This window comes from Geodermatophilus maliterrae (assembly GCF_041018925.1).
GTDB lineage: Bacteria > Actinomycetota > Actinomycetes > Mycobacteriales > Geodermatophilaceae > Geodermatophilus > Geodermatophilus maliterrae.
Genome location: NZ_JBFNXQ010000021.1, coordinates 1 through 57,457 on the forward strand (window position 1 = coordinate 1; position 57,457 = coordinate 57,457).

Annotated in this window: 50 protein-coding genes and 3 pseudogenes (1 of these 53 cut by a window edge); 29 read left to right on the forward strand and 24 right to left on the reverse strand. The window is 72.3% G+C overall.

Going from position 1 to position 57,457, the window contains the following annotated elements; genetic code table 11:
- Nucleotides 1–331: 331 nt before the first annotated feature.
- The 4 genes from ABQ292_RS08795 (at nt 332) to ABQ292_RS08810 (ending at nt 7,470) form a co-directional block, all read left to right on the forward strand.
- Nucleotides 332–1,045, forward strand: a complete 714-nt coding sequence (locus tag ABQ292_RS08795) for a neutral zinc metallopeptidase (protein WP_369205331.1) — start codon at nt 332–334, stop codon at nt 1,043–1,045.
- A 449-nt stretch (nt 1,046–1,494) separates the two neighbouring features.
- Entirely contained in the window at nt 1,495–4,494 is a 3,000-nt protein-coding gene (locus ABQ292_RS08800) for a toll/interleukin-1 receptor domain-containing protein (RefSeq protein ID WP_369205333.1), read from the forward strand.
- A gap of 435 nt (nt 4,495–4,929) precedes the next feature.
- Entirely contained in the window at nt 4,930–5,370 is a 441-nt protein-coding gene (locus ABQ292_RS08805) for a VOC family protein (RefSeq protein WP_369205335.1), read from the forward strand.
- Between the two features lie 789 nt (nt 5,371–6,159).
- On the forward strand, nt 6,160–7,470 hold the full coding sequence (locus ABQ292_RS08810; protein ID WP_369205337.1) for a hypothetical protein: 1,311 nt from the start codon (nt 6,160–6,162) through the stop codon (nt 7,468–7,470).
- On the opposite strand, the gene ABQ292_RS08815 is transcribed toward ABQ292_RS08810, so the two are convergent.
- The 4 genes from ABQ292_RS08815 to ABQ292_RS08830 all read right to left on the reverse strand — a co-directional run bounded on the left by ABQ292_RS08815 (nt 7,433) and on the right by ABQ292_RS08830 (nt 11,538).
- Entirely contained in the window at nt 7,433–7,762 is a 330-nt protein-coding gene (locus ABQ292_RS08815; protein WP_369205339.1) for a hypothetical protein, read from the reverse strand. The genes ABQ292_RS08810 and ABQ292_RS08815 overlap by 38 nt on opposite strands.
- Before the next feature lie 1,168 nt (nt 7,763–8,930).
- The gene (locus ABQ292_RS08820; RefSeq protein WP_369205341.1) at nt 8,931–9,221 is read right to left on the reverse strand and encodes an SLATT domain-containing protein; all 291 of its coding nucleotides are present in this window, start codon (nt 9,219–9,221) and stop codon (nt 8,931–8,933) included.
- Nucleotides 9,202–9,795 (reverse strand): hypothetical protein, encoded by a 594-nt coding sequence (locus tag ABQ292_RS08825; protein WP_369205343.1) that lies wholly within the window; start codon nt 9,793–9,795, stop codon nt 9,202–9,204. Before ABQ292_RS08825 ends, ABQ292_RS08820 begins: the two co-directional genes overlap by 20 nt.
- Nucleotides 9,796–10,689: 894 nt before the next feature.
- A complete protein-coding gene (locus ABQ292_RS08830) occupies nt 10,690–11,538 on the reverse strand; it encodes a class I SAM-dependent DNA methyltransferase (protein ID WP_369205345.1) in 849 nt (282 codons plus the stop codon).
- 290 nt (nt 11,539–11,828) lie between these two features.
- Here ABQ292_RS08830 and ABQ292_RS08835 point away from each other — a divergent pair, with 290 nt between their 5' ends.
- The 4 genes and pseudogenes from ABQ292_RS08835 (at nt 11,829) to ABQ292_RS08850 (ending at nt 15,443) form a co-directional block, all read left to right on the forward strand.
- Nucleotides 11,829–12,095, forward strand: a complete 267-nt coding sequence (locus tag ABQ292_RS08835; protein ID WP_369205347.1) for a transposase — start codon at nt 11,829–11,831, stop codon at nt 12,093–12,095.
- 120 nt (nt 12,096–12,215) lie between these two features.
- Nucleotides 12,216–12,506, forward strand: a pseudogene (locus tag ABQ292_RS08840) (leucine zipper domain-containing protein); the annotation flags it as partial.
- 87 nt (nt 12,507–12,593) lie between these two features.
- Nucleotides 12,594–12,893 (forward strand): integrase core domain-containing protein, encoded by a 300-nt coding sequence (locus ABQ292_RS08845; RefSeq protein ID WP_369205349.1) that lies wholly within the window; start codon nt 12,594–12,596, stop codon nt 12,891–12,893.
- A gap of 438 nt (nt 12,894–13,331) precedes the next feature.
- Nucleotides 13,332–15,443 (forward strand): transglycosylase domain-containing protein, encoded by a 2,112-nt coding sequence (locus ABQ292_RS08850; RefSeq protein ID WP_369205351.1) that lies wholly within the window; start codon nt 13,332–13,334, stop codon nt 15,441–15,443.
- Between the two features lie 62 nt (nt 15,444–15,505).
- Here ABQ292_RS08850 and ABQ292_RS08855 read toward each other — a convergent pair whose 3' ends face one another.
- From ABQ292_RS08855 to ABQ292_RS08870, 4 genes and pseudogenes are all read right to left on the reverse strand, one after another.
- The gene (locus tag ABQ292_RS08855; RefSeq protein WP_369205353.1) at nt 15,506–15,721 is read right to left on the reverse strand and encodes a hypothetical protein; all 216 of its coding nucleotides are present in this window, start codon (nt 15,719–15,721) and stop codon (nt 15,506–15,508) included.
- A gap of 137 nt (nt 15,722–15,858) precedes the next feature.
- Nucleotides 15,859–16,295, reverse strand: a pseudogene (locus ABQ292_RS08860) (transposase); the annotation flags it as partial.
- Nucleotides 16,296–16,371: 76 nt separating this feature from the next.
- Nucleotides 16,372–17,232 carry a polysaccharide deacetylase family protein gene (locus tag ABQ292_RS08865; protein ID WP_369205355.1) on the reverse strand — a complete coding sequence of 287 codons (861 nt, stop codon included), beginning with the start codon at nt 17,230–17,232 and terminating at the stop codon, nt 16,372–16,374.
- Between the two features lie 175 nt (nt 17,233–17,407).
- A complete protein-coding gene (locus ABQ292_RS08870) occupies nt 17,408–19,081 on the reverse strand; it encodes a hypothetical protein (RefSeq protein WP_369205357.1) in 1,674 nt (557 codons plus the stop codon).
- A 598-nt stretch (nt 19,082–19,679) separates the two neighbouring features.
- On the opposite strand from ABQ292_RS08870, the gene ABQ292_RS08875 reads away from it, so the two are divergent.
- Both ABQ292_RS08875 and ABQ292_RS08880 read left to right on the forward strand, forming a co-directional pair.
- On the forward strand, nt 19,680–20,564 hold the full coding sequence (locus tag ABQ292_RS08875) for a DUF5715 family protein (protein ID WP_369205359.1): 885 nt from the start codon (nt 19,680–19,682) through the stop codon (nt 20,562–20,564).
- Nucleotides 20,564–22,153 carry an asparagine synthetase B family protein gene (locus ABQ292_RS08880; RefSeq protein ID WP_369205361.1) on the forward strand — a complete coding sequence of 530 codons (1,590 nt, stop codon included), beginning with the start codon at nt 20,564–20,566 and terminating at the stop codon, nt 22,151–22,153. Before ABQ292_RS08875 ends, ABQ292_RS08880 begins: the two co-directional genes overlap by 1 nt.
- 306 nt (nt 22,154–22,459) lie before the next feature.
- Here the strand turns inward: ABQ292_RS08880 and ABQ292_RS08885 are convergent, their stop codons facing one another.
- Nucleotides 22,460–22,609 carry a hypothetical protein gene (locus ABQ292_RS08885; protein WP_369205363.1) on the reverse strand — a complete coding sequence of 50 codons (150 nt, stop codon included), beginning with the start codon at nt 22,607–22,609 and terminating at the stop codon, nt 22,460–22,462.
- 146 nt (nt 22,610–22,755) lie between these two features.
- Nucleotides 22,756–23,271, reverse strand: a complete 516-nt coding sequence (locus tag ABQ292_RS08890; RefSeq protein ID WP_369205365.1) for a serine hydrolase — start codon at nt 23,269–23,271, stop codon at nt 22,756–22,758.
- Between the two features lie 428 nt (nt 23,272–23,699).
- Here ABQ292_RS08890 and ABQ292_RS08895 point away from each other — a divergent pair, with 428 nt between their 5' ends.
- The 6 genes and pseudogenes from ABQ292_RS08895 to ABQ292_RS08920 all read left to right on the forward strand — a co-directional run bounded on the left by ABQ292_RS08895 (nt 23,700) and on the right by ABQ292_RS08920 (nt 30,048).
- A complete protein-coding gene (locus ABQ292_RS08895; RefSeq protein WP_369205367.1) occupies nt 23,700–24,821 on the forward strand; it encodes an IS110 family RNA-guided transposase in 1,122 nt (373 codons plus the stop codon).
- 282 nt (nt 24,822–25,103) lie between these two features.
- Nucleotides 25,104–26,342 (forward strand): IS110 family RNA-guided transposase, encoded by a 1,239-nt coding sequence (locus tag ABQ292_RS08900; RefSeq protein ID WP_369205369.1) that lies wholly within the window; start codon nt 25,104–25,106, stop codon nt 26,340–26,342.
- A gap of 298 nt (nt 26,343–26,640) precedes the next feature.
- On the forward strand, nt 26,641–27,603 hold the full coding sequence (locus tag ABQ292_RS08905; RefSeq protein ID WP_369205371.1) for an IS110 family RNA-guided transposase: 963 nt from the start codon (nt 26,641–26,643) through the stop codon (nt 27,601–27,603).
- Nucleotides 27,604–28,158: 555 nt separating this feature from the next.
- Nucleotides 28,159–28,368, forward strand: a complete 210-nt coding sequence (locus tag ABQ292_RS08910) for a hypothetical protein (RefSeq protein ID WP_369205374.1) — start codon at nt 28,159–28,161, stop codon at nt 28,366–28,368.
- Nucleotides 28,369–28,592: 224 nt separating this feature from the next.
- Nucleotides 28,593–28,795: pseudogene (locus tag ABQ292_RS08915) on the forward strand (helix-turn-helix transcriptional regulator).
- 98 nt (nt 28,796–28,893) lie between these two features.
- The gene (locus tag ABQ292_RS08920; RefSeq protein ID WP_369205376.1) at nt 28,894–30,048 is read left to right on the forward strand and encodes a tyrosine-type recombinase/integrase; all 1,155 of its coding nucleotides are present in this window, start codon (nt 28,894–28,896) and stop codon (nt 30,046–30,048) included.
- A 250-nt stretch (nt 30,049–30,298) separates the two neighbouring features.
- On the opposite strand, the gene ychF is transcribed toward ABQ292_RS08920, so the two are convergent.
- Entirely contained in the window at nt 30,299–31,372 is a 1,074-nt protein-coding gene (gene ychF, locus ABQ292_RS08925; RefSeq protein WP_369205378.1) for a redox-regulated ATPase YchF, read from the reverse strand.
- A gap of 113 nt (nt 31,373–31,485) precedes the next feature.
- Here ychF and ABQ292_RS08930 point away from each other — a divergent pair, with 113 nt between their 5' ends.
- The 3 genes from ABQ292_RS08930 to ABQ292_RS08940 all read left to right on the forward strand — a co-directional run bounded on the left by ABQ292_RS08930 (nt 31,486) and on the right by ABQ292_RS08940 (nt 34,481).
- On the forward strand, nt 31,486–33,015 hold the full coding sequence (locus tag ABQ292_RS08930) for a flavin-containing monooxygenase (RefSeq protein ID WP_369205380.1): 1,530 nt from the start codon (nt 31,486–31,488) through the stop codon (nt 33,013–33,015).
- A gap of 66 nt (nt 33,016–33,081) precedes the next feature.
- Complete coding sequence (locus tag ABQ292_RS08935) at nt 33,082–34,119, forward strand: alpha/beta fold hydrolase (RefSeq protein ID WP_369205382.1); 1,038 nt, start codon at nt 33,082–33,084, stop codon at nt 34,117–34,119.
- The gene (locus ABQ292_RS08940; RefSeq protein WP_369205384.1) at nt 34,116–34,481 is read left to right on the forward strand and encodes a cupin domain-containing protein; all 366 of its coding nucleotides are present in this window, start codon (nt 34,116–34,118) and stop codon (nt 34,479–34,481) included. Before ABQ292_RS08935 ends, ABQ292_RS08940 begins: the two co-directional genes overlap by 4 nt.
- Before the next feature lie 3 nt (nt 34,482–34,484).
- Here ABQ292_RS08940 and ABQ292_RS08945 read toward each other — a convergent pair whose 3' ends face one another.
- The 9 genes from ABQ292_RS08945 to ABQ292_RS08985 form a co-directional block, all read right to left on the reverse strand.
- Nucleotides 34,485–35,657 (reverse strand): HNH endonuclease signature motif containing protein, encoded by a 1,173-nt coding sequence (locus ABQ292_RS08945; RefSeq protein ID WP_369205386.1) that lies wholly within the window; start codon nt 35,655–35,657, stop codon nt 34,485–34,487.
- A gap of 76 nt (nt 35,658–35,733) precedes the next feature.
- Entirely contained in the window at nt 35,734–36,234 is a 501-nt protein-coding gene (locus ABQ292_RS08950; protein WP_369205388.1) for a GNAT family N-acetyltransferase, read from the reverse strand.
- Complete coding sequence (locus ABQ292_RS08955) at nt 36,231–36,899, reverse strand: response regulator (protein ID WP_438940578.1); 669 nt, start codon at nt 36,897–36,899, stop codon at nt 36,231–36,233. The genes ABQ292_RS08950 and ABQ292_RS08955 overlap by 4 nt, the downstream gene beginning before the upstream one ends.
- Nucleotides 36,896–38,131 (reverse strand): sensor histidine kinase, encoded by a 1,236-nt coding sequence (locus ABQ292_RS08960; protein WP_369205390.1) that lies wholly within the window; start codon nt 38,129–38,131, stop codon nt 36,896–36,898. The genes ABQ292_RS08955 and ABQ292_RS08960 overlap by 4 nt, the downstream gene beginning before the upstream one ends.
- Nucleotides 38,128–38,955: an ABC transporter permease gene (locus ABQ292_RS08965; RefSeq protein WP_369205392.1), complete on the reverse strand. Its 828-nt coding sequence runs from the start codon at nt 38,953–38,955 to the stop codon at nt 38,128–38,130. The genes ABQ292_RS08960 and ABQ292_RS08965 overlap by 4 nt, the downstream gene beginning before the upstream one ends.
- Nucleotides 38,952–39,869 carry an ABC transporter ATP-binding protein gene (locus ABQ292_RS08970; RefSeq protein WP_369205394.1) on the reverse strand — a complete coding sequence of 306 codons (918 nt, stop codon included), beginning with the start codon at nt 39,867–39,869 and terminating at the stop codon, nt 38,952–38,954. Before ABQ292_RS08970 ends, ABQ292_RS08965 begins: the two co-directional genes overlap by 4 nt.
- A gap of 111 nt (nt 39,870–39,980) precedes the next feature.
- A complete protein-coding gene (locus ABQ292_RS08975; RefSeq protein ID WP_369205396.1) occupies nt 39,981–40,568 on the reverse strand; it encodes a hypothetical protein in 588 nt (195 codons plus the stop codon).
- Nucleotides 40,569–40,607: 39 nt separating this feature from the next.
- Complete coding sequence (locus ABQ292_RS08980; protein ID WP_369205398.1) at nt 40,608–40,853, reverse strand: hypothetical protein; 246 nt, start codon at nt 40,851–40,853, stop codon at nt 40,608–40,610.
- A 9-nt stretch (nt 40,854–40,862) separates the two neighbouring features.
- Nucleotides 40,863–42,131 carry a S8 family serine peptidase gene (locus tag ABQ292_RS08985; RefSeq protein ID WP_369205400.1) on the reverse strand — a complete coding sequence of 423 codons (1,269 nt, stop codon included), beginning with the start codon at nt 42,129–42,131 and terminating at the stop codon, nt 40,863–40,865.
- Between the two features lie 237 nt (nt 42,132–42,368).
- Between ABQ292_RS08985 and ABQ292_RS08990 the strand changes: the two genes are divergently transcribed.
- From ABQ292_RS08990 to ABQ292_RS09005, 4 genes are all read left to right on the forward strand, one after another.
- Nucleotides 42,369–43,877, forward strand: coding sequence for an AlkA N-terminal domain-containing protein (locus tag ABQ292_RS08990; RefSeq protein WP_369205402.1), 1,509 nt, complete (start codon nt 42,369–42,371; stop codon nt 43,875–43,877).
- Nucleotides 43,874–44,407, forward strand: a complete 534-nt coding sequence (locus ABQ292_RS08995; RefSeq protein WP_369205404.1) for a methylated-DNA--[protein]-cysteine S-methyltransferase — start codon at nt 43,874–43,876, stop codon at nt 44,405–44,407. The genes ABQ292_RS08990 and ABQ292_RS08995 overlap by 4 nt, the downstream gene beginning before the upstream one ends.
- Before the next feature lie 99 nt (nt 44,408–44,506).
- Complete coding sequence (locus ABQ292_RS09000) at nt 44,507–45,772, forward strand: DNA recombination protein RmuC (protein WP_369205406.1); 1,266 nt, start codon at nt 44,507–44,509, stop codon at nt 45,770–45,772.
- Nucleotides 45,773–46,267: 495 nt separating this feature from the next.
- Nucleotides 46,268–46,726 carry a DUF6542 domain-containing protein gene (locus ABQ292_RS09005; protein WP_369205408.1) on the forward strand — a complete coding sequence of 153 codons (459 nt, stop codon included), beginning with the start codon at nt 46,268–46,270 and terminating at the stop codon, nt 46,724–46,726.
- An 85-nt stretch (nt 46,727–46,811) separates the two neighbouring features.
- On the opposite strand, the gene ABQ292_RS09010 is transcribed toward ABQ292_RS09005, so the two are convergent.
- Nucleotides 46,812–47,774: a 4-hydroxy-3-methylbut-2-enyl diphosphate reductase gene (locus ABQ292_RS09010; RefSeq protein WP_369205410.1), complete on the reverse strand. Its 963-nt coding sequence runs from the start codon at nt 47,772–47,774 to the stop codon at nt 46,812–46,814.
- A gap of 143 nt (nt 47,775–47,917) precedes the next feature.
- On the opposite strand from ABQ292_RS09010, the gene ABQ292_RS09015 reads away from it, so the two are divergent.
- The 3 genes from ABQ292_RS09015 (at nt 47,918) to ABQ292_RS09025 (ending at nt 51,365) form a co-directional block, all read left to right on the forward strand.
- Nucleotides 47,918–49,624: a hypothetical protein gene (locus ABQ292_RS09015; RefSeq protein WP_369205412.1), complete on the forward strand. Its 1,707-nt coding sequence runs from the start codon at nt 47,918–47,920 to the stop codon at nt 49,622–49,624.
- 257 nt (nt 49,625–49,881) lie between these two features.
- Nucleotides 49,882–51,129 carry an exodeoxyribonuclease VII large subunit gene (gene xseA, locus ABQ292_RS09020; protein ID WP_369205414.1) on the forward strand — a complete coding sequence of 416 codons (1,248 nt, stop codon included), beginning with the start codon at nt 49,882–49,884 and terminating at the stop codon, nt 51,127–51,129.
- Nucleotides 51,126–51,365 carry an exodeoxyribonuclease VII small subunit gene (locus ABQ292_RS09025; RefSeq protein WP_369205416.1) on the forward strand — a complete coding sequence of 80 codons (240 nt, stop codon included), beginning with the start codon at nt 51,126–51,128 and terminating at the stop codon, nt 51,363–51,365. Before xseA ends, ABQ292_RS09025 begins: the two co-directional genes overlap by 4 nt.
- Nucleotides 51,366–51,383: 18 nt before the next feature.
- Here the strand turns inward: ABQ292_RS09025 and ABQ292_RS09030 are convergent, their stop codons facing one another.
- Nucleotides 51,384–52,001: a DUF4245 domain-containing protein gene (locus ABQ292_RS09030; protein WP_369205418.1), complete on the reverse strand. Its 618-nt coding sequence runs from the start codon at nt 51,999–52,001 to the stop codon at nt 51,384–51,386.
- 68 nt (nt 52,002–52,069) lie between these two features.
- Here ABQ292_RS09030 and glpX point away from each other — a divergent pair, with 68 nt between their 5' ends.
- Complete coding sequence (gene glpX, locus ABQ292_RS09035; protein ID WP_369205421.1) at nt 52,070–53,134, forward strand: class II fructose-bisphosphatase; 1,065 nt, start codon at nt 52,070–52,072, stop codon at nt 53,132–53,134.
- 78 nt (nt 53,135–53,212) lie between these two features.
- Here glpX and ABQ292_RS09040 read toward each other — a convergent pair whose 3' ends face one another.
- Together ABQ292_RS09040 and ABQ292_RS09045 are read right to left on the reverse strand one after the other, a co-directional pair.
- The gene (locus ABQ292_RS09040; RefSeq protein ID WP_369205423.1) at nt 53,213–54,244 is read right to left on the reverse strand and encodes a hypothetical protein; all 1,032 of its coding nucleotides are present in this window, start codon (nt 54,242–54,244) and stop codon (nt 53,213–53,215) included.
- A gap of 140 nt (nt 54,245–54,384) precedes the next feature.
- A complete protein-coding gene (locus tag ABQ292_RS09045; RefSeq protein WP_369205425.1) occupies nt 54,385–55,014 on the reverse strand; it encodes a hypothetical protein in 630 nt (209 codons plus the stop codon).
- Between the two features lie 155 nt (nt 55,015–55,169).
- On the opposite strand from ABQ292_RS09045, the gene ABQ292_RS09050 reads away from it, so the two are divergent.
- A complete protein-coding gene (locus ABQ292_RS09050) occupies nt 55,170–56,564 on the forward strand; it encodes a class II fumarate hydratase (RefSeq protein ID WP_369205427.1) in 1,395 nt (464 codons plus the stop codon).
- Nucleotides 56,565–56,690: 126 nt separating this feature from the next.
- Nucleotides 56,691–57,457: the 5' portion of a citrate synthase gene (locus ABQ292_RS09055; RefSeq protein ID WP_369205429.1), read on the forward strand. It continues 550 nt past the right edge of the window; only the first 767 of its 1,317 coding nucleotides appear in the window; the start codon lies at nt 56,691–56,693; its stop codon lies beyond the right edge, outside the window.

A 57,457-nucleotide genomic window follows, 5' to 3' on the forward strand; every position in this document is an offset into this window, starting at 1 on the left:
GCCATCCCTCCATGTTGGCCGCCTACGGCAATCGAGTTTGTCAGCGGACGCCGGCCTCGGCGCTGGCGGTCGATTCAGCTGCGGAGGACGTCACGGCGGCAGAGCACGCGACGGCAGAGGCGGAAGCTGCGTGGGCCGGCGCCTCGAGGCGGTGGGCGGCGTCGGGTCGGTGAGGTTCAAGACTCGCGGCTGGTCCCGTCGTATCAGGGCCGCCGATTCACGCCTCTCTTGCGATGCCGGTCACCAGAAGGTCGAACCCCGGATGAGTGACCGGCATGACGGGCGGCGTCGCTCACACCGTTCCTCGCTCACCCACCGATGGGAGGAGTCGATGTACCACGTTATCCGGGCAAGGCGCGTCGTCGTGACGACGGCGGTTCTCCTGGTTCTGCTGAGTTACACGGTTGCCGCGAATGGGGCTGGTGCCGCCACCGCGGAGGTTCAGGAGGACCCAGCTACCAGGGTGCTCAACGACGCGGCGGCCTTAGAGGGACTACTGAATGACTACTGGACGCAGGAATTGGCGGGGCTGTATGAGTTGAGCTTCGACACGCCCGACCGGTTCGAGTGGTACCAGGGCTCGAACAACGCCTTGTGCGGAGGGGGATACGAAAACGGGGCCGAGAACGCGTACTACTGCCCGGTAGACAGCGACGAGTACGTGGCCTTCGACCTCGATTGGTTCACGAGCTACCTCGAGCGGTTCCCGGGCGACGCGATCACGTTCCTCGTCCTGGCACATGAGTGGGGGCACGCCGTCCAGGACACCTGGCAGGAACAGCAACCCGGCGTGGACACGTGGTCACCGGCATATCAGAAGGAGCTTAACGCGGACTGCTTGGCGGGCGTGTTCCTGGCGGATTCCGTGATGGCAGAAGCCATCATCCTGGAAGACGGCGATGCTGAGGCCATTGCTACCTGGTTCTTCGAGAACGGCTCGGGGCAGTGGTTCGATCCTGGTACCCATGGCACCCGTGAGGAGAGAGCGCAGGCGTTCGCCGATGGCTTGGTGCAGGACGCGGATTACTGCCGAGTCACCTACTGAGGGATTCGCTGCCGCTTCTTCACCACGCGCTGCGGTCACCTAATTCGCCGGGCACCGGGGGAGGGGGAGGTCTGCGGGCGGGACTGCCGCCCGGGACGCCGGGCCAACCATAGGTTGCAGGCGGGGCGCCACCGAGCGCGTGTCAATCTGGCCACCGCAGCGATCCGAGGAGATGGCGGCCGGCGTTCGGCCGCCATCTCCTCCACCATCGGTACCCCGTCACAGCAGTAAACGGCGTCATCCGCGATCAGGCCCGCCCATCCTCATGGGCCTCGGTGCAGCCGGTCGCCGCCGGCGAATGGATCAGGGAGCTGCAGTGGCAAGTGAGGTCCACAAATGCGTCGGTTCGAAGGCCGAGCGGGCTCGACCCGGGGTGCGCGCTGGCGGATCGGCGAAGAAGAGGTCTCGGACCTCGGGGAGTCAGGCTGCTGGGGCGGTGAGGTGAACACATGACGATCGGGCTACTCAGGCCGCCACGGCGGCGTGCGGAGCGCTGGATGGAGGGGGCGACCGGCGGCGCGTATGCGGCGTTCATCTCTTACAGTCACGCCGCCGACGGCAGGCTTGCTCCGGCCCTGCAGAGGGGACTTCATCGATTCGCTCGGCCCTTCCTTCGGCTGCGGGCGCTGCGGGTGTTTCGTGACGAGGCCAGTCTGTCGGCCAATCCCGGGTTGTGGTCCTCCATCGAGCAGGCGCTCTCAAACTCGCATTTCTTCATTCTGCTCGCCTCTCCTGAGGCGGCCCGTTCACCTTGGGTCGGCCGCGAGATCGCCTACTGGGTGCAACACAAGTCGCCGGCGACGTTCCTCATCGTGCTCACCGACGGCGAGCTGGTCTGGGACAACGAGCTCGGGGACTTCGATTGGAGCCGGACCACGGCCCTGCCGCCATCACTGCGCGGAGTCTTCACCGAGGAGCCCCGCCATATCGACCTGCGCTGGGCGCGGGCCGAGGAGGACGTGTCCCTGCACAACCCGCAATTCCGAAACTCGATCGCGGACGTCGCGGCGCCGCTGCACCGTCGCTCCAAGGACGAGCTGATCGGCGAGGACGTCCACCAGCACCGGCGAACGATCCGCTGGGTGCGCTTTGCGGTCGCGACGCTGACAGTGCTGCTCCTCCTGGCCGTCAGCGCCAGCATCTTCGCCTTCAGCCAGCAACGAGCCGCTCAGGAGCAACAGCGCGCCGCAGAGGAACAGGCACGGATCGCCACCGCCCGCCAGCTCCTCGCGCAGGCTGAAGCCCTTCTCGGTGAAGACCCCCGAACGGCGCTGCGGCTCAGTGAAGCCGCTGTCCGCATCCGTTCCGGCCCGGAGACCCGATCGGCACTGGTCAGCAACCTGCTCACGAGTCGGTACAGGGGGACCCTGACCGGCCATGACGGCGGGGTCCTGGCGGTGGCCTTCGCACCCGACGAGCCTGTGCTGGCCTCGGCCGGCGAGGACGGCACCGTACGGCTGTGGACCACCAGCCATACGGCCACACCCACTCCTTTGGGCATCCCGCTGACCGGTCACGAGGGCAGGGTGTTGTCGGTGGCGTTCGCCCCCGACGGGTCGTTGCTGGCCTCCGCCGGTGAAGACGGCACCGTGCGGCTCTGGAAGACCAGCGACCCAGCCGCCCCGACCCTCCTCGGCAGTCCACTTACCGACCACACTGACCAGGTCAGGTCGGTGGCGTTCGCGCCCGACGAGTTCGTGCTGGCCTCGGCCGGCTATGACGGCGCCGTTCGGCTGTGGGACCTCACCGATCCGGCCGCACCCATGCTCCTCGGTTCCCCGCTGACCGGCCACACGGACGGGGTCGAGTCGGTGGCCTTTGCCCCCGACGGGTCTCTGCTCGCTTCGGCCGGGGTCGACGGCACCGTGCGGCTGTGGGACCTCACCGATCCGGCCGCACCCGTGCCTCTCGGTTCCCCGCTGACCGCCCAGGACGGCGGGATCGGCGAGGTGGCGTTCACCGCCGACGGGTCCCTGCTCGCTTCGGCCGGGGTCGACGGCACCGTTCGGCTGTGGGACCTCACCGATCCGGCCGCACCCGTGCCTCTCGGTTCCCCGCTGACCGGCCACGACGGCGCGGTCCAGTCGGTGGCCTTCGCCTCCGATGAGCCCCTGCTGGCTTCGTCCGGCGAGGACGGCACCGTGCGGTTGTGGACCACCACTGACCCGGCCGCACCTGCCCCCCTGAGTACCCCGCTTACCGGCCATGACGACTGGGTCAACGCGCTGGCCTTCGCCTCCGACGGGAACACCTTGGCCTCCGCCGGCGTGGACGGCGCCATCCGCCTCTGGAACACCACCGACCCGGCCGCACCCACTCCCCTAGGCACCCCGCTGACCGGCTCCAACTTCGGCGGGGTCCTGTCGATGGCCTTCGCATCCGACCGGTCGTTGCTGGGCTCCGCCGGCGCCGACGGCACCGTGCGGCTGTGGGATACCAGGGACCCGACAGCACCCACCTCCTTGGGCAGCCCAATTACCGATCGGAACGGGGCCTGGGACGTGGCCTTCACTCCCGACGGGTCCCTGCTGGCCTCCATCGGCGCCGTCCCTGCCGAAGGCACCGACATAGGCCAGCAGGTGCCCCTGGGAGCTGCCGGTGAAGACGGCATCGTGCGGCTGTGGGACACCCGCGACCCGACCGCCCCCACCCCACTGAGGACCCCGCTGACCGGCCACGACGGCTATATACGCGCGGTGGCCTTCGCCCCCGACGGCAACATCCTGGCCTCCGCCGGTGACGACGGCACGGTGCGGCTGTGGAACACCAGCGACCCGGCCGCCCCCACCCCCTTGGGCAGCCCGCTGAGCGGCCACGACGGCTGGGTCCAGTCGGTGACCTTTGCTCCCGACGGCAACATCCTGGCCTCCGCGGGTGACGACGGCACGGTGCGGCTGTGGAACACCAGCGACCCGGCCGCACCCGCCCCGTGGGGCAGCCCGCTTACCGATCACGAGGGCAGGGTGTTGTCGGTGGCCTTCGCCCCCGACGGCAACATCCTGGCCTCCGCCGGTGACGACGGCACGGTGCGGCTGTGGAACACCAGCGACCCGGCCGCCCCTACCCCCTTGGGCAGCCCGCTGAGCGGCCACGACGGCACGGTCCTGTCGGTGGCCTTCGCCCCCGACGGGTCGTTGCTGGCCTCCGCCGGTGACGACGGCACCGTGCGGCTGTGGAACACCAGCGACCCGACCGCCCCCATGGCCCTTGGTTCTCCACTGACCGGCCACGACGGCACGGTCACGTTGGTGGCCTTCGCTCCTGACGGGTTCCTGCTCGGCAGCGCCGGTGAAGACGGCACCGTGCAGCTGTGGAACCTCTCCGGCCTCTTCGAGCTCCGAGATCACGTCATGGAGCGCGCTTGTTCCACCACCGACGGCGGCCTGAGCCGCGGGGAATGGGAAAGTTATGTCCCTGGCCTCGAGTACGTCGACATCTGCGGAACGTGACGTGGCCACCGTGACCGCCGGGGTCGCTTTCACCATTGCTGCCAAGGACGCCGCTGGGTGACTTCCGGAGCGGTCATCGCCTGCGGCGCTGCCGCCCACGGCCACGAGTCAACCTCGAGCGGATTCTGCTGCGCTGGCGCTGTCGTTCTCCGTGCCCTCATGTTGGTGGCCAGCTGGACTGCACTGCCAGCGCCGCCCTGCCCGTAAGCGCATCCCGGCGGGACGCCGTCGCCGCACCCTCGGGGACCACACGCACATCGCCGTAGCGCGTTCGGCTTGCGAAGCGCCAGCTCACGAGGACGTCGGATGGTGGGATGCCGGTCCAGTCGCAGGAGGACGGCGGACTGAGCGATGACTTTGGGAAGCCTGTCGGGTCGGTGTTGAGGAGGCTGAGCCCGTCCTGGGGAGGGCATCGTGAAACTAGACCGAGCGACTGTGTGCCTGCCCATCAAGGATCGTTCGGTATCACACGCCTTCTACACCGCCCTCGGGTTCGTGGCGGTGGGTGAGCCGGGTGATGATGGCCTTCCCGAGCCCCTGCAGTTCGAAATCAGCGTCGGTCTGCGTGTGATGCTGATCCCGGCGGTCGGCTTCGGCTGGGTGATCGGTCGTCGGCGACGATCGCCCCGGAGTGCGCATGAGTGTCTCGTCGTGATCGGACTGGATACCGATGCCGAGGTCGGCGAGCTGATGCGTCGCGCCCAGGATGCCGGCGCCGAGATCGTCTTCAAACCCGGAAACCAGACATGGGGCCCGGTCTCGGTGGACGATGACCTCGCGGAGACGCAGAGCCCGGATGCCTACGCCGGCGCGTTCGCCGATCCCGACGGCCACATGTGGCAGATCACCCGCGCGGACGGCGTCCTGATCCGATGAGCACGTCGCGAACCCATTCGCCGCTGCGGTCGCAGCGGAGCGCACCACGGTCACCGGGATTGGCGCGGTCCGGTCCGCCCGAACGACTCGAGTCATCGACGGAGGAGCGGCGAGGCGGGAGTCTCTGGCGGGTGCAGCGCTAGCTGTAGTGACCGGGGAGGCTGATCAGCGGCTGATGGGTGAGTTGCCGCCGATGTCCCGACGCCCATCCACACACTCCTGGCCGCTCCCCATAACCGGCTTCAATCCGGCTGTAGCGGGCCGGGGGAAGGGTGGGCCGTAGGTCCATCCCGCAGGGATGCAGCGCCCTCCCGGCGACCCGCTGCAGCCGGCACCCTCGGCCGGCTGTGGAGCGATTGCCTGGTCCTCCGGACGGCTCGGGTGGGCCCGCGGATCACGCCATCCCAGTCCGCACACAGTCCGCAGAGTCCGCAGAAGTCCGCAACTCAGCCAGCATCGGTCGTCGTCGGCCGGCAACGCCCAACCATGAAGTCGCAGGTCAAGTCCAGGGTTAATCCATAGCCGCACACAGCCGTGCATCCCGGGTCAGTTCTGGGTCCTCGAGCCAGAGGCAGGCTTGACGTCTCCCAACGGGCCCACCTGCCCTTGAAGGCGGCATGAGGGACGAGGCCGATCTTGTGGAAGCCAGACGGGCGGGGCCCAAGGAGAGCGGACCTTGCAACTGTCCACGACTGGGCTTTGATCGACCAGTCTCCTCGACCCAGGAGGGCCGCAGGGCAATCGTGCCCCGGAACTTGCAGGTCGCTGCGCTCGGGGTCACCATTGAGTATGACCGGACAAGCCGGACGAGAAAACATCATCAACGTAATCGAAGAGACCTTTCAGGACGAACTTGGCCCTGATCTTATAAGCAACTCGTTCCGCCTGTCCCGAAGAGAACTTTATAGACTCTACGAGGCGCACGAGGCGTACATCGACCGAGAGCCTGAACTTGAGCCAAGCCCAGGTACATTACGCCCATACGTGCCAACTGCACTCTTGCCGCCCGGCAAATATAGGGCCCATCTTCTTGAGGGCACCGGCGCCGCCTTCCTTCGAAGTATAGAAGAGATCGACGATTCTGTAAGCGCACTACATCGCTTACTACTATATTGCCACTCCATCGCACTGCTTAATCCCTTGGTGTACATTACCGATCAGATAAGGTTAGCCGAGGATGCACTAGAGGAGGATCACCCCCTTCGGCTTCAAGTGGCAAACTATCTGTCGTGGATAAGCTTCATACGACCCCTGCTCAATTCTGGAGCTGTAGTTCTTCTTGAAAACAGATCCGCGTCCTTCAGCGGCTACGGCAGGCTTGATGACGTGCGCCTCAAGGAAGCCATTATCGAAGACACGCTGGCGGCGGGCGACTTTACCGATATTGAGGACCACCGCGATCCGGCTCACGTTGATGAGTTCACAAGGCGAGCTCCTATAGATGCGGCCGTGGACATACTCTCTCATGAGCAAGCCGTGAACGAGAGTTACGGCTTCGCTACCGACTACTTTTTTCCTAGGCGCTATTTCGCTAGGGCTCTACAAGCACTCCTCGCGACAAGTGGCCCGAAGAATGACCCCAGAGCCGAGAGTCCGAGTTTGTTCTCGGGGCTACTTGACAGCGTACGGATCCTGACGCTTTCGAGTCTACCGCTTCCCGACTTTGAGATTTCCGTCAAGGACATCCTCGCAGTAAGGTCAGGGGACGAGTTCACAGACTGGAGGATAGCTTTAGGGAGAGCGCTAGATAAGGTGTGGATTCTATCTGACCAGGCACTCCTGGACGAAGAAGCTCAACTCCGGATCATCCAAGAGGAACTGCGTAACGAGATGCGCCACCTTGAATCAAAAGTTGGGCGCTCAAGATACCTTGAAGAAGCCAGGAGGGGGAAACTGTCTTTCCTCGCAGGAGTCGTGGCGGCACTATCGATTTCAAACTGGTTCGACCCAACGGCGGGCATAGTTTCATTAGGAGCGAGGACGGCCTTTGAACGTTTATGGCAGTTGAGGAAGAGTCGTCAGTACAACGCCAAGGCGGCGCTAATGAACCATTATTTGTGCATCAGCTCGGCAGCAAGGAACACTGAGCATTCCATATAGCCCCTTGGCAAATGACTTCGATTACCTGACAGCGCAGCGAGCCGCCGGTGTCGGCGTGCACGATCCCGGCGTGACCGAGCACCGCGCTGTCCTGCCAGATGCCCTCGACGGCCGAGCCGTCGTGGTCGGTCAGCCGTACCCGGTCGCCGTTCCGCGGGCCGTCGTCGGGTCGGCGGGCCACCAGCACCCCGCGGGCGCTGCTGGCGCCGGCTCCCTGGCCGCCGTCGGCGACGAGCGGCACCATCCAGCCCTTATGCTCCTGGTCGTCGACGACCAGACCCATCCAGCCCATCGCTACTCCTCCGGGTTGGTGCCGGCAGCGTCCGTGCTTGGTCGCTACCACGGGCCTGCTTCCATGGCTTTTGTGGACGACCGCGTTGTCCACACAGGTGCGAGCGGCGCCGCCCCGACCGCGTTCACCCGGACGGGAGGGATTACTGGAGGACTACTGGAGGTCCGTGGTTGACAGCTGGCTGGGCACCCGCCCCTGCCGGCAGACGTCGCAACCCGAACCCAAACCCGCACGGTCCAGTAGGTCTGTGGCGGAGCCTCGCCCCGGCGGGGTGTGCTGCGATCACCGACTCCGCCTCCCGCTGATCTTGAGCGGTTCGTGCCGTGGAGTGATCCCCCGGTGCTCGGTGGCTGGCGCAGCAGATGCCTGCCGCTCCCTAGCGACGTCAGCGGCGGATGGTTGGTTCGGGCCCGTCGCACTCCTCTGGCCGCTTCCGCATAACCGGCCTCCTCCGACTGCAGCCGGGCCGGGGGAGGGGTAGGTCGCAGGCCCATCCCGCTAGGGACGCGTCAGCGCCCTTCCGGCGACCCGCTGCAGCCGGCATCCTCGGCCGGCTGCGGGGCGGCGTCGCTTCCGACTGCGGTCCTTCGACGCCGTCGATAGTCCGCCCCGAGTCCGCAGACAGTCCGCAGAACATCCGCTTCCGCCCGTCGACCGTCAATCACGCTCAGCGCAATATCCGCTGGTCAGCGACTTGCTGGCGCAGGTCGACGCAGGTCAGGAACACGGCTTCAATCATGTCCGGGATGACGACATCACCCACGTTCATGCAGTCAAGCGCAGGTGGCTCCCTCCTAGTCCGCAATAATCCGCAGCTGCGTCAAGCGTTGGGATTGCGCTCGTCACTGCCGCTGGATCGTTGACGGGCCGACGTCCGACCGTGAACTCCCCATACGGAGGGGCGTCGGAGGGAGGGTGACCCAGAGGGGTACACCCGGTCGAGCGCCCACCCCGGCACAAATTGGTTTCTGACGCTGTCGTACACGGAACCCGAGATGACGGGTTCGGACTCCTCGATGCGTGCCATTTCCTCGGCGATAGAACCGAGGTCACCGAGGGCAGCTTCGTGGTTAACGGCCTCGCCCGACTCGTAGCGGAGTCGAAACTGGTCAATCTGACGACGCAGACGAGACCAGGCCCGCGCCGAGGCTTGATGCTGCTGCGCCAATTACGCGTAGTTGAAGAACGTTTGGAGGGCGGTCAGCACCGCGGCCACTAAGGAGAGCAGGCCGGTGCTAATCTTCCAACCTAGGGCCGCCTCCTCCTGCAGGGTGGTGAATATTGCCGTGGACACAATGACCGATGTTATCGTCGCCGGAACTCCGAACGCCTTGTGTCTCGCTTGAAGTCTCTCCGCCATTGCGAAATGAGCATTATCCTTATTGATGGCTAAAACATAATAGACGATGGCCTGAAGAAGGATGTCCGCTGTTGGCCCGCTAGGCCGCTTCTCTGCCACAAACCCGCCCCTTGCCTGTCGTTTTGCTGAGCGATGAGTGGCTGCGCCAGGTGAAGTTGTCGATCTTCTGACCGGGCACGTCGGTGGGGATCTTGGACTTCAGGTGCACGTTGATGACGTGCAGCAACCCGCCGTCGACCTCGATTTGCACGTGCAGGATGGGTCGCTCAAGGGAGATCGGCTGGGCCTGGGCGTCTGGCGGGTTGGCGGTGAGCCGCTTGTACAGCGGCCAGGCCACGAGCTTGTTGGCGATCTGCTCGTGGTCGGTAATTCGGTGGTGCGTGGCCACCACCAGGTTGCGTTCGTCGAAGACGCCTCCGTCCGAGGTCTCGGTGCTGACCGTCTCGGCACCGTCGAGGTTGGTGCCGTGGAGCAGACTGCGCAGGGCCAGCAGCGCCCGAGGCTGACCGCTTCGCTCCTGGCCGTGGACCTTCTGGAAGTAGGCGATGTCGGCCCGCAGCCGCGTGATCTGCGGCCGCGTCAGCGCGATGCGCTCCTCCAGGGACGGTCGCTCATCCGGGTGGGTCTCGTCGAAGTTCTCCAGGTTGAACGTCGCGATGCGCACGGTGGCCACGAGCCTTCTCCCGTCTCTGCGAGCGCTGGGCAAGCACTGTCAGCTCCCCATCCCTCGGAGGCGCATCCCGGGCGGGTGATACATCAGCCCGGTCAGCCTCGCGCGGCTGCGCGCGGAGCACACGGCTGAGCACGACGTCGGCATGTCAGCCAATGCCGAACATGTCATCGCCCACCGTCGCTGAGGGCGGCTTTAGGGCCACGGTCCGGCCGCTTGCACGGCCCCCGCCAAGGGGCGCCATTGGGGGTCTCCGCATATTGCGAGGAGATGTCGCAGAACTACGAACCGCCCCGGACCGGAAGGTCAGGGGCGGTTTGTCGTCGAGCGGGATCAGTCTGCCGGACGTCGCCGGGTCGAGGAGGACACGCGACGTTCGGGCTCCGCACGCCGGACCGGTCTCGAAGTCGCATCCGGCGGTGAGGCGGCCTCGGCGTCAGAGGTCATATCAGAAGCCGCTGACGCCTCCACCACCACCGCCGAGAACGTCACCCGGGGAAGACCCACGGCGCGTTCCCGAACGGGGCGCCCGTGCGCTTCCCGCACCGCCGGCAGATCTTGTCGTCCGGACTCGAGGGCCGCTCGCCGTCCGGGTGTCGCTGGACGTAGGAGTGAAACCCGAACCGGCACCGCAGTGGCTTCCGAGTCATGGGCCGACGTTAGGAGTCGCCGATCTCGCCGGGAAGGGGAGTACCGCCCGGCGCGCCAGGGCCTCCTCCCCCTGATCGCCCGGAGTGGGCCGCTTGGTCCGACAGTCGATTCGAGGAGGTCTGTGGGCCCCGGGCGCCGCTCGGGCCCCGAGGTCTGGGTCCTCATGGCACCGAGGGCAACGGCTGCACCGTTGACGTCGACCTGGCCGTCACCCTGCTCCGCAGTGGTGCTCGACGCAGGCAGCCGTCATGGAAGCGGCTCCTCAGCCGGCGGGCTCGTGCGGTTGGCGAGCGCTACGACCAGGGGTTGGTAGTACCCGCTCTGCTCGGGTAGCAGCCACTCGGCTGACGCGAAACCCCGGCGCGTCAGCACGTGCGACAACCGGTCGCGGCGGAGGGTGCGGTACCGGGTCTCGTGGGCCGACACCGCCCAGTCGCCCGCGGCCCGCTCCTGGAAGGTGAACAGCGTGATGTCGAGGTGCTCGGCGTCCTCCGACCACCGCCAGCTCTGGCCGGCCCCGTGGCGGGACCCGGGTGGGCCGTGCAGGGCGATCGGCACGCCGGCGGGACGGGTCCGCCGCAGGTCGTCGTAGTCCCGGATGCTCGCGACGAGGACCCCTCCGTCGACCAGGCAGGTCCGGATGCCGTCCACCGCGCGCTCGAGGTCCGGGTCGGTCAGCAGGTGCGGCAGCGAGTTGTCGCAGGACACGACCGCCTCAAAGGTCCCCGTCACCGCCGCACGGAGGTCGCGGACGTCGGCGCAGCCCAGGGTCACGGGGAGACCGCGGATCCTCGCCTCCCGCCGGGCCCGCTCGACGGCGCGCCGGCTCAGGTCCGTTCCGGTCATCCGGTATCCCAGCGCGGCCAGCGGCAGCGCCTGCGTGCCGACCCCGCAGGTGCAGTCGAGCACCGTGGCCGGCGGTCGCACGCCCCGGGCGGCAAGCACCCCGGCGATGACCTCGCCGTGCCACTGCGCCGCCGCCCACCAGTCGGGGAACAGCAGGTGGTACTCCGCCGCCAGGGCGTCGTAGAACTCCTCGGTCTCGGTTGCCGCGCCGATCCCGGATGGCTGTCGCTGTCGCTGGTGGGCACCCACCGCCCCATAGTGCAACCGACTCCTCGAAGGACAGCACCGCAGAACAGGGACAGCACAGCCATCAACCACTGCCACGGGGTCCGCGCCGCGGAAGCCGAGGAGGGGCGCGGCGCCTCGCGCACATCCCACGATGAGCGGGCCGGTCGAGACGCTTCCCCCGACGTCCCATCGGGGGCGCTCAGCACGGTCCTCGGAGATTCTGACGGCCTGAGAGCTGCGGGGACCAAGACAAGACGGGCAGGACCTAAACAATGGGCATGTGCTGGTTACCACAGACGGAAGCTCGCAAGGTGCTCGACCTGGTGGAGTCCGGGCGGCCGGTCGCTGATGTGGCCGAGGCGCTGGGCATCTCGGATCAGACGATCTACACCTGGCGCCGGCAGGACCGCATAGACAAGGGCCTCGATCCGGGACTGACCTCGGCGGAGAAGTCGGAGCTGCAGGCGGCCAAGCAGCGGATCGCCCCGTTGAAGGCCGAGCTGGCGGTGCACCGGCGGGCCAGCGAGCTACTGGGGAAGGTGGTGCCTCCAGAAGGCGGTTCGAGGCCATCGCGGTGATGGCCGCCGAAGGCCACTTGGTGCAGCTGACCGCCCGAGTCCTCGACGTGTCGGAGTCGAGCTCTCAAGAGCCGAGCCGCGGAGTTCTTCGGCGTCGCCTGGACCACCGCCGACCGGTGGGCCGAGCGCTACCGGGCCGAGGGCACCGCCGGCATGCTCGACCGGTCCAGCCGACCCCACTCCAGCCCGGCCAAGACCAATCCAGCGACGACGCGGCGGATCGTCTCATTGCGGTTGTGCAAGCGCCGGGGCGCGGTCCGTCTCGCGGCCGAGACCGGGGTGGCGCCGGCCACCGCCGGGGCGGTGCTGCGCCGCTGCCGGATCAGCCGCTCTCCCGCCTGGAGCGCATCGAGCGGCAGGTCACCCGCTATGAGCACGCCGCGCCCCGCGAGCTGCTGCACGCCGGTGTGAAGAAGCTGGGCAACATCCCCGCCAACGGCGGCTGGCGCATTCTGGGTCGCCAGGCCGGCACCGCTAGATCGGTCCCCCGCCCGCCGGGTGCTGACCGACAACGGCGGCTGCTACCGCAGCCGCGACTGGGCGAGCGCCTGCGCCGAGCTCGGTCTCACCGCGAAGCGGACCCGGCCCTATCGACCGCAGACCAACGGCAAGGTCGAGCGGTTCAACCGCACCATGACCAGCGAATGGGCCTTCGCCCAGCTGTTCACCAGCGAAGCCGACCGCCGTGCAGCCTTTCCTGCTTGGCTACACACTTGCAACCATCACCGGCCCCACACCGGCATCGGCGGCCACCCACCCATCAGCCGCTTGATCAACCTCCCCGGTCAGTACAGCTAGCACTGCAACGGCACATCGCGAAGGTCCGCCTGATCGCGCAATCCGCGGAGTGCATGCTGCTGGAACGTCGCGACACGGAGAAGGTGCGAAATCACCACCGCCAGAACGCGAAGTGCCGTTCCGGTAGTAACCGCCACCTTCCGACCAAGAGCCGCGGGCGCAGGAGCTCGTCGGAGGTGACCCCGGTGGCCTGAAGGTGATGGCGCCTCGCACCGGTATTCTGCCCTTGTCCCTTCGCTGGCGCCGAGCCAGGTGCCGACACCTTGGTGCGCGAACGCCGCCTGGGGCACTGACCGTGCCCAGGGAGAATAGGCCGCGGAGCCGTCCGCTCAACGCGATTCTTCGCGTTACCGCAACCTGCCGGAAACGTGTGGGGAGCACAGCACACGTAGATTCCAAGCAATGTGGTCATATCGGCGTTCGCGGTCCGCCGTTCTGGTGCGGCTGGCGTCGGCGGTGGTGGTGGCCGGGGCGCTGGTGGCTGCACTCGCGTTTCCGTGGGCTGGCGGCGCCGGTGTGCTGGTGCAGAACTCCGTGACGTTGGCCGGCGAGCTGCCGGCCGCGCTGACCGGCAGCGTGTCGGGGAACAGCCGGGTGCTGGCCGCCGACGGGTCGCTGATCGCCAGCTTCTACACCAACGACCGCACCCCGGTCCCCTCCGACCGGATCGCGCCGGTGGTGAAGCAGGCGCTGGTCGACATCGAGGACGCGCGCTTCTACCAGCACAACGGCCTGGACGTGCAGGGAACCGTGCGCGCCGCGGTGACCAACGCCGCCGCCGGGTCGGTGCGGGAGGGCGGTTCGACACTGACCCAGCAGCTGGTCAAGCAGACCCTGCTGGAGACGGCGGATTCCGCCGAGGAGCGGCAGGCAGCCATCGAGCAGGACGGGCAGGGCGGTCTGGCGCGCAAGCTGCGCGAAGCCCGTATCGCCTTGGCGCTGGAGGAGACCTCCGCCAAGGACGAGATCCTCACCCGCTACCTGAACACCGTGTACTTCGGGCAGGGCGCCTACGGCATCCAGGTCGCCGCCCAACGCTACTTCAGCGTGGATGCCGCCGACCTCACCCTGCCGCAGGCGGCGATGCTGGCCGGGCTGGTGCAGAGCCCGACCAACGACGACCCGATCACCAACCCGGCCAACGCGCAGGTCCGCCGCGACCAGGTGCTGCAGCGGATGTACGCCCTGGGGCACATCAGCGCGGCTGAGCTGACCGAGATCTCGGCCTCGCCGGTCGCCGTCGCACCGGGCGACCCATCGCCCAACGGCTGCATCGACGCGGCGATCGGCGGGTTCTTCTGCGCCTATCTGCAGCAGTACCTGGTGCAGACCCTCGACATTCCCGCAGAGACGCTGGACAACGGCGGGCTGACCATCCGGACCACGCTACGCCCGGACATGCAGGCCGCCGGTGACCAGGCGGTGCTCGACCAGCTCTCCATGGGGGACCCGCGGGCCGCCATGTACACCGCCGTGGAGCCGGGCACCGGCCGTGTGCTGGCGATGAGCGTCAACCGCCGTTACGGCTGCTCGGCGGCCGACTGCGAGTCGATCGTGCTCAACACCGCCTACAGCCAGGGCTCCGGATCGACCTACAAGGTGTTCACCGCCGCCGCCGCGCTGGAACGCGGGATCCCCGCCGACCACACCCTGACCACGAGCAATCCCTACGTCTCCCGGGTCTACACGAACAACGGCCGCCCTTACGTGGTGCACGCCTTCGCCGGTGGCGGCAAGCCGACGATGACCATGGAAGAGGCGCTCTACACGTCCTCCAATCCCTACTTCATGGCGCTGCAGGACGAGTTGGGCAGCGTGGAGGGCCCGGTGCGCGTGGCCGAGCGGATGGGCATGCACTTCACCGCCTCCTCGGCGGAGCAGATCATCGGCGGGAACCGCGGGTCGTTCACCCTCGGTGCCGAGGCCACCAGCCCGCTGGACCTGGCCAGTGCCTATGCCACGCTGGCCGCCGGCGGCACCCAGTGCGACCCGACGCCGGTGACCGCCGTCCTCGACCGCAACGGCGAGCCGCTGACGGGGCCCGACGGGGACCCGGCCGGCAGCGGGGACACCTGCACCGCCGGGGCCGTCTCACCGGCGGTGGCCAACACCCTCGCCCAGATGATGCGCAAGGACGTCGAGCCGGGATATCCCGGGCAGACTGCCCCAGCCGCCTACGTCCCCGGCCACCAGATCGCCGGCAAGACCGGAACGACGCAGAACAACTTCTCCATCGCCTTCGCCGGCTACACCCCGCAGTACTCCGCCAGCGTGATGGTGCTCAACCCCAAGACCAATCAGGACGTCGGTGGGCAGGGCGGCGGCATGGGCGCCACCATCTGGCACGACGCCATGCTCCCCGTCCTCACCGGCGCACCGATGGTGCCCTTCCCCCCAGCCGACCCGGTCCTCGCCGGCAGCACCGTCCCGGCCAACCCGCCGACCGCAGCGGCCTCCACCCCCACCCACGACGCCGGCGGTGAGGCGGCAGACGACAACGGCAACCCGCTCGGCACCAACACCCCGCCCGACAACGGCAGTGAGGACTGAGAAGTCGCCCCAGCTCGCCTTTCCACCTCCCCGGGTCCAGTGGAGGCTCCGCCATTGCAGTGTCAATGGTGGCACCCGGTCAACGGCACCTCACCGCGTGATGTGGAGTTGGGATCGAGGGGGTGAACCAGTTGCTGCATAGTCCGGGACTTCTGCTCGACCTCCTCGCGCAACACGGTCTCCCGGGCGTGTTCTTCACGCAGCCAGAAGACCCCGAGCAGGAAACCAGCCGCCAGCAGAACAAGAGCCGTGACCACAGCGAGCAGGAAACCGATCATCGGCTGCAACCCCCGCGTCGAGAGTCTGATCGGTGTATCAGTCGACGTCTATCCCTGCAAACCGGTGGCCAGCCTCGAGCAGAGGTCAAGTCCCGTGGTGTGATGTGTGACGCTGGCCGCGTGATCTCCCAGATCGGTCAGGCGCTGAGCGCCGGAATGGTCACCTCCTCGGTGGTGGTCTGGGTCGCCGGCTCGGTGACGGGTCGGATGCGGCAGCGGGCGAGGACGTCTGGGCCGAGGTCGCGACGGCCTTCGGTCCATTCGTCGTGCTGCTCGGCAAGTACGGCGCCGACCAGCCGGATGAGCGCGTCGCGGTGGGGGAAGATGCCGACCACGTCGGTGCGCCTGCGGATCTCGCGGTTGAGCCGCTCGGAGGGGTTGTTCGACCAGATCTGACGCCAGAGCTCTTTGGGAAGGCGGTGAAGGCGAGCACGTCGGCGCGGGCGGCCTCTAGATGCTTGACGACCTTGGGCAGCTCATCGGTCAGTGCGTCGAGGACGCGGTCGAACTGGGCGTGCACGCCGTCGGCGTCGGGCTGGTCATAGACCGAGTGCAGCAGCGCCCGCAGCCACGGCTGGCCAGTCAGCGTCACCGCCGGCGGGATCCTGCGGGCGTCGACGATCAGGTGGTACGTGGCCCGGGGCGGCCGCTCAGAAGTCTGAGTCCAGGTGACTCAACAGGGTCGGGCCGTCCCAGGTGGGTGGCGGCATGATGCGGCGGATGGTCAGCAGCGGCTGCGCGGTGTCCTGGGGGTCGGAGAGCTGGAAGGCCGCCCGGTAACCCGCCGTGGCGACATGGGCAAGGGCTTCCTGCGACCAGACCCCGAAGGGGTAGGCCATGAGGTCCACGGGGTGGCCCAGGATCTCGGCCAGTTGGGCCCGCGGCTGGTCCAGCTGGGTCGCCCACTGGTCGTCGATGAGCCGGTCGGTCCGCTGGTGGTCCCAGGTGTGTGCGCCGATGGTCATGCCGGCCCGGTCGAGGTCGCGGAGCTGGTCGCCGCTGAGCCAGTCCGGTTTGCCCAAAACGACGGTCATCGGGAAGAAGGTGGCCGGGAAGCCGAGGTCGGTGAGCAGGGGCAGGGCCACCGAGTGGTGGGTCTCCGAACCGTCGTCGAAGGTCAACAGCACCGGGCGCTGCGGGAGGGCGGCGCCGAACTGCAGGTGGTCGACGAGCGCGGCGGTGGTGATCGGCGTGTAGCCGCCGTCGCGCAGCGCCTGCAGCTGGGCGGTGAACACCGGCGGCGGCGTGATCATCGTGCGGGCGTAGGCGCTGTCGTCGGCGCGGAACTCCCGCAGCTGGTGGAAGCACAGCACCGGCACCGTGGAGCGGGCCAGGACCTCCTGCGGCGTCCCGGAGGTGGGTGGTGCGCTCGGGGACGGCGTGGTGCTGGACGTCGCAGCCGGTGTGGAGGAGGCGCTGGTGGTCGCGTCGGTCGACGGAGCGGGAGCCGACCGTGAGCACCCGGCCAGCACCACCGCACCGGTCATGGTGAGGAACTGCCGTCGGCGCATGGCCTCAGCGTTGTGGTGAACCGCCCGGGCTCGCAAGTAGCCGCACCGCCGGGTGGGGACGATCCGAGCGCCGTTCGCTGACTGTGGCTCGCCTGATCGGTGGTCATGACCGTGCGTGGGGCTGGCGCGGCAGGCGGGGATCTGCCCGGATCCGGGTGGCCGGTGAGGGGTGCTGCTATTGGTAGGTGATCAGCTGCGGGGTGGGCTGGACCCCGGCGATGGTCTGGTCGGGGGTCAGTGTCGGGGAGTCCTCGTCGTAGAAGTTCTTCCAGCCCCAGGAGAGCGGCGCGGGGGCGTCCTGGTGCAGCACCCGCCAGGTGTCCTGCTTCATCGGCTGGGTGCCCTGCCCGTCGACGTGCACCATGATCGCCAACTCGTCGCGGGAGGTGTCCAGCCGCTCGCGGTCGACGATCATCCGCACCTGGAACTGGTGCAGCACGAGCAGCTTCTGGGGCAGCGCCCGATCGCGCGTGAGGTCAGCCAGCCAGGTGACCACCTGGTTGACCTCCTCGATGCCGACCTGCCCGATTTGGGTCAGGTGCACCTGATCCGGCCGCAGTCGCCACTCCGGATCCAGGGCGAGCCCGACGTGTGGCAGCTCCAGCAGCGGCTGGTACAGCCGGGCCTGGGTGAGGAAGTCGGTGCGGCCCGGCTGCAGGTCCAGCACGACGAAGACCCCGGCCTCACCTGCCGCCTCCACCCACGGCCGCAGTGTCTCCACGTCGGACTCGGCCGAGTAGTCCCCGTCCGCCCCGGCGGCGGACGAGGCGACCGTGGCGATGATCTCGAAGGCCGGCACGACGGTGGCATCCACCAACTCCTGGTAGGGCGCCGCGGTGTCGCGGGCCCGCTGGATGCTCTCCGGCAGCCCCTGCTCCCCGAGCACGCCGAGGGCACCGGTGCCCGGGGTGCCGTAGAGCGCGACCATCATGTGCTGAGGAAAGAGCAACTGGCCGCCGCCGGGCAGCTGCGGTCCTTCGACCGCCGTCCGCAGCTTCCAGTCCAGCCCCTGCACACCGGCGAAGTCGGCTCCCAGCGCGACGACTGTGTCGGGGCGGTTCTGCGACAGCGCGGTCACCACGTCGGCCGAGCCGCGCGGGTCGGTCTGTCCGCCGGTCAACCGCACGTCCGCGCCGGCAGCCCGCGCGGTGGCGATACCGGCCAGCGACTCCGGGCTGCCCGAAGCCAGCACCACCGTGCCGGTCAGTGGATCGCCGCGGTCCACCTGCGGCACGGTCGCATCCCCGTCCGCCGGGCTGTCCTCCGCGGTGGACGAGCCCGACCCGCCGACATCGACGGGCCGCAGCGCGGCCGGGTTCTGCGGGTCCAGCGCCGAGACCGCCACCGGGCCGCCGTCGGCGGGCACCGGGTCGGCGTCGGCCAGGTCCAGCCCCGTGGCCGCCTCGACCGCCGCGGCGTCGGCGGCAACAGGGACGACTTCCCGTGCGCCCTCCGGGGAGGACGTCATCGCGGCTCCGGTGTCGCCCACGACGAGGACCACGGTGGCGCCCAACCGGTCCAGTTCGGCGCCGACCACGTCACCGGCACCGCCGCCGGTCGGCTCCACCAGGAGCGGCACGCCCAGGCCCACGGCCGCCGAGGAGCCGAGCAGCGCCGCAGCGTCGTCGCCGTCACGGGCCACGACCGCGACCGTCGACCGGTCGAACAGCGCCCGGCTGGCCGAGACCGCCGAGGCCACCGGATCGGCGTCGGCCACCAACGTCAAGGCCGTGTCCGGCGCCGAGGTCACCGACTCGGCGCGCTGCTGGGCGGGATCGGCGCCGCCACCGGTGCAGCCCGTGGCCACCACCAACAGCCCAACGAGGACCGGAACGACCGCCTTGCGCATGCGACTCCCAAGTCCAAGGCGCCGGCCCGGCCACGATCCGCCCAGCAGCCGGGTGGACCCTACCGGCGCACGCCCAGGCGCCCGGCAGCGCGGCACGGCGATGTCTTCCCGTTGAGCTGACGTCACACCTTCCTCACCTCGTAGCCGCCGAGGTCGGTCTCCGGGCACTCTCGACCCCGAGCACGAGGTCACCGACCGCCCGCACCGGGCGCGGGCGTGAGCGGTGCGCCTAGGAGGTGCTCGGGGCGATCTTCGCGCCGGCCTCGGTGAGGACCAGCAGATCGGTCCACCCCGAGCCGCTCCTCGTAATCGTCGATGTAGCGCTCAGCGGCGGAACGGGCAGTCGAGCTCCGCCGCGAGGAAAAGCCGAGGAGGGGTCAACGGGTCAGCCTCCCTGGTCACCGTGCGCAACGGCTCGACGCTCATCTCATGGTGCAGGTGCGTAGATGCCTGTTCGACACCGCGTCACATTCGTACAGTCCCGCGGGTGGAGCTCCCCCGTGCCCGCCGAGCCGACCCGAGCCGACGGATCCAACAGGAGCGCAGATCACCGGGGGGCACCGTCACACACGTGACCGATGGACCCCGGGAAGCCGCCATGACCCGTCCTCCCTCGCCGGCGGACCTGGCCGCCTACCGCTGCGTCGTCGACGACGTCGTCCAGCGTCTCCGGGACGGGACCGTCGACGAGGGGCGGGGAGCCGGTCCCGCCCTCGACCGGACCGCCGGATACCCGGAGGTACGCGCCGTCCTGGACTTCGTGCCGGGCGGCACGAAGGAGGTGCTTGCGCGGATCGCACACCAGGTCGGCGCCTTCCGACCCAGTGCCCGGTCCAACGCGGAAACACCCGCGACACTGCTCAAGATCTATCTGCTGCAGCAGATAGACGTCCTGTGGTGGTCCTCGGTCCCGCCCTTCACCGACGACGAGGACGTCCTTCGCTCATCGGAGCTGACCTGGCTGCCGTCCTTGCGCCGTCGGCGCCTGCTCTCGTTCCGCTACCGGGTGTGCGCCACCGCGTGGCCGGCGCGGGCCCGCAACCACGCATTCCGCCGGTGGGCCCCGGAACGCGAGCCCATGTCCTCGGGGCTGAGCTACCCCGTGGCCCGGCCGGCCATGATCGCACTGCTGAACGAGATCGCCACCAGGTTCGCCGAGACCACTGGGCCCTGGGAGGGCGGCCTGTGGGTGAACTGCATCGTCCGCAGCACCGCCGTCCAGCAGCGGCTGCGGGACCTGGGGTACTCGGCCCTGCTCCCGAGTGCGCACTGCACCGGCTACGCCGCTGACATCGAGATGGCCTGGCTGCGCCGGCACGGCGTGGCTCGCGCTCTGGAGGATCTCCTGACCGGTTACCGGGACGAGGGGGTGCTGAACGTGATCGACGAGGGCCAGGCCTGGCACGTGTGCCTGAACCCCGCACTGGTCAGCAGATATGAGCACCTGGCACCGCTCGCCGTCCGCACGGCGGTGACCGGCTGATGTGCGGGATCGCCCTAGTACTCGGGGCGGGCGCTGGCCACGAGCGGGAGCTGTTCGGCACGATGCTGGCCTCGATCTCCCCCCGCGGAGAGGTCGATGAGGTCCTCTGCGCGGACGACGCCCTGCTGGGCACTGCCCGGCTGCGCATCGTCGACCGCCAGCTCGCCGTCCAGCCCTGGACGTCCGAGGACGGGCGCTGGGCGCTCTGCTTCAACGGGGAGGTCTTCAACCACGCCGAACTGCGGGCCCAGTTGCACGCCGAGGGACGGCGCACCCGGTCGGAGAGCGACACCGAAGTGGTGCTCGAGACGGTGCTGGCCTGGGGTGAGGACGCGCTGCTGCGGATGCGTGGCGAGTTTGCCTTCGCGCTCGTCGAGCGGAACAGCCGCCGGGTGTTCCTCGCTCGCGACCCGGTCGGGGTCAAGCCGCTCTACTGGGCCGCGGCGGGCGGCCGTCTGCACGTGGCGTCCGAGGTCAAGGCCCTCGTCTCGCTCGGCGTGGCCGTCCACGAGGTGCCCCCGGGTCACTGCGGCTGGGCTGCTCCTGACACCACTCCGGCCCTGCACCCGTACATCGACCTCTACAGGCTCGGCGAGGGCCAGCCCGAGCTCCCCGACGTCGACGGGGCGGCGGAGGTGCTCCGGGCCACTCTGACCGACGCGGTCCGGATCCGAGTGGACACCGACCTGCGCGTCGGTGTGGTGCTCTCCGGCGGCCTCGACAGCTCGCTGACCCTCCTGCTGGTGCGCGAGCTGCACCCCGACTGCGTGGCCTTCACCGTGGGGGCCGAGGGCAGCGAGGACCTGGCCTACGCCCGGAGGCTCACCACCGACCTCGGGGTGCAGCACGTCGTGGTCCCCGTCCGGCCGAGGGAGCTGGGCCTGCACGAGGTGCGGGAGGCGATGCGCGTCTCCGAGCTCACCGAGTACGGCGACATCATCAACGCCGTCGTCTCCCAGCGACTGTTCGCCGCCGTCCACCACGCCGGCGTGAAGGTGGTTCTCACCGGCGACGGCTCCGACGAGCTGTTCGGTGGCTACACGATGTACCGCCGGATCGGTGATGCGGACCGGCGCCGGCTGTTCCTGCACAAGATTGCTCACCTCAGTCGTACGGAGTTGCAGCGTGTCGATCGCACCTCGATGGGCCACCGGGTCGAGGCGCGGGTGCCGTTCCTGGACGTGACGATGCTCGACCTCGCCATGCGGATCCCGCAGGAGCTTAAGTACCGCGACGGCTATGAGAAGTGGATCGTGCGGCACGCCTTCGCCGACCTCCTCCCTGACTACGTCGCCACCCGGCACAAGAACCCAATGTCGCACTCCAGCGGGCTGCACGAACGGATCCGGCTCTTCCGGCCGCTGTTCCCGCGCCTCTACCGCAGTCTCGGCTACCAGTGCGCCGCCCCGTTGCAGCGTGACTTCTCCGAGGTGCTCAGAGAGCACGGTTACGACCTCGACGCCGCCGTCACCGCGGCCCGAACCCCGCGAGACCTCACGCTCGGCGAACACGCCCGTGACCTCGCCGGAGCGCTGCGCTGGAATCTCGCCTCCCTCGTGCGCCGACCCGTTCACACGACCAGCACGTGACCGGGACCGAGCGCCCGGTCCCGGTCCGACGCCGGGTCGTCGCGCAGCAACTCCGTGGTGCGGGCGCCGGCTGACGAGCCGACCCGACGCGGCAATCCGGCAGTTCAGCTCAGCGACAGGCTCCGCCAGCAGTCAGCGCCGGACCGTGGCCACCGGGGTCAGCGGATCGAGCACCTCGACGTTCCGCGCTTCGGATCGTCAGAGCGCATCGACGACGAAGACCTCCGGTCGACGTGAGGTCACCCCCGTCAGCTGAACACCTGCAGACTCGGCCCGAGCCGAGGAGGGAGGGCCGGGTCATGGCCGTCAGCCACGCGCAGGTCCGCTGCGGCGGCGAGCCACGCGGCCGTCGTCGGCGGCGCCGATGTCGTCGAGGGCGTCTCCGACCTGGTCGAGCGCCAGGCCGACCCGCAGCCTCCGACCAACCAACGCAGCCAACACGACGATCGACGACACGCGGCAGACCGAGCGCGGGCTGGGCCTCGCGCCGACCGGCGTGACCGCCGATGAGGGACGCACTTCCCGGCGTCCTCGACCGCGGTGAGCCTCTGTCGCAGTGGTGCCGACGAATGGGGTCATGCGCGTGAGGTGGCGGGGGCTGGCTAGGGGCGGATCATCCCGTTCGTGAGCAGCGTGTCGTACACCGCCTTCATCAAGGTGGCGCTCTGGTCATCGGCGGTGGCGCTGTTCAGCCCGATGGCGATGATCAGCCCCGTGTCCGGGAAGTAGGCGTGCAGGGCGCGGAAGCCCAGGGTCTCGCCCTCGTAGAACCAGAACGTCCCGAGTTCCGGGTCCGTGAGCTGGGCGATCCCCAGTCCGAATCCTTGGGGATCGGTCGCCGATGTGCTCGCGATGGGCTGGCCGGTCGTGATCGAGACCAGGCTCTCCAGCTCGGCCTGCTGCTGGGGTGGCAGCAGGTGGCCGCTGTAGAGCGCGCGTTCCCAGCGGGTCATGTCGCTCGTCGTGCTGAGGATGCCGCCGGCGGCGCGCGCCCAGGACAGCGTGTGCCGGCTGACGTCCTGGCCGAGCAGCTGGGGGAGCGGGAACTGGTCGTTGAACCGCCTGCGTCGTGGGGCAGAGGTCCCTCGCTGCGCCGGCCTCGCGGCCCGGGCGTGCATACGCACACCGTCAAGCCCGCCTTGTCGATGTCCTGCCCGGCGATCCGCTGCTACAGCACCTCATGGGGATCTTCCTCCAGTCGAGGGCCCATGGGCGCCGTCCGGAGGGACCTCAGCCCGGGAACAGACCTGCGCGCTGTACGGCAACGATCAAGATCGCAACCGTTACACGTCTTGCACCTGCGGTACGAAGGGGCGCCCCGTCATCGAGGGCGGGGTGCTCGCGGGCGTCACCGGCGAGGCTCGACGTCTTGCTGCCCGTCGCGATCATGTGTGGCTTTCGCAGTGAGTGCCCGCCGGTGACGCCTGCCGATGTCCTGGGCGGTTGACGCCTGATAGGAGCGTGGGCCGCGGCGGCCCGCAGGTGCGTGCGCTCCCGCCCAGGACCTCGGTCATCGCGAGCACGAGTCGACGAGGAAGGAGTCGGCGTGCTCGCCGGCATCGACACGCACAAAGACACCCTGGCCGTGGCCGTCATCGACGACGGCGGCCGACCGGTGGTCGTCACCGAACTGGCCAACACCGAGACCGGCTTCGACGCCCTCGGAGAGCTGCTGGCCCGCCACCAGGTGCAGCGGGTGGGCATCGAGGGCTCGGGCAACTACGGCCGCGGCGCCGCCGTGCGCCTGGTCCTCACCGGCGGGATCGAGGTGGTCGAGGTGCCGCCCAGCCTGACCAGCCGGGAGCGCACCGCCCGCCCGGGAGCGGGCAAGACCGATCCCGGCGACGCGGTCGCCATCGCCCGGATCACCGCCCGCGAACCCGGCCTGCCACCGGTCCGGCTCCCCATCGGGCAGGCCGCCGACCTGCGGGCGCTGTGTGACTACCGCACCCAGCTGGTCGCCGAGCGCACCGCACTGGCCAGCCGCACCCACGCCGAACTGCACGGCCTACGGCCCGGCTACCAGGCCAGCGTGCCTCGCCTGACCGGGCCCACGTTCATCACCGCAGCGAAGGATCTGCTCGCCGGCGACAGCAGCGTGCGGGCGCAACTGACCCGCCGCCGACTCGTGCGCCTGGCCGAGCTGACCGCAGAAATACAGGAGGTCACCGGCCTGATCACCGCCGCGGTCGGGCAGGTGCCCACCGGCCTGACCGCGCTCTACGGCCTCGGCCCGGTCAGCGCCGCGACCATCCTCGGCGAGGTCGCCGACATCCGCCGCTACCGCTCGCGGCACGCCTTCGCCGCCGCCAACGGCACCGCTCCGATCCCGGCCTCCTCCGGCCGCAGCAGCCGGCACCGGCTCAACCGCTCGGGCAACCGCACGCTGAACCGGGTGCTCTACACCATGGCGATCACCCAGATCCGCGCCGACACCGAGGGCCGCGCCTACTACCTGCGCAAACGCGCCGAGGGCAAGACCGGCCGGGAGGCCCTGCGCTGCCTCAAGCGCCGGCTCTCCGACCTGATCTACAAGACGATGCACGACGACCTCGCCGCGCCACGTCAGCTCCAGTCGGCCGCCGGTGAGGACGGTGAGTGCGGCAGCGGCAAACGGGACGCGGCGCTACGGCCGAAGCCAGCTGCGCGACAGGCTCTCAGTCCCTGACCTGCTCTTCGCTGCGGCCAGTCCACCGCACCCACCGCCAACCCGGAGGCTACCGCCGAGCCCTTGCACATAGGAGTGGTTGTGGCCTTGGCCCACCCTGCCGAATGAGAATCGGTGGGCCGTCGCCTCGGTCAGACGCCGTGATTGCTTGGTGCCGCGAACCCGCATAGGAGTGTGGCGTGGAGGCTTGAGGCACCCTGTCCTGCTGCTGCGAGCGCGAACCTCAGACTCTTCGATGGCAGGCCTCCCCGGGGCGACGTGCCCGTCGGGGAGGAGGCCGGCATGGACGTTCTGGTGGAGCGCTGCGCGGGGTTGGACGTGCACCGGGACACGGTGGTGGCCACGGTCCGGGTGCCCGCCCGCGGCAGGCGGGGGCGGGAGCAGGCCACCCGCACGTTCGCGACCACGACGGCGGGGATCTGCGCGCTGGGTGACTGGCTGGCCGAGCACCGCATCAGCCGGGCCGGGATGGAATCGACCGGGGTGTACTGGAAACCGGTCTACTACCTGCTCGAGGACCAACTCGAGGTGTGGCTGATAAACGCCGAGCACTTGCACCACGTCCCCGGCCGCAAGACCGACGTGGCCGACTCGGCGTGGATCGCGCAGATGATCGAGCACGGGCTGGTGCGCCCCAGCTTCGTCCCACCCCCGCCGATCCGGGAACTGCGGGACCTGACCCGGCATCGGCGCACGCTGGTCGAGGAGCGCACCCGGGTCATCCAGCGGCTGGAGAAGGTGATGCAGGACGCCGGGATCAAGCTGACCAGTGTCGCCTCGGGACTGCTGACCAAGTCCGGGCGGGCGATGCTGGAGGCGCTGGTGGCTGGCGAGTCCGATCCGACCGTCCTGGCCGAGCTGGCCCGCGGCCGGCTGCGGGCCAAGATCCTCGCCCTGCAGCAGGCGCTGGCCGGGCGGTTCCGGACCGGGCACCACGGGCTGCTGGCCGCCCAGATGCTGGCCCACATCGACTTCCTCGACGCCGCGATCGCCGACCTCGACGCCCTCCTGGCCACCGCCGCGGAGCCCTTTCGTCCCATCCTCCAGCGGCTGACCACGATCCCCGGCGTCTCCGAGCGGACCGCGGTCATGCTGCTGGCCGACTGCGGAGCCGACATGAGCGTCTTTCCCACCGCCGCGCACCTGGCCAGCTGGGCCGGCATCTGCCCGGGCAACAACAGCTCCGGCGGCCGGCCCAGATCCGGGCGCACCCGGCATGGCTCGGTCGCCCTGCGCACCGCGCTGACCGAGGCCGCACACGCCGCCGCCCGCACCAAGGGCACCTATCTGGCCGCCCACCACGCCCACATCCGCAGCCGCCGCGGCGTGGCCAAGGCGATCGGCGCCACCCGCCACGACCTGCTCATCGCCTACTGGCACGTCGTCCACGACGGCGTCGACTACGCCGACCTGGGACCGGACTGGGCCCACCGCCGCCGCTCACCCGAACACCGCATCCGCAAACTCGTCCACGAACTGGAGAAACTCGGACAGACCGTCACCCTCGGACCCGCCGCCTGACACCGGCCCGGCACCCCAGCAGCGGTTCCGGGATTCACACCTCAGCTCACCTGCGGTACTACGGCCGCCTCGTCACCGATGGCGGGGTGCTCGCGGGCGTCACCGGCGAGGCTCGACCTCATGCTGCCCGTCGCGATCTGCAGTGGCCTTCTGCGATGAGTGCCCGCCGGTGACGTCGCCGCTGTCCTGGGCGGTTGACGCCTGATAGGAGCGCCGGCTGCGACAGCCAGCAAGTGCATGCGCTACGCCCGGGGGGCATCGGTGCTCGCGAGCGTCGTCGAGGCAGGAAGGAGTCGGCGTGCTCGCCGGCATCGACACCCACAAAGACACCCTCGCCGTGGCGGTCATCGACGACGTCGGCCGGCCGTTAGTGGTCAGCGAGTTGGCCAACACCGAGGCCGGCTTCGATGCCCTCGAGCAGCTGCTGGCCGACCACCAGGTGACACGGGTCGGCATCGAGGGCTCGGGCAACTACGGCCGCGGCGCCGCCGTCCGCCTCGCACTGGCCGGCGGCATCGCAGTGGTCGAGGTACCACCCAGCCTGACCTCCCGGGAACGCAAGGCCAAGCCCGGGCAGGGCAAGACCGATCCGATCGACGCGGTCGCCATCGCCCGGATCACCGTCCGCGAACCCGGCCTGCCACCGGTCCGCCTCGCCGTGGGCCAGGCCGCCGACCTGCGCGCGCTGGCCGACTACCGCACCCAGCTGGTCGCCGAGCGCACCGCGCTGGCCAGCCGCACCCACGCCGAGCTGCACGGCCTGCGACCGGGCTACCAGACCACCGTGCCGCGGCTGACCGCACCGACGTTCATCACCGCCGCCCAAGACCTGCTCGCCGGCGACGACAGCGTGCGCGCACAGCTGACCCGCCGCCGACTGGCGCGGCTGGCCGAGCTCACCGCTGAGATCAAGGAGGTCACCGCCTCGATCGCCGCCGCCATCGAAGAGGCCGGCACCGGGCTGACCGGCATCTACGGCGTCGGACCGACCGGGGCGGCCACCATCCTCGGTGAGGTCGCCGACATCCGCCGCTACCGCTCGAGGCACGCCTTCGCCGCCGCCAACGGCACCGCGCCCCTGCCGGCCAACTCCGGGCGCACCACGAGCCGGCATCGGCTCAACCGCTCGGGCAACCGGACGCTGAACCGGGTGCTCTACACGATTGCGATCACCCAGATCCGCGCCGACACCGAAGGCCGCGCGTACTACCTGCGCAAACGCGCCGGGGCAAGACCGCCCGGGAAGCCCTGCGCTGTCTGAAGCGACGACTCTCCGACGTGGTCTACAAGACCCTGCACGAAGACCTCGCCGCCGTTGGACGGTGAGTGCGGCAGCGACAAAGGGACGCGTCTCTACGGCCAAGGCCAGCTGCGCGACAGGTTCTCAGTCCCGGACCTGCTCTTCGCTTCGGTCAGTCCACCGCACCCACCGCCGCCCAGAACTACGCCCGAGCGCGATTGACACATAGAAGCTCACCGTCGGGTCTCGCGATTCGTGGTGACGAGAAACTGGAGGATGGTCAGCACGCTCGGCGACATGGGCAGCAAGGGGACGGCGGACTACCGAAGACGACAAGCGGAGGCCGAGCGCCGCCGGCGCCAGCAGACTCAGCGAGTGCCGAGTAAGGGCAAGACCCCCGGCGGAGCCCACGACGCGATGAGCAGTCCGGAGAGACGGGCCGCCGCCGTCAACTGCGCCTGGTGTGGCGGACCATTCACCCCACGCAGCCGCGGGCCCAACCCGAAGTGGTGTTCGGCCACCTGCCGACACCGCGCGTGGGAGCAGACCAGGGCCGCAGCCTCTGGCCGATCCGCAGTGGAGGTCGTCGAGCGGCGCATCGAGGTCGCAGTCCCCGTCACACCGACACGCCGCGACTGGCCAGGCCTGCTCGACAAGCTTGTTCGCCAGGTCGACGACGGCCGGATCTACGACCGGGACCTGTTGGACCTGTCCGACGCGCTCGGCGCCGTCTTCGAGGCATACCACCGGCGCCCCCACGTGCGCAGTAGCTCGATCGACTACTAGCGTCGGGCGCGGGCGCGGCAACAAGCTCGCCGCGGCTCGATCACCTGAGCAACGACCTCAATACCCGTACTGCAGACCCACTGGAGAAGGCTGCTCAAGCTGGCTGGTGAGTGAGGTGGCCGAACGGTGCCGGCAGGAGTGGACGCCTCCTCGCCAGCGATCAGCCGCCATCCGGGGAGAACCGCCATACTTTCCTCAACGCTTCGAGCAGTGAGAGCGACCTCATGACCCTCGCGGAGGCTGCGGCCTACCTCCGGACCCCGTCGCGACTCTCCGCTATTGGCGGCACCTCGGTACCGGCCCCGCCGGCTTCCGCCTTGGCCGCCGGGTCACGTATCGACGCGAGGACGTCGACCGGTGGATCGGTGAATGCCAGCAGCGCAGGCGCACTGAGCCGACGCACACGGCGCCGGCACCACCAATCTAGCGGCCGCCGTAGCCATAACGCGTCGCCCGATGCGTCGGGCCCGCGGGCTACGTTGACCGGGCATACGAACCTCATTGCGCGGCCGACTGGAGGTCACCGTGGCGAGCATCCAGGATCGGTGGCGCCGGAAGGACCCAGTCACCGGCCGGCTGGTGCCGACCGCTCAGGACGGCAAGGGTCTGCGCTACCGGCCTCAGTTCCGCGATCCGTCGGGCCGCCAGGTGGCCAAGTCCTTCGCTCTCAAGCGTGACGCACAACGGTGGCTCGACGAGCAGACCGCGCACGTCGCACGAGGCACCTACGTCGACCCCGGCGCGGGCCGGATCACCTTCGCCGAGTTCTACGCCAACTGGTCGGAACGGCAGGTATGGGCCCCGGGGACGGTGCTGGCGATGCGGCTGGCCGCCAACTCCGTGCCGTTCGCCGACGTGCCGCTGCGATCACTCCGCCGCTCGCACGTCGAGGGCTGGGTCAAGGGCATGGTCAACCGCGGACTGGCCCCTGGCACGGTGCACACCCGGATGAACAACGTCCGCGCCGTGCTGCGTGGCGCAGTCGCGGACAAGCTCATCCCGATTGATCCCAGCGTCGGAGTGGCACTCCCCCGCCGCCGCCGTCCTCAGGCCGCGATGACCCTGCCCACGGCGGCGCAGGTGGGCGCCGTCCTCGACGCAGCCGACCCGGCCTTCCGGCCGTTCGTCGCACTCTGCGCGTTCGCCGGCCTCCGGCTTGGCGAGGCCGCCGGCCTCCGGGTTGAGGACATCGACTTCCTGCGTCGCACCCTTACCGTCGCCCGCCAGGTGCAGCGGGCCGGCCGCGGCCAGGTCGAGGTCCGGCCGCCCAAGTACGGCAGCGAGCGAGTCGTGTTCCTGGCACCCGGACTGGTCGACATGCTGGCCGCACATGTCGCCGCGCAGAGCCGGGACCGCGGCTGGATGTTCACCGGAGAAGGCGATCAGCCACCGCACCAGAACACCGTCGGCCACCGCTGGCGCACCGCGACCGCAGCCGCCGGGGTCTCCGGGCTGCGCCTGCACGACCTCCGGCACTTCTACGCCTCGGGGCTGATCGCCACCGGCTGCGACGTCGTCACCGTCCAACGCGCTCTCGGGCACTCATCCGCGACGACCACGCTGTCCACCTACTCGCACCTGTGGCCGAGCGCCGAGGACCGCACGCGCGCCGCCGCGCAGGCGATGCTCGTCGAGTCCTGCGGACCGGAGGTCGACCGGAGCAGGACAGGAGAACGCTGACGGGTCCCAGCCGACCTCCAGTACATCTCCCCCGCGGCACTGACCCTGGGTGGCTGCGACACCGCAGCGGCTTACAGATCCCTCGTCACACATAAGCGATGAACGCTCCGCGTCCCTGGGCCGGGTCGGTCCTCAGGGCTGCCCGAGGAGCGCGATCTGGTCCGCGCGCGGGCCTGGAACGCAAAATCCTGTTGACTGGATGTGGACCGGCAGGGGTCAGCAGGCCGCTGAGCTGCGGGTTTACGCGTCTCTACACGTTGAAGCGGAACTCCACGACGTCGCCGTCGGCCATCACGTAGTCCTTGCCCTCGATGCGCACCCAGCCGCGCGACTTGGCCTCGGCCATCGAGCCGGCCTCCATCAGGTGGTCGTAGGAGACGACCTCGGCCTTGATGAAGCCGCGCTGGAAGTCGGTGTGGATGACGCCGGCGGCCTGCGGGGCGGTGGCGCCGACCGGGATGGTCCAGGCGCGCGCCTCCTTGGGGCCCGCCGTCAGGTAGGTCTGCAACCCGAGCGTCCGGAAGCCGACCTTGGCCAGCTGGTCGAGGCCCGGCTCGTTCTGCCCGATCGACTCCAGCAGCTCGGCGGCCTCCTCGGCCGGCAGCTCGGTCAACTCGGCCTCGGTCTTCGCGTCGAGCAGGATCGCCTCGGCCGGCGCCACCAGCTCCCGCAGCTCGGTGATGAGCGACTCGTTGGCCAGCTCGTCGGCGTCGACGTTGAAGACGTACAGGAACGGCTTGGTCGTCAGCAGCGTCAGCTCGCGCAGCGGCGCGGGGTCCACACCGGCCGAGAACAGCGTCCGCCCGGTGTCCAGCACCTCCTGCGCCGCCTGCGCCGCCGTCAGCAGCGCCGCACGCTCCTTGTCCTTGCGCGACTCCTTCTCCAGCCGCGGGACGGCCTTCTCCAGCGTCTGCAGGTCGGCGAGGACGAGCTCGGTGTTGATCGTCTCGATGTCGTCGGCCGGGTCGACCTTGCCCTCGACGTGCACGACGTCGGGGTCGGAGAACACCCGGATCACCTGGCAGATCGCGTCGCTCTCGCGGATGTTGGCCAGGAACTTGTTGCCCAGCCCCTGCCCCTCGCTGGCGCCGCGCACGATGCCCGCGATGTCGACGAACGACACCGTCGCCGGCACCACCTTCTGCGACGAGAACAGCTCCGCCAGCTTCCCCAGCCGCTCGTCGGGCACGCCGACCACGCCGACGTTCGGCTCGATCGTCGCGAAGGGGTAGTTGGCCGCCAGGACGTCGTTCTTGGTCAGCGCGTTGAACAGGGTCGACTTGCCGACGTTGGGCAGACCGACGATCCCGATGGTGAGACTCACGGGAGTCCAGCCTACGGGCCCCGGCGGGCGCGGACGACGAGCAGCGGGTCCCCGTCGAGCTCGCCTGGAACACGTGCGACGCTCGTCACATCCCCGCGTCCCTGGAGGTCCCCGTGACCCATGCCCCGACGACGTCGTCGCGGCCCGCCCCCGGCCCGCTGCCCGCACACACCCGGGTGGCCGTCATCGGCAGCGGCTTCTCCGGCATCGGCACCGCCGTCGCCCTGCAGCGCGCCGGCATCGACGACTTCGTCGTCCTGGAGCGCGCGGCCACCCTCGGCGGCACCTGGCGGGACAACACCTACCCGGGCGCGGCCTGTGACGTGCCGAGCCACCTCTACTCCTTCTCCTTCGCGCCCAAGCGCGACTGGTCGCACGTCTACTCGCGGCAGCCCGAGATCCGCGAGTACCTGGAGCAGGTCGCCGCCGACCACGGCGTCCTGCCGCACCTGCACTGCGGCACCGACGTCGTCTCCGGGCAGTGGGACGACGACGCGCTCGTCTGGCGGCTGGAGACCACGCGCGGCAGCCTCACCGCCGACGTGCTGGTCAGCGGCGCCGGCGGCCTGGTCGAGCCGCACCTGCCCGAGGTGCCGGGCATCGGGACGTTCGAGGGTCCCTCCTTCCACTCCGCCCGCTGGGACCACTCCGTCGACCTGGCCGGCAAGCGGGTCGCCGTCGTGGGCACCGGCGCCTCGGCCGCGCAGTTCGTGCCCGAGCTGCAGAAGACGGCGGCGGAGGTCGTCGTCCTCCAGCGCACCCCGCCGTGGGTGCTCCCGCGGAAGGACCGCGCCTACAGCGACCGCGAGCACCGGCTGCACGCCCGCGCCCCCGGCCTGCTGCGGCTGGCCCGGGGCGGCCAGTGGGCGGTCCGGGAGGCCCGCCTGGGCGTGTGGACCGGCAGCGGGCGGCTGCGGGCGCTGTTCGAGAAGCAGGCGCTGAAGTCCCTCGGGCAGCAGGTGCCCGACCCGGAGCTGCGCGCGAAGCTCACGCCGCGCTACGCCATGGGCTGCAAGCGGGTCATCGTCAGCGACGACTACCTGCCGGCCCTGGCGCAGCCGAACGTCGAGGTGGTCACCTCCGCCGTCACCGAGGTCCGCCCGCACGCGGTGGTCGACGCCGACGGGCGGGAGCACGAGGTCGACGCGATCGTCTACGGCACCGGGTTCCGGGTCATGGACATCCCGCTGGGCCACCGGCTGACCGGCCGCGAGGGCCACACGCTGCACGAGGAGTGGGGCCGGGCCGGCGTCCAGGCGCACCGCGGCACCACCGTGGCGGGCTTCCCGAACCTGTTCCTGCTGCTCGGCCCGAACACCGCGCTCGGCCACACCTCCGTCGTCCTCATGATCGAGGCGCAGATCGGCTACGTCGTCGAGGCGCTGCGGACGCTGCGGGAGGCCGGTGCCGGCGCGCTGGAGGTCCGCCGGTCGGCGCAGGACGACTACAACGCCCGGCTGCAGGCGGAGCTCACCGACACCGTGTGGAACGCGGGCGGCTGCCGGTCCTGGTACCGCGACGAGCAGGGGCGCAACTTCACCCTGTGGCCGACGCACACCTCCGCCTACATGCGGCTCATGCGGCGCTTCGACGCCGAGTCCTACGAGCTGCGCACCGCCCGCCGCGTCCCCGTCCCCGCCTGATCCGCTCCCTCCTGACCCGCTCCCCGCCTGACCCCGTCGCCGACCGACCCTGGAGCCCTGCCCCCCATGCGCCCGTCCACCGCCGCCGCCGGTCTCGCCGTCCTCGCCGCCGGTGCGGCCCTGGCCCGCCGCCGCGCCGCCCGTCCCGCGCCGCCGCCCGCGTCCGAGCCGGCTCCCCCACCGCTGGGCCGGGTGCGCACGGTGACCACGGACGACGGCGTCGACCTGCACGTCGAGGTGTTCGGCGCCGCGGAGCCCACGGCGACCGTCGTCCTCGCCCACGGCTACGTGCAGTCCTCGCGGCTGTGGGCCGGTCAGGTCCGCGACCTGCTCGACGCCCGCCCCGACCTCGCGGTGGTCACCTACGACCACCGCGGGCACGGCGCGTCCGGCGCGACGACGCGGGACCGCGCCACCATCGAGCACCTGGGGCACGACCTGGCGCGCGTGCTGGAGGACGTCGTCCCGGACGGGCCGGTGGTCCTCGGCGGCCACTCCATGGGCGGCATGACCGTGATGGCGCTGGCCGAGCAGCGGCCCGAGCTGTTCGGCGACCGCATCGTCGGCGTGGCGCTCGTGGGCACCAGCTCGGGCGGCCTCGACGCCGTGACCTACGGGATGCCCGCGCCGGCGGCCCGCGTGGTCAAGCGGCTGCTGCCGGTGCTCAACGAGCGGGCGGTGAAAGCCGAGCAGGCCGGGAAGCAGCGCGCGGTCGGCGCGATGGACACGTGGCTCATCTTCAGCAGCGCCGCGGACCCGGCCGACGTCCGGGCGGCGATGGAGGTGCACCGCGCCTGCACGGCCGAGACCGTGGCCGCCTTCCTCCCCACCTTCTCCGACCACGACCGCGCCACGGCCCTCGGGGCGCTCGCGCACGTCCCGGTGCTCGTCGCGGTCGGGGACGCCGACCGGTTGTGCCCCGTCGAGCACAGCCGCGCCCTCGCGGCGGCGCTGCCGACGGCCGAGCTCGCCGTCTACCCGGGCGCCGGGCACATGGTGCAGCTCGAGCGCCGTCCCGAGGTCAGCCGGCGGCTGCTCGCGCTCGTCGACCGGGCCGTCGCCACGTCCTCCCGGACCGTGCCGGCGGAGAGGGCGACCGCATGACCGGGCCCGTCGACCTCGCCGCCGTCCTCGCCTCGATCGACCAGCCGTGGTCCCCACGCACCGTCGCCGTCCTCAACGACTACGACGTCCGCGTCGCGCACGCCCGCGGCGAGTTCCCCCGCCACAGCCACCCCGAGACCGACGAGGCGTTCCTCGTCGTCTCCGGCTCGCTCACCATCCGCATGGACGACGGCGACGTCACCCTCGGCCCCGGCCAGCTCTACGTCGTCCCGAAGGGCACCCCGCACCAGCCGTACGCACCCGACGGCGCGCAGATCCTGCTCCTCGAGCCGAGCGCGACCGTGAACACCGGCGACAGCCCGAGCGAGTACACGGCCGAGCGCCGCGTCGTCGAGCAGTAGGGGTCAGGCCGCCGGGGCCAGCGGTGCCGGGACGGTGATCTCGGTACCGTCGGGTCGCCAGGTGCGCCATCGTCCGTCGGGTCGTCGCTCGACGCGGAAGCCGTGGTGGACCTGGGTGTGGTGCCGCTCGCACAGCAGCGCCGAGTTGGCCAGCGACGTCTCACCGCCGTCGAGCCAGTGGATCAAATGGTGCACCTCGGCCCACCAGGTGGGGGCGTCGCAGCCGGTGAACACGCAGCCGCCGTCGCGCAGCTCGACCGCGCGGCGCAGGTGCCGGTCGGCCAGGCGCTGCTCGCGGCCGAGGTCCAGCGGGGCGCCGTCGGGGCCCATCACGACCCGGGAGACGGTGGCGTCGCAGGCCAGCCAGCGGGCGCGGGCGGCGGAGACGGTCGCGCCGAAGCCCATCCGCCCGGTGTTCGGTCGGGTGGCCGGGTCGACCAGGTCGTCGAGGTCGATCACGACGGCGATCTGCGGCTTGTGCCCGCGCAGCGTCGGAAGGCTCCCGGAGGCCAGGGCGGTGTCGGCCCGCTGCACGAGCGCGTCGCCCTGCCGCTGGGCGCGGGTGCGGTCGTCCCCGGCGGGGCGGTCGGCCTGCACGAAGGACTCGACCGCCGCCTGGAACTTCTCCCCACCGACGGCGTCGAGGTGGAAGCGGCCGCTCAGCGACCCGTCGGCGTGCTTGGCCAGGGTGAACGCCCGGCCCTCGGTGGGGTCGGGTTCGGGGCCGTCGGGGTCGAGGTCGGCCAGGTAGTGCTGCACGACCGCCACCAGGTCGGCGTGCTCGCCCTCGACCGCGACGCCGGTGAACACCGCGTCGATCACGGCCAGGTCCACGCCCTGCGCGGCGGCCGCGGCCAGCCGCTGCGGCGTCACCGCCCGCGCCGCCACGGCCACCTGGTCGGCCGACACCAGGCCGGCGTCGTGCGCCTCGGCCAGCGCGGGCAGGTGTTCCAGCACCCGTCCGTTGCGCACCAGCCGGGACGCCTCGGCGGCCGACAGCCGGCAGTGCCCGCGCAGCCACGAGGGCATGGACTTCAGCCCGTCGCGCTCGGGAGCCTGGGACAGCTCCGCGGCCCGCACCCGCCGGGCCAGCAGGGCATCCACCCGGTTGCGCTCGGCGACCAGCGCGGCGACGTCGTCGAGGCCGTCACTACCGACCGGACCACCCGAACACATGTACGAATACTAGCCGATCAAGTCGGGGTGATCAACCCGAAAGCGCAGGTCAACGGCTGGCCAGGTGCCACCAGCGCTACGCGGGCATCGCTCGGCCGAGGGGCTTGGACATGCGGGCGCGGGTGAGCACCTCGCCGTCCAGGGTCACCGACTCGACCTCCTCCTGCCGGTAGCCGGAGCGCTCGAACACCGGCACCGCCCGCCACGACGCGTGCGTCACCAGCGACGCCAGCCCGGCCTCGCGGGCCGCCGACTCGACCGCCGCGAGCAGCGTCCGCGCCACCCCGCGCCCGCCGGACGACGGGTCCACGTACAGCTGGTCGACCTCGCCGGCCACCAGCGCGTCGACCGGCGACAGCGCCACCGACGCGAAGCCGGCGACCACGCCGTCCACCGAGGCCACCAGGACCCGCGTCACCTCGATGTAGCGGACGTGCGCGGCCACGGACCGGCGCGACGCCCACGCCGCCCGCTGGGCGGGCGGGTAGACGTCGGCGGCCGCGATCGCCGCCCGGCTGATCGAGGCCAGCCGCGGCGCGTCAGCGGCCACCGCCGGCCGGACGACGACGTCGCTCACCGGGAGCCCGGCCCCGGCAGCAGCCCCCGCTCGACGGCGACCATCACCGCGCGGGTCCGGTCGTCGACGCCGAGCTTGGCGAACACCCGCAGCAGGTGGGTCTTCACCGTGGCCTCGCCGATGAACAGCTCCCGGCCGATCTCGGCGTTGGTCAGCCCGCGGGCCACCCCGGCCAGCACCTCCAGCTCCCGGGCGGTCGGCGCCTCCACCGCGGGCGCGCGCATCCTCGACACCAGCCGCGCGGCCACCGGCGGCGCCAGCACCGTCTCCCCGCGGGCCGCGGCGCGGACGGCGTCGGCCAGCTGCGGCAGCGGTGCGTCCTTGAGCAGGTAGCCGGTGGCCCCGGCCGCGACGGCGCGCACGATGTCGGCGTCGGTGTCGTAGGTGGTCAGCACGAGCACCCGGACGCCGGGGTGCGTGACCGCCAGCTTCTCGGTCGCCGTCACGCCGTCCATCCGCGGCATCCGCAGGTCCATGAGGACGACGTCCGGGTGCAGCGCGGCCACGGAGGCCAGCGCCTCGGCCCCGTCGGCGGCCTCCCCGACGACGTCGAGGTCGGCCTGCGCCGCCAGCCAGCCGACCAGCCCGCCGCGCACCACCGGGTGGTCGTCGACCACGAGCACCCTGACCACCGGCCGGCCCGTCGCGTCCGTCGGTCGGCTCACGAGCCGGGCACCCGCACGGTCACCCGCGTGCCCGAGCCCGGCGCCGAGGCGACGTCGACCTCCCCGCCCACCTGCGCCACCCGCCCGCGCAGCCCCTCCAGGCCCGAGACGGAGACCGCCGCCGGGTCGAAGCCCACGCCGTCGTCCTCCACGTGCACCGACACCTGGCCGCCCACCCGTGACAGCCGCAGCACGACCGCCGAGGCGCCCGCGTGCCGGCGGACGTTGGTCAGCGCCTCCTGCGCCCCGCGCAGCAGCACCACCTCCTCGTCGGTCCGCAGGCGCGGTGCGGCGTCGAGCGCCGAGGTGTCCACCCGCACCGCCAGCCCGGTCTCCCGCGCGAACCGCTCGGCCAGCCGCTGCAGCGCCTCGACCAGCGTCGACCCGTCCAGCGCCACGGGCCGGAACGCCGCCACCACCGCACGCGCCTCGGCGAGGTTGTCGCGGGCGACCTCCTCGATCACCTCCAGCCGCTCGCGCGCGCCGTCGGGATCGGCGGGCAGCAGCGCGGCCGCGGTCTGCGCCATCACCACGATCGAGGTGTAGCCCTGCGCCAGGGTGTCGTGCACCTCCCCCGCCAGCCGCTCGCGCTCGGCCAGCACCCCGCGCTCGCGCTCTGCCGCGGCCAGCTCCGCGCGGGTGGCCTCCAGCTGGGCGATCAGCGAGGCCCGCTGCGCGCTCTCGTGCAGCACCCGGCTGATCCACAGGCCCAGGGCGAGGCTGAACGTCAGGCTGACGGCGGTCTCGAGCAGGACGTCGGTGCGCCCGGACGCCGCCGTCGCCACCGGACCGGCGGCGCTGGCCACCGAGAGCGCGACGGTCCAGAACAGACCGGTGAGGGCCCCCTGGACGACGAACCAGACCTGCGGGTAGGCGAGGAAGAGCAGGAACAGCAGCCCGTCGCCCAGCCAGCCGATCAGGCCGAAGGCGACGACGAGGACGCACAGGTACAGCACCGCCCGGCCGCGCGCACCCGACGCGACCGCCGGTGCGCCCGCGACGACGTAGGCGACGGCCAGCACGGCCAGGACCACGAGCACGGGCCCACGCCGGTCGTCGCCGACGGCGTCCCCGACCACGGTGGAGACCACCGCGAGGACCCAGAGCGCCGCGGAGATGACGTGCAGGCCGACGACCGTCGCCTGCCACCCGCGCGCGGACAGCGGCTCGCCGTCGTCGTCCCCCGCCGGTGGGGGGACGACGACGGCGGCCAGCCGGCGCGTCAGGCTCACGCCGTCCGGCGCCAGCGGAAGGCACGGGCGCAGACCACGAGACCGATGATCACCCATGCGGCCAGCACCAGGGCAGTGGTCCCGTGCTCCCAGCTGCCGGCCGGCTCCACGGCCGCGGCGGCGTCGGGGAGGAACACCGAGCGCATGCCCTGCACCAGCCACTTCAGCGGGAAGACCGCGGCCACCTCCTGCATCCACGACGGCAGCTCCGAGAAGACGAAGAAGACCCCGGAGAAGAACTGCAGGACGATGGCGAACGCGGCGATCCCGTTGCCCACCGAGCGGCTGCTGCCGACCGAGGCCACCGCGATGCCCAGCACCGTGCCGGCCAGCGCGCCGCCGAGCACCACCCAGGCGAAGGTCAGCCAGCGGCCGGCCTCACCGGGCAGCGGCACGTCGTAGGCGGTCGCGGCCACGGTGAGCAGCACCGCCAGCTGGAGCACCGTCGTCACCAGCACCTGGCCGGCCTTGCCGAGGAAGTAGCCCACCGCGGGGGTGCCGAGCGTCTGCAGCCGCGCGAGTTCGCCGCGGTCGCGCTCCTCGGCGATCGCCGTCCCGACCGCCTGGAAGCTGGTCAGCATGATGCCGGTCGCGGCGATCCCGGCGAGGAAGTACTGCGCGAACGGCACCCCGCCCGGCCGGTCCTCGTCGGCGAACACCGACGCGAAGATCACCAGCATCACGATGGGGTAGGCGAACGAGAACACCACCTGCGCCGGGTCGCGGACGAACAGCCGCAGCTCCATCAGGGTGCGGGCGGCGCCGATGGCAGCGGCCGACGGCGGCGCCGGCCGTTCCGGAGCGGGGGTCAGGACGGCGGTCATCGGAGGTCTCCCTCGGGGGTCGCGGGGACGGCGCCGACCAGGTGGAGGTACACGTCCTCCAGGCCGGGACGGGTGACGGTCAGGCCGGGCACCTCGCCCGACGGGTGCGCGGCGAGCAGGTCGCGCAGGACGGCGGCCGGTTCGGGGGTGCGCACCTCACGGGGCGCGCCGTCCTCGGTCCAGCGGACGGTGGCGACCTGCCGCAGCGCGGCGCCCAGCTCGTGCGGCGGGGCGACCTCGACCAGCCGGCCGTCGGTGAGGACGCCGACCCGGTCGGCCAGCTCCGCGGCCTCGTCGAGGTAGTGGGTGGTGAGGACGACGGTGGTGCCGCCGGCGCGCAGCCCGCGGACCAGCTCCCAGAACTGCCGGCGGGCGACCGGGTCCAAGCCGGTGGTCGGCTCGTCGAGGAACAGCAGCTCCGGGCGGCCCTGGACGCCGAGCGCCACCTCCAGCCGCCGCCGCTGGCCGCCCGACAGCCGCGACACCCGGGTCCCCGCCGCCGCGGTCAGCCCCACCGCCTCGATCAGCTCGCCGGACTCCCGCGAGGTGCCGTGGTAGCGGGCGAAGTGGTCGACGGTCTCCCGCACGGTCAGCGCGTTGCCGGCCCCGGTGCTCTGGCCGACCACGCCGATGCGGTCGCGCCACGCCCGCCCGGCCGGCCCCGGGTCCTCCCCGAGGACGGCGACCTCGCCGGCGTCGCGCCGGCGCACGCCCTCGAGGATCTCGACGGTCGTCGTCTTGCCCGCGCCGTTGGGCCCGAGCAGGGCGAAGACCTCGCCGCGGCGGACGTCGAGGTCCAGGCCGTCGACCACCGCCCGGCCGCCGTACCGCTTGACCAGCCCGCGCACGCGGACCGCCGTCTCGTCGTCGCGCGCCGCGGCCAGGGGGGCCGACGCCGTCTGGGTCGCTGTCATGCCACCAGCCTGTCCCGGCGCGGCGCCCGGCGGGACGGCCGTTGCGTGGGTCCGCCGTCCACCGGTCGGTGGACGGCCGGTGTCCGCCGTCGGGCCGCCCGGACGCCGGCGCTAGGTGCCCGTGCCGAGGACCGGCCGGCCGGCCAGCGCGCCGACCACCTCGACCGCGGCGTCCCAGTACCGCGCGTAGTGGTCCGGGTCGGCGTTGCGCTGGGTGCGGTGCGCGGCGATCGTCGGCGGCAGCGACCGCCAGTCCTCGACCTCCTGCAGCGCCCGGAAGAAGTTGGTGGCGCTGGTGGTGGGGTCCATCCGGTCGGCGTAGGAGCCCCAGGCGCCGTTGGCCCGCTGCTGGAACAGCCCCCGGGAGTCGGGCCCGACGGCGTCACCGCGGTCGAGCACCCGCAGCGAGGACTCCCCCATCGCGGTCATGACGCCGATGACCTGGGCGCAGGTGTCCAGGCCCAGCGCCTCTCCCGCGTTGACGATCGCCGCGGCGTTGACCAGCTGCTCACCGGCGTAGCCGGCGACCGGCCCCTCCGGCACCGCGGCCGGGTCGACCCGGATCCCGGCCTCGGCCGCCGCGCACTCCGCCGACGGCGGCGCCTCCGAGGTCACCTGGCGGACCACCAGCAGCGCCCCGAGGGCCACCAGGACGGCGACGGCCAGGACGAGGGCCCGCCGTCGCCGTGTCGTGTGCACACCGCCCCCAACGGACGACGGCCCGGTGGGGTCCCCGGCCTACTGGACCGGCGCGTCCGGCGGTGGCAGCTGGACGCGCAACAGCTCGTCGACGGAGGTGACGCCGTCGATCGACAGCAGCGTCGGGCGGGCGTCAACCGGCGCCCGGCCGGTGATCAGCCCGAGGGTGCCGAGCACCCGCTCGACCTGCATGCCGGAGGCGCTCAGCGCCTGGGCCACGGCGTCCATCTCGGCCAGGTGACCGTCGTCGACGGTCACGCTGAACTTCGCCAGCGGGCGTGCCATGGCCGGAGGCTACGCCGTACCGGCCCCCTCCTGGGGTGCCAGCACCAGCCCGCTGCCGACGTCGACCGACGGCTCGAGCAGCCGCCGGCTCGCCTGGGTCAGCGTGGCCCACAGCTCGTACCCGCGCCGTCCGGTGGCCTCGGCCCACAGTGCCGCCAGCCCGGCGACGTGCGGCGTGGCCATGCTGGTGCCGCTGATCGTGTTGTAGCGGGTGGGCATCGGCCAGGTCGACAGCACGTCGAGCCCGGGCGCGGCCACGTCCACCTCGCCGCCCGGGACCGCCAGGCTGCGCGCGGAGAACCAGGTCACCGCCAGGCTCGGGTCCAGGGCGCCCACGGCGACGATCTCCACGCTGTTGGCCGGCGCGCCCACGAAGCCGGGGTCGCCGTTCTCGCGGTCGGCGTTGTTGCCGGCCGCGGCGATGACCAGCGACCCCTGCTGCAGCGCCCGCCGCCCGGCGGCGGAATAGGGCGGGTGGGCCTCGGCGACGTCGGCGCCCAGGGACATCGACAGGACGGCGCAGCCGTTGGACACCGCCCAGTCCATACCGGCCAGGATGCCGCCGTCGTCACCGCTGCCCTCGTCGCTGAGCACCTTGCCGACGAAGACCTCCGCCTCCGACGCGACGCCGTAGCGCGGCCCGGCCGGGGGCACCCGGGGGCCGCAGGCGGTGCCGGTGCAGTGCGTGCCGTGGCCGTGCCCGTCCTGCGCCGAGGTCACGCCGGACACGAACGACTCCGCGGTGACGGCGCGGCCGGCGAAGTCCGGGTGCTCGAGGTCCAGGCCGGTGTCGAGGACGGCGACCCGGATCCCCCGGCCGGTGAACGGGGAGGTCGTCGCCTGCACCGCCTGCAGGCCCCAGGTGGCCGCCGGGGTGTCGGCGAACGGCGGGGCCGGGGCGGCGCCCCCTCCGCCTCCCCCGCTGCCGACGAGGCGGCCGGCGAGGTCGGCCACGCCGTCCCGGTAGCCCTCGACGTAGGACGACACGTCCTCGGGCAGCACGTGGTGGACCAGCTCGGGCGACACGGACAGCACCGGACGGCGGTCCGCGGTCGCCGACCGCAGCGCGGTCACCTGGTCGGGGGCGGCCGAGACGACGGCGATGCCGAGCCGGGCGAACACCGTGGCGCCGGCCTGGTGCAGGGCCTGCGCGGACACCTGCCCGGACGTGAAGTCGCGCGAGTCGGCCACGTCGGAGATCCCGGCCGCCGACCAGTCCACCGTCACGTCGTCGGGGGTGTCGGCGAAGACGACGACCTGCCGTCCGGTGGTCTGCACTGCCGGGTGCCTGCTCCGGCCGGCACCGACTCGCGGATCGATCACTGTTCCCCCTGGTCGACGGACGCGTGGGGGTCCCGGGTCGTCGGCGACCCGCGGTTCCCCCGCCCGCCGGGGCGGGCGCCCGGCGGTCCCCGCAGTCTGGTGGGCGGGGGTGACAGCCGCGAGCCGGCCGGTCCCACGGCGGCGTCCGGAAACCGCCAGTCATCCCCTGGACCAGGTGCCATGCTCGGTCACGTGACCGCCTCCCTCGACGCCGAGCGCTGCTACCGCGCGGTCGCCAGCCGGGACGCCCGCTTCGACGGCTGGTTCGTCACCGCCGTCCGGACCACGGGCATCTACTGCCGCCCCTCGTGCCCGGCCCGCACCCCCGCGGTGGCGAACGTGTGCTTCTTCGGCACCGCCGCCGGCGCCCAGGCGGCGGGCTTCCGCGCCTGCCGCCGCTGCCGGCCCGACGCCGTCCCGGGCTCCCCCGAGTGGGACGTGCGCGCCGACGCCGTCGCCCGCGCGATGCGGCTGATCGCCGACGGGGAGGTCGAGCGCACCGGCGTGCCCGGGCTGGCCGCGCGGCTGGGCTACTCCGAGCGGCAGGTGCACCGGCTGCTGGTCGGCGAGCTCGGCGTCGGCCCGCTGGCGGTGGCCCGCGCCCAGCGCGCGCAGACCGCCCGCGTCCTGATCGAGACCACCGACCTGCCGATGGCCGACGTCGCCTTCGCCGCCGGGTTCGCCAGCATCCGGCAGTTCAACGACACCGTCCGCGAGGTCTTCGCGTGCACGCCGTCGGAGCTGCGCCGCCGCCGGCCGGGCGGCGACGGCGGCACACCGGGCTGGCTGACCCTGCGGCTGGCTGCCCGCGCGCCGTTCGACGCCGCCGAGGTGCTGCACTTCCTCGGCGCGCACGCCGTCCCCGGGCTCGAGGAGTGGGACGGGACGACGTTCTCCCGCGTGCTCGACCTGCCCGCCGGCCCCGGCGTCGTCCGCCTGTCCCCCGCTCCCGACGGCGGCCCGGCCGTGACCGCCCAGCTGCTGCTCACCGACCTGCGCGACCTGCGCGCCGCCGTCCCCCGCTGCCGGCGGTTGCTGGACCTCGACGCCGACCCGCTCGCCGTCGACGACGTCCTCGGCGCCGACCCCGCGCTCGCCCCGCTGGTGACCGGAGCACCCGGCCGCCGGGTGCCCGCCTCGCCCGATGCCCCGGAGACGGCGGCGCGTGCGGTGCTCGGGCAGCAGGTGTCGGTGGCCGGCGCCCGCACGCTCACCGCCCGCGTGGTCGCGCTGGCCGGGACGCCGCTGCCCGAGCCGGTCGGCACCCTCACGCACGCCTTCCCGCGGCCGGAGGCGCTCGCCGACGCCGACCTCTCCGCCGTCGGCCTCACCGGCGCCCGCCGCCGCACGCTCGCCGGCCTGGCCGCCGCCCTCGCCGACGGACGGGTCGCCCTCGACCCCGGCTGCGACCGCGAGCAGGCCGCCGCCGACCTGCTGGCGCTGCCGGGGATCGGCCCGTGGACGGCGTCGCTGGTGGTGATGCGCGGGCTCGGCGACCCCGACGTCTGGCTGCCCGGCGACCTCGCGCTGCGCCGGTCGCTGGCCGCGCTGGGCAGCTCCGACGCCGACGCCGCGACCCGCTGGCGGCCGTGGCGCTCGTACGCCGCGGTGCACCTCTGGGCGCTCGCCGCACCGACACTGTTCACCCGCCCGTCCCTCCCCTCCACCCGCTCCCCCGCCCCCGATCGGAGTGCGTCATGACCCCACCCGCCGCCCGCTTCGCCACCGTCGCCACACCGCCGGGCCCCTTCACCGTGGTCGTCACCGACGGTCCCGACGGCGGCGACGTCGTCCTCGCCGCCGGCTGGACCGACGACGTCGCCGAGCTGCTCCCCGTCGTCCACCGCTCGCTGCGGCCGACCTGGGTCGAGCGGGCCGACCACCTGCCGGTCCTCGACGCCGTGGAGGCGTTCGTCGCCGGCGACGTCACCGCCATCGACGACGTCCCGGTGCGGCAGCGCTCCGGGCCGTTCCTCGAGGACGCGTGGGAGGTGCTGCGCACCGTGCCCGCGGGTGAGCCCGACACCTACGCCGCGTTCGCCGCCCGCTGCGGCCGGCCCACGGCGGTGCGCGCCGCGGCCAACGCCTGCGCCCGCAACGCCGCCGCGCTGTTCGTACCCTGCCACCGGGTGCTCGGCTCCGACGGCGGCCTCGGCGGCTTCCGCTGGGGGACGCCGGTCAAACGCTGGCTGCTCGACCACGAGGCCGAGCACGCCCCCGTCCCGGCCTGAGGTACCTCGTGGCGCATCGGCACCGCCTCGAGGTGCCTTTGTAGCGCTCTTGGCACCGCCTCCAGCCACTTGTCGGTGCGCTGAGGCACCCTGCCTGGCGTGGACGCCGCCTCGCTCCTGCTCGGCCTGCTCCTCGGCGCGCTGCTGGGGGCGGCCGTGACGCTGGGGTTCGTCGCGCTGTCGGCCCGCCGGCGGCCGGCCGAGTCCGGGCTCGACCCGCTGCACGAGTCGATCGACCACCTGCACCGGCTGCTCGCCGGGATGGAGCAGGCCCGGGCCACCGCGCACGGGGAGCTGCGCGAGCAGATGGGCACGGTCGGGCAGACCAGCGCGCTGCTGCGCCAGGAGACGGCGGCGCTGGTGACGGCGCTGCGCACCCCGCACGTGCGCGGCCGGTGGGGTGAGGTGCAGCTGCGCCGGGTGGTCGAGGTGGCCGGCCTGCTCGAGCACTGCGACTTCGTCGAGCAGCCGTCGTCCACCAACGACGAGGGCGCCGGCGTCCGGCCCGACCTGGTGGTCACCCTCTCCGACGGCCGGCAGGTCGTCGTCGACGCCAAGGTGCCCTTCACCGGCTACATCGAGGCGGTGCAGGCGCCCGACGAGACGGTCAAGGCGCAGCGGGTCGCCGCGCACGCCCGGCAGCTGCGCGCGCACGTCGACCAGCTCTCGGCGCGCCGCTACCCCACCGCCTTCCGCCCGGCGGCGCCGTTCACGGTCCTGTTCGTGCCTTCCGACGGCTTCCTCACCACCGCGCTCGAGGCCGAGCCCGGCCTGCTCGAGTACGGCTTCGGCCGCGACGTCGTCATCGCGACGCCGAGCACGCTGCTGGCGCTGCTGCGCACGGTGGCGCACTCCTGGCGGCAGGAGCGGCTGGCCCGCGACGCCGACCAGGTCATCGAGGTCGGCCGCCGGCTGCACGCCCGCCTGGCCACGCTGTCCGGGCACCTCACCCGGCTCGGCGCGGCGCTGGGCTCGACGCTGACCCGCTACAACGAGACGGTCGGCTCCTACGAGCGCTCGGTGCTCGCCGCCGCCCGCCGCTTCGACGACCTCGGCGTCGGTGAGACGCCGGTGCCCACGCCCGCGCCGGTGGAGGCGGTGGTCCGGGCGCTGCGCCCGGCCGACGACGACGCGGTGCCCGACGACGCGGTGCCCGACGACGCGGTGCCCGACGACGGGGTGCCCGACGACGGCGCGGTGCGGGTCGACGACGTGGTCCGGATCGACCGGCCGCCCCTGCCCGAGCGGGCCCTGCTGCCCAACCGGGACCTCCGGCCGGATCGGGAGCTCCGGGCGGACCTCGACCGCGTGGACGACGCCGGACCGGCGCTGCGGTGGCGGACCGGCGGCACCGCGGACGTCTGACCGGCGGGCACCGACCGGTCGCCGGCCGGCCGGCGAGTCACCGGGAGACCTCCCGTCCCGCCCGTCACACCACCCCCGCCCCTCACCGAGAAGTGCCAAATCGACACGGGGACCTGTCAGGGGGTGACACCGGGAACCGGTCCCCGACGGGGCCGGTCGTCGCTACGGTGAGCACCGACAGCGGCCCGGACCGGGCCGACCGGTCCGGACGGGAGGTACGCCATGGCCTCGGCGAGCGCCGCCGACACCTGGCGGGACAGCGGAGTGCGCCCGGCGCGCCCCTACGCCCGCCCGCAGCCCCCGCGCCCCGACCTGACCGGACCGGACCGCCCCATGCGCATGTCCCGCCCGCCCGTGCCGCCGCCCCCGCCGCGGGGCCGCCCCACGGGGCCCGGCGCCGGCCACGCTGCCGGCCGCACCGCCCGTCCCGCCGGTGACACCCGCCCACCGGCCGCCCGCTCCCCGCAGCGCGCCCCCCACCCGGGTGGACGCCCGGTGACCGACCGTGCCGGGAGCGACGCCCCCGACCGCCGCGGCAGCCGGGCCTCCGGCCACGGCGCCGAGCGCTCGAGCAGCCGCGTCGCGCCCGCCGCGGACAGCGGCAGCCGACTGCGCGGCATCGTCGCGGTGCTCGGCGTCTTCGTGATCACGCTGGCCGGCGGCGCCCTCGACTCGTTCCTCGGTGTCGGCCTCGGCACGCTCACCCTCGTCACGCTGGTCGCGGCCACCGCCGTCGCCACGCTGCTGGTCCGCAAGCGCGACCTGCTCACCCTCGTCGTCGCGCCGCCGCTGGTCTTCGTCGCGGTCGCCGCGGTGAACGTCGGCCTCGCGCCGTCGGCCAGCCTCAACCTGCCGACGATCGCCACCGTGCTCATCCGCGGCTTCCCCACCATGGCCGTGGCCACCGTCGTCGCCGTCGTCGTGGCGATCGTCCGCTGGGCCGCCCGGCGCTAGCAGGGCCTCCCCGCGAGGGGGCCGCCGTCACGGCAGAAGGGCCCCTCCCGACCGGGAGGGGCCCTTCGCGCGTCCGGGGGGACGGTCAGGAGGAGGTCTCGCCGCGCTTGGGGCGCAGCTCGTGCGGCAGGGCGAACACCAGCCGCTCCTCGGCCGCCTTCACCGTCTCGACGTCGGGGTAGTCGCGCGCGGCCAGCCAGTCGAGGACCTCGCTGACCAGCACCTCGGGCACCGACGCGCCGCTGGTGACACCGACGGTCTGCACGCCCTCGAGCCAGGCCGGGTCGATCTCGGCGGCGTAGTCGACCAGGTGCGCGGCGCGGGCGCCGGCCTCGAGCGCCACCTCGACCAGCCGCACCGAGTTCGACGAGTTGGTCGAGCCCACGACGATCACCAAGTCGCACTCGGCGGCCATCTGCTTGACCGCCTGCTGGCGGTTCTGGGTGGCGTAGCAGATGTCGTCACTGGGCGGGGACTGCAGGCCGGGGAAGCGGTGCTTCAGCTGGTCCACCGTGGCCAGCGTCTCGTCGACCGAGAGCGTGGTCTGCGACAGCCACACGACCTTCTCGGGGTCGCGCACCCGGGCGGCGGCGACGTCGTCGGCACCGTCGACGAGCTGGATGTGCGACGGCGCCTCACCGGAGGTGCCCTCGACCTCCTCGTGGCCGCGGTGGCCGATCAGCAGGATGTCGTAGTCGTCGCGGGCGAACCGCTTCGCCTCCTGGTGCACCTTCGTCACCAGCGGGCAGGTCGCGTCGATCGTCCGCAGCTGCCGCGCGGCGGCCTCCTGGTGCACCGCCGGCGAGACGCCGTGGGCGCTGAAGACGACGACCGAGCCCTCGGGCACCTCGTCGGTCTCGTCGACGAACACCGCGCCGCGCCGCTCGAGGGTGGCCACCACGTGCTTGTTGTGGACGATCTGCTTGCGGACGTAGACCGGTGCGCCGTGGATCTCCAGCGCCCGCTCGACGGCCACCACCGCCCGGTCGACGCCGGCGCAGTAGCCCCGGGGATCGGCCAGCAGGACCCGTCCGCGCTGATCAGCCATGCACCCATCGTAGGTGGCGCGCCGACGGCTGCCGGGCTCCTGGGGAGACGCGCGACACGCCGTCGGCGTGGAGCGCCGCCCGACCGGGTGGCCGGGCGAGAGGCCACGATGCCGTTCCGCGGAGCCTGCGGCAGGCTGGGGCCATGTCCCGTGAGATCCCCGAGCCGATCCGCGCCGCCGCCGGGCTGGCCGTCACCGTCCTCGACGAGGCCCGCCGGCTCCCCTCGACGTTGACCGGGCTGCCGGTGCGCCTCGTGGGTCTGGCCCTGCAGACGGCGATGAAGTTCCAGCAGCAGTGGTCGGGCCTGGTGGCCCGCGGCGACGAGGTGCTCACCGGCCTGCGCGGTGAGAGCGAGCCCGGCATGGCCACCTTCGACGAGGACGAGGAGGACGCCGGCGGCGCCGCACTGGTGGCCGAGCCGATCGACGTCCTGCGCACCTCGGCCTTCGACCGCGCGCCCGACGTCGACACCACCGGCATCACCGACGACGAGGCCGCGGCCCTCCCCGACGACCCGGCTGCGGACGCCGTCGTCGCCGCGGTCGAGGACACCGCCGCGGCACTCGACGACACCGACGCCCGCATCGGCGACACCGAGGTCGTGCTCACCGAGGTCGACGTCATGGAGATCGACGTCGACAGCGACGCGGCCGGACTGGTCGACGACGAGGCCGCCGGGCTGCCGCCGGACCCCGCGCCGGCCGAGGTCGTCGCCGCGATCGAGTCCATCACCGACCAGGTGCAGGGTGCCGAGGAGGCCGAGTCGGCGCTGCAGGCCGCCGACACCGCGCTGACCCCCGAGGACGCCCTCGAGAGCGCGCTGCTGGAGGCCGAGGGCACCCCGGAGACCGTCCCCGACGCCGGGGACACGGTCGGCGAGGACACCCCGGCCGCCAGCGACCCGGGCGGCTCGCCGGTCGGTGAGCTGGCCGGCGCCCCCGACGTGGGCAGCGACGACACGACCGTCCCGGACGCCGCCGACTCCGGCACCGCCGACACCGACATCGGCCTGGCCGACGAGGCCACCGACACCGACGCCGGCCTGCTCGGCGAGGACGCGCAGGCCGGCGCCACGACCGACGACGCCGCGACCGAGGTCGACGTCATCACGCCGGACGGCGAGGTCGCCACGGTCGAGGGCACGGTCACCGACGAGGGCGTCGTCGCCCCCGAGGACGCCGACACCACGGCCACGACCGAGGACACCGCCACGGGCGGGGGCAGCGACGTCGTCACCGACGAGCACGCCCGCGTCGACGAGCAGATGGGCGCCGAGCCGGACGCCGCCGACTCCGGCGGCGGTGACACCACGACCGCCGACACCACGACCGCCGACACCACGACCGCCGACACCACGACCGCCGACACCACGGGCGAGGCCGCCGAGGGGACCGCGACCGAGGACACCGTCACGGACGGGGGCAGCGACGTCGTCACCGACGAGCACGCCCGCGTCGACGAGCAGATGGGCGCCGAGCCCGGCCCGGCCGAGGAGGCCGGCACGGGCGACACCGCGACCGGCGACGCCGCGGTCGAGGCCACCGACGAGGGCGGCACCCCGGTCGCGGCGGCCACCGGCGTGCCCACCGACGCCGGCGAGGCCGACGCCGCCACCGACGAACCGGAGGGCGGCAGCGAGCCGTCGGCGCCGGTGGACGGCTACGACTCGTTCACCATCGCCCAGCTGCGCGGCCGGCTGCGCGGCTACCAGCTGGCGACCGTGCAGGACCTGCTCTCCTACGAGGAGGCCACCCGCGCCCGGCCGCAGTTCGTGACCATGCTCCGCAACCGGCTGGAGAAGCTCGAGCAGCAGGCCGCCGACGCCAGCCCGCTGCAGCCGCGCGGCTGAGCAAGGACCCTCCTGCCCCCCACCGCTCGCACGCTCGCGGCGGGACCCTGCAGGAGGGCCGCCCGTCCTCCCCACCCTCCGCAGACTCGGGGCGGGGCCTGGCACGGGGCCACCTGCCCCCCACCGCTCGCACGCCCGCGGCGGGACCCCGTGCAGGGGGGCCACCGCGAGCGGCCCGGGTCCCGATCGGGGACCCGGGCCGCTGCCGTCCCACGGGTCCCGGCGGCCGTGTCGATCCCGTTTGGCACCCTCGGGGCATGACCGCCCCCTCCTCCCCCGAGGCGCCCTGGCCGGTGCGCACGGTGGCCCGCAAGGTCGCCGAGTGGATCGGCCGGCTGGGCGAGGTGTGGGTGGAGGGCCAGGTCGCCCAGATCTCCCGGCGCGGGTCGGCGACCGTGTTCCTGACCCTGCGCGACCCGGCGGCCGACCTCTCGGTGCCGGTGACCTGCGCCCGCGACGTCGCCGACCGGCCGGGCCTGGAGCTCACCGAGGGCGCCCGGGTGATCGTGCGGGCGCGGCCGGACTACTACATCGCCCGCGGGTCGTTCTCGCTGCGCGCCACCGAGATCCGCGCGGTCGGGCTCGGTGAGCTGCTGGCCCGCATCGAGCGCATCCGCCGGCTGCTGGCCGCCGAGGGCCTCTTCGACGCCGCCCGCAAGCGCCCGCTGCCCTTCGCCCCGGCCGTCGTCGGCGTGGTCACCGGCAAGGACTCCGCCGCCGAGCGCGACGTGCTGGTCACCGCGCGCCGGCGCTGGCCCGCGATCCGCTTCGCCGTCCACCACAGCCTGGTGCAGGGCGTGAACGCCGCGTCGTCGGTCATCGAGGGGCTGCAGCGGCTCGACCGCGACCCGGAGGTCGAGGTCATCGTCGTCGCCCGCGGCGGCGGTTCGGTGGAGGACCTGCTGCCCTTCTCCGACGAGGGGCTGGTGCGCGCGATCGCCGCCTGCCGCACGCCGGTGGTCACCGCCGTCGGGCACGAGACCGACACCACGCTGGTCGACCACGTCGCCGACGTCCGCGCCGCCACCCCGACCGACGCCGCGCACCGCGTGGTGCCCGAGATCGGCGAGCAGCGGCGGCTGGTCGACGGCCTGCGCGCCCGCGCCCGGCACCTGCTGACGATGCGGCTCGACCAGCAGGACCGCTGGCTGGAGGGCGTGCGCAGCCGGCCCGTGCTGGCCGCCCCCGAGCGGCTGCTGCACGGCCGGGCCGACGACGTCGCGGCCCTGCGCGCCCGCGCCCGCCGGACGCTGACGCACCGGGTGGAGACCGCCGAGCGCGACCTCGAGCACGCCCGCGCCCGCGTGTCCGCCCTCTCCCCGCAGGCCACGCTGGAGCGCGGCTACGCGCTCGTGCAGCGGGCCGACGGCGCGCTGGTGCGCGACCCCGCCGAGGTCGGCGACGACGAGCGGCTGTCCGTGCGGGTGGCCGGCGGCCGCCTGCCGGTGCGCGTCGACCGCGACACGGGCGGCGTCGGTGGCGGCGGGCAGGATGGGCAGCCGTGAGCACGCCCGAGCCGACTCCCGACCAGCCGCCTCCCGACCGGCCGACCCAGACCTACGAGCAGGCGCGCGAGGAGCTGGCCGAGGTGGTCCGCAAGCTCGAGGCCGGCGGGCTGACCCTCGAGGAGTCCCTCGCCCTGTGGGAGCGGGGCGAGGCGCTGGCCGAGCTGTGCCAGCACTGGCTGGACCGCGCCCGCGAGCGCCTGGCCGCGGCCGCCCCGGCCGACCAGCAGGGCTGAGGTCCGGCGGCCGCGTCCTCAGCCGGTCGCGACCGGCGCGACCGAGGCGGCCACGGTCTCGAGCTCCTCGTCGTCGGCGGAGCCGGTGACCAGCACCGTCACGCCGTCGTCCTCCCGGGACAGGACCGTCTCCCCGCGGCTGCTGGTCGAGCGGGTCCACTCCTCCCCGGACAGCTGCACGCTGCCGCCGGCCTCCGCGCCCTCGAGCACCGCGGTGAGCGGGTCGGCCTCCGGGTCGTCGCTGACGACGAAGCCAGCGTACTCCGTCGACGGCGTGACGTAGCCGATCTCGAGGGTGACCGGCGCCCCCTCGACGGCGTCGCCGGCGTCGGTGCGCGCGCTGGTCGGCCGGTAACCGTCGGGCAGCCCGGTGGGGACGGGGACGGCGTAGCCCGCCCGCGCCGCGGCCAGCTGCACGGTGCTGGACGGGTCGATCGGGCGGACCGGGTCGCTGCCGCCCTGCCGGAACGCGATCCAGCCGACCACGAGCAGGCAGATGACCACCAGGGGCAGCAGCGACCGGATCATGTTGGCCGCGCTCATCCGGTTGGCGCGCTCGACCGCGGACGCGGGCGGCGGAGGCTGCTCGTCCGGGGTCTGCTGCGCCTGCTCGCCCGGCGGGCCGCTCGTGCTCATTCCCCTAGGATCGCAGCACCGCTCACCCACCCCGTCGCGCCGGCGCCGGTGGCCGACCAGGAGGTCCCGTGACCCTTCCCGTGCCCGATGGCCCGCTGACCACGAGCACCCACGCGAGCAGCTTCCGCGCCGACCGGCCGGCGCCCGACCGCAACCTCGCCCTCGAGCTGGTCCGCGTGACCGAGGCCGGGGCGATGGCCGCCGGCCGCTGGGTGGGCCGCGGCGACAAGAACGGCGGCGACGGCGCGGCGGTCGACGCGATGCGGGCCCTCATCGGCACGGTGAGCATGCGGGGCGTCGTCGTCATCGGCGAGGGCGAGAAGGACCAGGCGCCGATGCTCTTCAACGGCGAGGAGGTCGGCGACGGCAACGGCCCGGAGTGCGACGTCGCCGTGGACCCCGTCGACGGCACCACGCTGATGGCCAAGGGCATGCCCAACGCGATCGCGGTCATGGCGGTCGCCGACCGCGGTGCCATGTACGACCCGTCGGCGGTCTTCTACATGGACAAGATCGCCACCGGGCCGGCCGCCGCCGACGTCGTCGACATCACCGCGCCGGTCGCGGAGAACATCCGCCGGGTGGCGAAGGCCAAGCACAGCTCGGTCTCCGACGTCACCGTCTGCATCCTCGACCGGCCGCGCCACGAGCAGCTCGTGCACGAGGTCCGGGAGGCCGGCGCGCGGATCAAGTTCATCACCGACGGCGACGTCGCCGGCGCGATCGCCGCCGCCCGCGAGGGCACCGGCGTCGACCTGCTCATGGGCATCGGCGGCACGCCGGAGGGGATCATCACCGCCTGCGCGCTCAAGTGCATGGGCGGCGCGCTGCAGGGCCGGTTGTGGCCCAAGGACGACGAGGAGCGGCAGAAGGCGATCGACGCCGGCCACGACCTCGACCGGGTGCTGTCCATCGACGACCTGGTCAGCGGCGACGTCTTCTTCGTGGCCACCGGGATCACCGACGGCGAGCTGCTGCGCGGCGTGCAGTACCGCGCCGGTGGCTGCACCACGCAGTCGCTGGTCATGCGCTCGCGCTCGGGCACCATCCGCTCGATCGACAGCCTGCACTCGCTGGAGAAGCTGCGCGCCTACTCGGCGGTGCCCTTCGACCGCTCCGACGCGGAGCACTGAGCCCCTCGACCGCGCACCGGGCCCGCTGCAGGCTCCCCGCCGCGAGCCCGCGAGCGGTGGGGGCAGCGGGGTCCTCCTTCAGTCGCCGAGGCGGCTCACGCAGGCCTGCGCCTCGTAGGGCAGGCGCCCGGCGCAGGTGCCGGCGTACTGCTCGTACTCCGAGTCGACCGGGGTGTCTCGCCACAGCTCGTCGCAGGCCGCGTAGTCACCGGCGAAGCAGGCCTCGGCCTGCGTCTGCCAGTCGCCGGTCTCGTCCACGCCGAGATCGGTCGGCGCGACCGGGTCGGTCGGGGTGACCGTGCCGCCGTCGCCGAGCCGGCTCTCGCAGGCCTGCTCCTGGTAGGGCAGGCGCCCGGCGCAGGTGCCGCCGTACTCCTCCCACGGCGAGCCGACCGGCGTGTCCAGCCACAGGTCGTCGCAGGCCGCGTAGTCACCGGCGAAGCAGGCGTCGGCCTGCGTCTGCCAGTCGCCCTCCTCGTCCACGCCGAGGCCGGTCGGGGGGATCGCCTGCCCCGCGGCGCCGGCACCGCCGGGTGAGGACGGTGAGGACGGCGAGGACGGCGACGACGAGGAGGAGCTGGAGGACGAGGCCGACGACGAGGCGCTGCTCGACGTGGCCGGGTCGGCGACCGGCGTGCTGTCGTCACCGCGCAGGAGGAGGAACAGGCCGACGGCGAGGCCGGCGACCAGCAGCACACCGGCGACGGTGAGCCCGATGACCAGGTTCTTCCTGTCCTTCGGCGGCTGCGGCTGGCCGTAGCCCGGCTGGCCGTAGGGCTGCCCGTACTGCTGGCCGTAGGGCTGGCCGTACTGGTTCGGGTCGTAGCCGCCCGGCTGCCCGTACTGCGGCTGCCCGTACTGCGGCTGCCCGTACTGCGGCTGGCCGTAGCCCGGCTGGCCGTACTGCGGCTGCCCGGGCTGGCCGAACGGCGCGGTCTGCTCCCGCTCGCCGCCGGGCTGGCCGTACTGGCCGGGCTGGAACTGCGCGGTGGGAGGCGCCGGCTGTCCGGACTGCCGGGTGAGGTCCTCGGACTGGCCCCAGCCGGGCTGCCCGGGCTGCTGGCCCCAGGGGTCGTTGCCGCCCTGGGGCGGATACGGGGGCTGGGACATGGTGTGCGGACTCCCGGGTCGAGTTCGTGTGCGCAGGACAGGCTAGGTCCGGCCGACGACGGCGAGAAGCACGACGAGGTCACGGGACGGCCGCGACCGGCCCCACGCCGCCCACGCGCCGCGGGACCTCCCCGAGGGCGCTAGTCGAGGTCGGCGCAGAAGGGGACCTCGAAGGCCTTCACCCGGCCACCGCAGGTCGTGGCGTACTCCTCGTACGCCGACAGCGGCGGGGACTCCATGTACAGGTCGTCGCAGGCCTGCAGGTCGCCGTCGAAACAGCTCTGGGCGTGACCGTCGAGCTCCGTGTCGGAGCCGAGCTCGCCGGGCGGCACCGGGTCGGACTGCTCGACCGACCCCAGGATCCCCCCGGTCGCGTACGGGTCGGCGTAGTACCCGAGGTCCTCGGTGACCGGCGAGGCCATGCCCTCGCCGATCGCCCGGCCCACCTCGTCGGCCGCGGTGGTGAGCACCAGCGCGCCGACGGTGGCGGCCAGCACCATGCCGGCGACGAGCACGGCGGCCGCGGCGAGGGCGGTGAGCACCGGGCGACCCGCGGGTGCAGGAGCGGCAGGAGCCGGTACCGGCGGGGCGAGGGAGACGCGGCCGGCGGTGGGGTCCCAGGTCCCCCACGGCGTCCACGCACCGGCGGGGACGGCGCCCGCGGGGACGGCACCGGCCGCCGGCGGCGCCCAGGAGGGCTGGTCCCAGGACGGCGGGTCCCAGGACGGCGGGGCGGGAACGGGGCCGTCCGCGGGCGACGGGTGGGACACGGGTCCTCCTCGGGACGGTGGCGTCCGCGCACGCTAACGGCTCGATCGGCCCCCTCCCGGGTCCCACCCCGAGCCCGCGAGGGATGGGCAGGACGGGGTCCTTCTAGGGTCACGCGTGCAGCACCGATCCCACCGACACCACACGGGAGCGCAGCGTGGCCACCGAGCAGGACTACCGCGTCGAGCACGACTCCATGGGGGAGGTCCGCGTTCCCGCATGGGCCAAGTGGCGGGCCCAGACCCAGCGCGCCGTCGAGAACTTCCCCATCTCCGGCACCTCCATCGAGCGTGAGCTCATCGCCGCCCTGGCCGCCATCAAGGGCGCCGCGGCGCGGGTGAACGCCGACCTGGGCGTGCTCGACGGCGACGTCGCCTCCGCGATCGCCGACGCCGCCGCCTCGGTCGCCCGCGGCGAGTGGGACGAGCACTTCCCGATCGACGTCTTCCAGACCGGCTCGGGGACGTCGAGCAACATGAACACCAACGAGGTCGTCGCCAGCCTGGCCACCGAGTCCCTCGGCAAGCCGGTGCACCCCAACGACCACGTCAACGCCTCGCAGTCGTCCAACGACGTCTTCCCCTCGGCCATCCACGTGGCCGCCACCCGGGCGATCGTCCGCGACCTGGTCCCGGCGCTCGAGCACCTGGCCGGCTCGCTGGAGCGCAAGGCGGAGGAGTTCGCCGAGGTCGTGAAGAGCGGCCGCACGCACCTCATGGACGCCACGCCGGTCACCCTGGGCCAGGAGTTCGGCGGGTACGCCGCGGCCGTGCGGTACGGCGTCGAGCGGCTGCACGCCTCGCTGCCGCGCATCGGTGAGCTGCCGCTGGGCGGCACCGCCGTCGGCACGGGCATCAACACCCCGCCCGGCTTCGCCGCCGCGATCATCGAGAAGCTCGCCGCCGAGCTGGAGCTGCCGCTGTCCGAGGCGCGCGACCACTTCGAGGCGCAGAGCTCGCGCGACGCCCTCGTCGAGGGCTCGGGCCAGCTCAAGACGATCGCCGTCGGCCTGGTGAAGATCGCCAACGACCTGCGCTGGATGGGCTCGGGCCCGCGCACCGGCCTCGGCGAGATCCAGCTGCCCGACCTGCAGCCGGGCAGCTCGATCATGCCCGGGAAGGTCAACCCGGTGATCCCGGAGGCGACCATCCAGGTGGCCGCCCAGGTGATCGGCAACGACGCCGCGGTCACCTTCGCCGGCACCACCGGTGTCTTCGAGCTCAACGTGACGCTGCCGCTCATGGCCCGCAACGTGCTCGAGTCGATCCGGCTGCTGGCCAACGTCAGCCGGATCCTCGCCGACCGCTGCGTCGACGGGATCGTGGCCAACGTCGACCAGTGCCGCACCTACGCCGAGTCCTCGCCGTCGATCGTCACGCCGCTGAACAAGTACATCGGCTACGAGGAGGCGGCCAAGGTCGCCAAGCAGTCGCTGGCCGAGCAGAAGACCATCCGGCAGGTGGTGCTGGAGCGCGGCTACGTCGACCAGGGCAAGCTCACCGAGGCCCAGCTCGACGAGGCGCTCGACGTCCTGTCGATGACCCACCCGTGACCCACCCGGCGACCCACCCCTGACCGGCGAGGGGTGGACCCGGGGCGGTCGCGGCACGGGTCCACCCCCTCCGGCGGGCGGCTCCCTGTCGTCTGGACAGCCCGACGCCAGTAGCGTCGGCCCACGATGACCGAGACAGCTGGCAGCCGAGCCGACACCGCCCCCGAGGTATCTCTCCGGCACCCGGGAGGTGAGCTCCCGCTGCGCGTGGTGCCGGCCACGGAGGGGTCCGACGGCCTCGACGTCTCCAAGCTCCTGGCGACGACGGGTCAGGTGGCCCTCGACATCGGCTTCGTCAACACCGCGGCGTGCACCTCCGCGATCACCTACATCGACGGTGACGCCGGGATCCTGCGCTACCGCGGCTACCCGATCGACCAGCTCGCCGGCAAGGCCAGCTTCCTCGAGGTCAGCTACCTGCTGATCTACGGCGAGCTGCCCACCGCCGACCAGCTGGGCGAGTTCGACGAGCGACTGCGGCGGCACACCCTGCTGCACGAGGACCTCAAGCAGTTCTTCAAGGGCTTCCCCCGCGACGCGCACCCGATGCCGGTGCTCTCCTCCGCGGTCAGCGCCCTGTCGACCTTCTACCAGGACTCCCTCGACCCCTTCGACGAGCGGCAGGTCGAGATCTCCACGGTGCGGCTGCTGGCCAAGCTGCCGACCATCGCCGCCTACGCGTACAAGAAGTCGGTCGGCCAGCCGTTCCTCTACCCGGACAACTCCCTCGGCCTGGTGGAGAACTTCCTGCGGATGACCTTCGGCTTCCCCGCGGAGCCCTACGAGGTCGACCCCGAGCTCGCCTCCGCGCTGGACATGCTGTTCGTGCTGCACGCCGACCACGAGCAGAACTGCTCGACGTCGACCGTCCGGCTGGTCGGCTCCTCGCACGC

Excerpts from the sequence above, each read along its gene's own strand:
- ABQ292_RS08940 (WP_369205384.1), top strand. The coding sequence starts at position 34,116 with ATGACCGGGCCCGTCGACCTCGCCGCCGTCCTCGCCTCGATCGACCAG.
- ABQ292_RS08995 (WP_369205404.1), top strand. The coding sequence starts at position 43,874 with ATGACCCCACCCGCCGCCCGCTTCGCCACCGTCGCCACACCGCCGGGC.
- ABQ292_RS09030 (WP_369205418.1), bottom strand. The coding sequence starts at position 52,001 with ATGAGCACGAGCGGCCCGCCGGGCGAGCAGGCGCAGCAGACCCCGGAC.
- ABQ292_RS08865 (WP_369205355.1), bottom strand. The coding sequence starts at position 17,232 with ATGCGCCGACGGCAGTTCCTCACCATGACCGGTGCGGTGGTGCTGGCC.
- ABQ292_RS08875 (WP_369205359.1), top strand. The coding sequence starts at position 19,680 with ATGACCCGTCCTCCCTCGCCGGCGGACCTGGCCGCCTACCGCTGCGTC.
- ABQ292_RS08970 (WP_369205394.1), bottom strand. The coding sequence starts at position 39,869 with ATGACAGCGACCCAGACGGCGTCGGCCCCCCTGGCCGCGGCGCGCGAC.
- xseA (WP_369205414.1), top strand. The coding sequence starts at position 49,882 with ATGACCGCCCCCTCCTCCCCCGAGGCGCCCTGGCCGGTGCGCACGGTG.
- ABQ292_RS08880 (WP_369205361.1), top strand. The coding sequence starts at position 20,564 with ATGTGCGGGATCGCCCTAGTACTCGGGGCGGGCGCTGGCCACGAGCGG.
- ABQ292_RS08870 (WP_369205357.1), bottom strand. The coding sequence starts at position 19,081 with ATGCGCAAGGCGGTCGTTCCGGTCCTCGTTGGGCTGTTGGTGGTGGCC.
- ABQ292_RS08890 (WP_369205365.1), bottom strand. The coding sequence starts at position 23,271 with ATGCACGCCCGGGCCGCGAGGCCGGCGCAGCGAGGGACCTCTGCCCCA.
- ABQ292_RS08795 (WP_369205331.1), top strand. The coding sequence starts at position 332 with ATGTACCACGTTATCCGGGCAAGGCGCGTCGTCGTGACGACGGCGGTT.
- ABQ292_RS08965 (WP_369205392.1), bottom strand. The coding sequence starts at position 38,955 with ATGACCGCCGTCCTGACCCCCGCTCCGGAACGGCCGGCGCCGCCGTCG.
- ABQ292_RS08855 (WP_369205353.1), bottom strand. The coding sequence starts at position 15,721 with ATGATCGGTTTCCTGCTCGCTGTGGTCACGGCTCTTGTTCTGCTGGCG.
- ABQ292_RS08815 (WP_369205339.1), bottom strand. The coding sequence starts at position 7,762 with ATGGGCTGGATGGGTCTGGTCGTCGACGACCAGGAGCATAAGGGCTGG.
- ABQ292_RS08935 (WP_369205382.1), top strand. The coding sequence starts at position 33,082 with ATGCGCCCGTCCACCGCCGCCGCCGGTCTCGCCGTCCTCGCCGCCGGT.
- ABQ292_RS08810 (WP_369205337.1), top strand. The coding sequence starts at position 6,160 with ATGACCGGACAAGCCGGACGAGAAAACATCATCAACGTAATCGAAGAG.
- ABQ292_RS09040 (WP_369205423.1), bottom strand. The coding sequence starts at position 54,244 with ATGTCCCAGCCCCCGTATCCGCCCCAGGGCGGCAACGACCCCTGGGGC.
- ABQ292_RS09015 (WP_369205412.1), top strand. The coding sequence starts at position 47,918 with ATGTCCCGTGAGATCCCCGAGCCGATCCGCGCCGCCGCCGGGCTGGCC.
- ABQ292_RS08800 (WP_369205333.1), top strand. The coding sequence starts at position 1,495 with ATGACGATCGGGCTACTCAGGCCGCCACGGCGGCGTGCGGAGCGCTGG.
- ABQ292_RS08980 (WP_369205398.1), bottom strand. The coding sequence starts at position 40,853 with ATGGCACGCCCGCTGGCGAAGTTCAGCGTGACCGTCGACGACGGTCAC.
- ABQ292_RS09010 (WP_369205410.1), bottom strand. The coding sequence starts at position 47,774 with ATGGCTGATCAGCGCGGACGGGTCCTGCTGGCCGATCCCCGGGGCTAC.
- ABQ292_RS08945 (WP_369205386.1), bottom strand. The coding sequence starts at position 35,657 with ATGTGTTCGGGTGGTCCGGTCGGTAGTGACGGCCTCGACGACGTCGCC.
- ABQ292_RS08900 (WP_369205369.1), top strand. The coding sequence starts at position 25,104 with ATGGACGTTCTGGTGGAGCGCTGCGCGGGGTTGGACGTGCACCGGGAC.